56 protein-coding genes and 2 tRNA genes (1 of these 58 running past the window's edge) are annotated in these 56492 nt (G+C 69.3%); 27 read left to right on the forward strand and 31 right to left on the reverse strand.

Annotated elements, in window-relative coordinates:
• Positions 1 to 233 precede the first annotated feature (233 nt).
• From NE236_RS38285 to NE236_RS38295, 3 genes are all read right to left on the reverse strand, one after another.
• Positions 234 to 1262 (reverse strand): ArsR/SmtB family transcription factor, encoded by a 1029-nt coding sequence (locus tag NE236_RS38285; RefSeq protein ID WP_252847190.1) that lies wholly within the window; start codon positions 1260 to 1262, stop codon positions 234 to 236.
• Between the two features lie 222 nt (positions 1263 to 1484).
• Positions 1485 to 2198, reverse strand: coding sequence for a C40 family peptidase (locus NE236_RS38290; protein ID WP_252847191.1), 714 nt, complete (start codon positions 2196 to 2198; stop codon positions 1485 to 1487).
• A gap of 184 nt (positions 2199 to 2382) precedes the next feature.
• Entirely contained in the window at positions 2383 to 3003 is a 621-nt protein-coding gene (locus NE236_RS38295) for a TetR family transcriptional regulator (protein WP_252847192.1), read from the reverse strand.
• Positions 3004 to 3132: 129 nt separating this feature from the next.
• Here NE236_RS38295 and NE236_RS38300 point away from each other — a divergent pair, with 129 nt between their 5' ends.
• On the forward strand, positions 3133 to 5337 hold the full coding sequence (locus NE236_RS38300; RefSeq protein ID WP_252847193.1) for an MMPL family transporter: 2205 nt from the start codon (positions 3133 to 3135) through the stop codon (positions 5335 to 5337).
• Positions 5338 to 5567: 230 nt separating this feature from the next.
• Here the strand turns inward: NE236_RS38300 and NE236_RS38305 are convergent, their stop codons facing one another.
• On the reverse strand, positions 5568 to 5990 hold the full coding sequence (locus NE236_RS38305; protein ID WP_252847194.1) for a DUF6010 family protein: 423 nt from the start codon (positions 5988 to 5990) through the stop codon (positions 5568 to 5570).
• Between the two features lie 389 nt (positions 5991 to 6379).
• Positions 6380 to 7225, reverse strand: a complete 846-nt coding sequence (locus tag NE236_RS38310; RefSeq protein ID WP_252847195.1) for an enoyl-CoA hydratase/isomerase family protein — start codon at positions 7223 to 7225, stop codon at positions 6380 to 6382.
• A gap of 123 nt (positions 7226 to 7348) precedes the next feature.
• On the opposite strand from NE236_RS38310, the gene NE236_RS38315 reads away from it, so the two are divergent.
• Positions 7349 to 7972 carry a TetR/AcrR family transcriptional regulator gene (locus tag NE236_RS38315; protein WP_252847196.1) on the forward strand — a complete coding sequence of 208 codons (624 nt, stop codon included), beginning with the start codon at positions 7349 to 7351 and terminating at the stop codon, positions 7970 to 7972.
• 168 nt (positions 7973 to 8140) lie between these two features.
• On the opposite strand, the gene NE236_RS38320 is transcribed toward NE236_RS38315, so the two are convergent.
• The 5 genes from NE236_RS38320 to NE236_RS38340 form a co-directional block, all read right to left on the reverse strand.
• Entirely contained in the window at positions 8141 to 8977 is an 837-nt protein-coding gene (locus tag NE236_RS38320; RefSeq protein WP_252847197.1) for a class I SAM-dependent methyltransferase, read from the reverse strand.
• A 150-nt stretch (positions 8978 to 9127) separates the two neighbouring features.
• On the reverse strand, positions 9128 to 9619 hold the full coding sequence (locus tag NE236_RS38325) for a hypothetical protein (protein ID WP_252847198.1): 492 nt from the start codon (positions 9617 to 9619) through the stop codon (positions 9128 to 9130).
• Positions 9620 to 10546: 927 nt separating this feature from the next.
• Positions 10547 to 10792, reverse strand: coding sequence for a hypothetical protein (locus NE236_RS38330; RefSeq protein ID WP_252847199.1), 246 nt, complete (start codon positions 10790 to 10792; stop codon positions 10547 to 10549).
• 69 nt (positions 10793 to 10861) lie between these two features.
• Positions 10862 to 11701 carry a methyltransferase domain-containing protein gene (locus tag NE236_RS38335; RefSeq protein WP_252847200.1) on the reverse strand — a complete coding sequence of 280 codons (840 nt, stop codon included), beginning with the start codon at positions 11699 to 11701 and terminating at the stop codon, positions 10862 to 10864.
• The gene (locus tag NE236_RS38340; RefSeq protein WP_252847201.1) at positions 11698 to 12333 is read right to left on the reverse strand and encodes an ATP-binding protein; all 636 of its coding nucleotides are present in this window, start codon (positions 12331 to 12333) and stop codon (positions 11698 to 11700) included. Before NE236_RS38340 ends, NE236_RS38335 begins: the two co-directional genes overlap by 4 nt.
• Before the next feature lie 109 nt (positions 12334 to 12442).
• Between NE236_RS38340 and NE236_RS38345 the strand changes: the two genes are divergently transcribed.
• The 4 genes from NE236_RS38345 to NE236_RS38360 all read left to right on the forward strand — a co-directional run bounded on the left by NE236_RS38345 (position 12443) and on the right by NE236_RS38360 (position 15783).
• A complete protein-coding gene (locus NE236_RS38345; protein WP_252847202.1) occupies positions 12443 to 13252 on the forward strand; it encodes a helix-turn-helix domain-containing protein in 810 nt (269 codons plus the stop codon).
• A gap of 179 nt (positions 13253 to 13431) precedes the next feature.
• Positions 13432 to 13821: a PPOX class F420-dependent oxidoreductase gene (locus NE236_RS38350; protein WP_252847203.1), complete on the forward strand. Its 390-nt coding sequence runs from the start codon at positions 13432 to 13434 to the stop codon at positions 13819 to 13821.
• A gap of 137 nt (positions 13822 to 13958) precedes the next feature.
• Positions 13959 to 14411 carry a MerR family transcriptional regulator gene (locus NE236_RS38355; RefSeq protein WP_252847204.1) on the forward strand — a complete coding sequence of 151 codons (453 nt, stop codon included), beginning with the start codon at positions 13959 to 13961 and terminating at the stop codon, positions 14409 to 14411.
• 304 nt (positions 14412 to 14715) lie between these two features.
• Positions 14716 to 15783, forward strand: a complete 1068-nt coding sequence (locus tag NE236_RS38360) for a serine hydrolase domain-containing protein (protein WP_252847205.1) — start codon at positions 14716 to 14718, stop codon at positions 15781 to 15783.
• 6 nt (positions 15784 to 15789) lie between these two features.
• On the opposite strand, the gene NE236_RS38365 is transcribed toward NE236_RS38360, so the two are convergent.
• The gene (locus tag NE236_RS38365) at positions 15790 to 16707 is read right to left on the reverse strand and encodes a M56 family metallopeptidase (protein ID WP_252847206.1); all 918 of its coding nucleotides are present in this window, start codon (positions 16705 to 16707) and stop codon (positions 15790 to 15792) included.
• Positions 16708 to 16713: 6 nt separating this feature from the next.
• The gene (locus NE236_RS38370; RefSeq protein ID WP_308209203.1) at positions 16714 to 17073 is read right to left on the reverse strand and encodes a BlaI/MecI/CopY family transcriptional regulator; all 360 of its coding nucleotides are present in this window, start codon (positions 17071 to 17073) and stop codon (positions 16714 to 16716) included.
• A 55-nt stretch (positions 17074 to 17128) separates the two neighbouring features.
• Between NE236_RS38370 and NE236_RS38375 the strand changes: the two genes are divergently transcribed.
• From NE236_RS38375 to alaS, 3 genes are all read left to right on the forward strand, one after another.
• On the forward strand, positions 17129 to 18535 hold the full coding sequence (locus tag NE236_RS38375) for a cytochrome ubiquinol oxidase subunit I (RefSeq protein WP_252847208.1): 1407 nt from the start codon (positions 17129 to 17131) through the stop codon (positions 18533 to 18535).
• Entirely contained in the window at positions 18532 to 19419 is an 888-nt protein-coding gene (locus NE236_RS38380) for a cytochrome d ubiquinol oxidase subunit II (RefSeq protein WP_252847209.1), read from the forward strand. Before NE236_RS38375 ends, NE236_RS38380 begins: the two co-directional genes overlap by 4 nt.
• A 396-nt stretch (positions 19420 to 19815) precedes the next feature.
• On the forward strand, positions 19816 to 22359 hold the full coding sequence (gene alaS / locus NE236_RS38385) for an alanine--tRNA ligase (RefSeq protein WP_252847210.1): 2544 nt from the start codon (positions 19816 to 19818) through the stop codon (positions 22357 to 22359).
• Positions 22360 to 22363: 4 nt separating this feature from the next.
• Here the strand turns inward: alaS and NE236_RS38390 are convergent, their stop codons facing one another.
• From NE236_RS38390 to NE236_RS38400, 3 genes are all read right to left on the reverse strand, one after another.
• A complete protein-coding gene (locus NE236_RS38390; RefSeq protein WP_252847211.1) occupies positions 22364 to 23074 on the reverse strand; it encodes a hypothetical protein in 711 nt (236 codons plus the stop codon).
• 82 nt (positions 23075 to 23156) lie between these two features.
• The gene (locus tag NE236_RS38395) at positions 23157 to 24032 is read right to left on the reverse strand and encodes a class I SAM-dependent methyltransferase (RefSeq protein WP_252847212.1); all 876 of its coding nucleotides are present in this window, start codon (positions 24030 to 24032) and stop codon (positions 23157 to 23159) included.
• Positions 24033 to 24093: 61 nt separating this feature from the next.
• A complete protein-coding gene (locus NE236_RS38400; RefSeq protein WP_252847213.1) occupies positions 24094 to 24858 on the reverse strand; it encodes an SDR family NAD(P)-dependent oxidoreductase in 765 nt (254 codons plus the stop codon).
• Positions 24859 to 24961: 103 nt separating this feature from the next.
• Between NE236_RS38400 and mshA the strand changes: the two genes are divergently transcribed.
• The 4 genes from mshA to NE236_RS38420 all read left to right on the forward strand — a co-directional run bounded on the left by mshA (position 24962) and on the right by NE236_RS38420 (position 28476).
• On the forward strand, positions 24962 to 26218 hold the full coding sequence (mshA, locus tag NE236_RS38405; RefSeq protein WP_252847214.1) for a D-inositol-3-phosphate glycosyltransferase: 1257 nt from the start codon (positions 24962 to 24964) through the stop codon (positions 26216 to 26218).
• A gap of 13 nt (positions 26219 to 26231) precedes the next feature.
• The gene (locus NE236_RS38410; protein WP_252847215.1) at positions 26232 to 26774 is read left to right on the forward strand and encodes a type III secretion system chaperone family protein; all 543 of its coding nucleotides are present in this window, start codon (positions 26232 to 26234) and stop codon (positions 26772 to 26774) included.
• A 123-nt stretch (positions 26775 to 26897) separates the two neighbouring features.
• Positions 26898 to 27710: an SAM-dependent methyltransferase gene (locus NE236_RS38415; protein WP_252847216.1), complete on the forward strand. Its 813-nt coding sequence runs from the start codon at positions 26898 to 26900 to the stop codon at positions 27708 to 27710.
• 19 nt (positions 27711 to 27729) lie between these two features.
• A complete protein-coding gene (locus NE236_RS38420) occupies positions 27730 to 28476 on the forward strand; it encodes a phosphoglyceromutase (RefSeq protein WP_252847217.1) in 747 nt (248 codons plus the stop codon).
• A gap of 70 nt (positions 28477 to 28546) precedes the next feature.
• On the opposite strand, the gene phoU is transcribed toward NE236_RS38420, so the two are convergent.
• Positions 28547 to 29203: a phosphate signaling complex protein PhoU gene (gene phoU / locus NE236_RS38425; protein ID WP_252847218.1), complete on the reverse strand. Its 657-nt coding sequence runs from the start codon at positions 29201 to 29203 to the stop codon at positions 28547 to 28549.
• A 153-nt stretch (positions 29204 to 29356) separates the two neighbouring features.
• Here phoU and NE236_RS38430 point away from each other — a divergent pair, with 153 nt between their 5' ends.
• Positions 29357 to 30535, forward strand: coding sequence for a sensor histidine kinase (locus NE236_RS38430; RefSeq protein WP_252847219.1), 1179 nt, complete (start codon positions 29357 to 29359; stop codon positions 30533 to 30535).
• An 8-nt stretch (positions 30536 to 30543) separates the two neighbouring features.
• Complete coding sequence (locus NE236_RS38435) at positions 30544 to 31221, forward strand: response regulator (protein WP_504915098.1); 678 nt, start codon at positions 30544 to 30546, stop codon at positions 31219 to 31221.
• A gap of 211 nt (positions 31222 to 31432) precedes the next feature.
• Here the strand turns inward: NE236_RS38435 and NE236_RS38440 are convergent, their stop codons facing one another.
• Positions 31433 to 32335 (reverse strand): hypothetical protein, encoded by a 903-nt coding sequence (locus NE236_RS38440; protein ID WP_252847221.1) that lies wholly within the window; start codon positions 32333 to 32335, stop codon positions 31433 to 31435.
• Positions 32336 to 32537: 202 nt separating this feature from the next.
• The gene (locus NE236_RS38445) at positions 32538 to 33260 is read right to left on the reverse strand and encodes a hypothetical protein (RefSeq protein ID WP_252847222.1); all 723 of its coding nucleotides are present in this window, start codon (positions 33258 to 33260) and stop codon (positions 32538 to 32540) included.
• 286 nt (positions 33261 to 33546) lie between these two features.
• Between NE236_RS38445 and NE236_RS38450 the strand changes: the two genes are divergently transcribed.
• On the forward strand, positions 33547 to 34029 hold the full coding sequence (locus NE236_RS38450) for a CarD family transcriptional regulator (protein ID WP_252778128.1): 483 nt from the start codon (positions 33547 to 33549) through the stop codon (positions 34027 to 34029).
• Positions 34030 to 34054: 25 nt separating this feature from the next.
• Complete coding sequence (gene ispF, locus NE236_RS38455; protein WP_252847223.1) at positions 34055 to 34516, forward strand: 2-C-methyl-D-erythritol 2,4-cyclodiphosphate synthase; 462 nt, start codon at positions 34055 to 34057, stop codon at positions 34514 to 34516.
• Between the two features lie 56 nt (positions 34517 to 34572).
• On the opposite strand, the gene fahA is transcribed toward ispF, so the two are convergent.
• Positions 34573 to 35781 carry a fumarylacetoacetase gene (fahA, locus tag NE236_RS38460; protein ID WP_252847296.1) on the reverse strand — a complete coding sequence of 403 codons (1209 nt, stop codon included), beginning with the start codon at positions 35779 to 35781 and terminating at the stop codon, positions 34573 to 34575.
• A gap of 71 nt (positions 35782 to 35852) precedes the next feature.
• Positions 35853 to 37418, reverse strand: coding sequence for a DUF2637 domain-containing protein (locus tag NE236_RS38465; RefSeq protein WP_252847224.1), 1566 nt, complete (start codon positions 37416 to 37418; stop codon positions 35853 to 35855).
• 165 nt (positions 37419 to 37583) lie between these two features.
• Here NE236_RS38465 and NE236_RS38470 point away from each other — a divergent pair, with 165 nt between their 5' ends.
• The 4 genes from NE236_RS38470 to rlmB all read left to right on the forward strand — a co-directional run bounded on the left by NE236_RS38470 (position 37584) and on the right by rlmB (position 41712).
• Complete coding sequence (locus NE236_RS38470; RefSeq protein WP_252847225.1) at positions 37584 to 38432, forward strand: DUF6585 family protein; 849 nt, start codon at positions 37584 to 37586, stop codon at positions 38430 to 38432.
• A 62-nt stretch (positions 38433 to 38494) separates the two neighbouring features.
• A complete protein-coding gene (gene cysS, locus NE236_RS38475) occupies positions 38495 to 39886 on the forward strand; it encodes a cysteine--tRNA ligase (protein WP_252847226.1) in 1392 nt (463 codons plus the stop codon).
• A gap of 158 nt (positions 39887 to 40044) precedes the next feature.
• Positions 40045 to 40752: a Clp protease N-terminal domain-containing protein gene (locus NE236_RS38480; protein ID WP_372494505.1), complete on the forward strand. Its 708-nt coding sequence runs from the start codon at positions 40045 to 40047 to the stop codon at positions 40750 to 40752.
• A gap of 48 nt (positions 40753 to 40800) precedes the next feature.
• On the forward strand, positions 40801 to 41712 hold the full coding sequence (rlmB, locus tag NE236_RS38485; protein ID WP_252847227.1) for a 23S rRNA (guanosine(2251)-2'-O)-methyltransferase RlmB: 912 nt from the start codon (positions 40801 to 40803) through the stop codon (positions 41710 to 41712).
• 47 nt (positions 41713 to 41759) lie between these two features.
• Here the strand turns inward: rlmB and NE236_RS38490 are convergent, their stop codons facing one another.
• Positions 41760 to 42674 (reverse strand): SDR family oxidoreductase, encoded by a 915-nt coding sequence (locus NE236_RS38490; RefSeq protein WP_252847228.1) that lies wholly within the window; start codon positions 42672 to 42674, stop codon positions 41760 to 41762.
• Positions 42671 to 43285: a TetR family transcriptional regulator gene (locus tag NE236_RS38495; protein WP_252847229.1), complete on the reverse strand. Its 615-nt coding sequence runs from the start codon at positions 43283 to 43285 to the stop codon at positions 42671 to 42673. Before NE236_RS38495 ends, NE236_RS38490 begins: the two co-directional genes overlap by 4 nt.
• Positions 43286 to 43418: 133 nt before the next feature.
• Between NE236_RS38495 and NE236_RS38500 the strand changes: the two genes are divergently transcribed.
• The 3 genes from NE236_RS38500 to NE236_RS38510 all read left to right on the forward strand — a co-directional run bounded on the left by NE236_RS38500 (position 43419) and on the right by NE236_RS38510 (position 45369).
• Positions 43419 to 43491 (forward strand) — tRNA-Thr (locus NE236_RS38500).
• Between the two features lie 409 nt (positions 43492 to 43900).
• On the forward strand, positions 43901 to 44476 hold the full coding sequence (locus tag NE236_RS38505; RefSeq protein ID WP_252847230.1) for an IS607 family transposase: 576 nt from the start codon (positions 43901 to 43903) through the stop codon (positions 44474 to 44476).
• Positions 44473 to 45369 carry an RNA-guided endonuclease TnpB family protein gene (locus NE236_RS38510; RefSeq protein WP_252847231.1) on the forward strand — a complete coding sequence of 299 codons (897 nt, stop codon included), beginning with the start codon at positions 44473 to 44475 and terminating at the stop codon, positions 45367 to 45369. Before NE236_RS38505 ends, NE236_RS38510 begins: the two co-directional genes overlap by 4 nt.
• Here the strand turns inward: NE236_RS38510 and NE236_RS38515 are convergent.
• Together NE236_RS38515 and NE236_RS38520 are read right to left on the reverse strand one after the other, a co-directional pair.
• Positions 45356 to 45616 (reverse strand): hypothetical protein, encoded by a 261-nt coding sequence (locus tag NE236_RS38515; RefSeq protein ID WP_252847232.1) that lies wholly within the window; start codon positions 45614 to 45616, stop codon positions 45356 to 45358. The genes NE236_RS38510 and NE236_RS38515 overlap by 14 nt on opposite strands.
• Positions 45617 to 45725: 109 nt before the next feature.
• Positions 45726 to 46469 carry a DUF6597 domain-containing transcriptional factor gene (locus NE236_RS38520; RefSeq protein ID WP_252847233.1) on the reverse strand — a complete coding sequence of 248 codons (744 nt, stop codon included), beginning with the start codon at positions 46467 to 46469 and terminating at the stop codon, positions 45726 to 45728.
• 64 nt (positions 46470 to 46533) lie between these two features.
• Here NE236_RS38520 and NE236_RS38525 point away from each other — a divergent pair, with 64 nt between their 5' ends.
• Together NE236_RS38525 and NE236_RS38530 are read left to right on the forward strand one after the other, a co-directional pair.
• On the forward strand, positions 46534 to 47103 hold the full coding sequence (locus NE236_RS38525) for a TIGR03086 family metal-binding protein (protein ID WP_252847234.1): 570 nt from the start codon (positions 46534 to 46536) through the stop codon (positions 47101 to 47103).
• 384 nt (positions 47104 to 47487) lie between these two features.
• Positions 47488 to 47567, forward strand: a tRNA-Ser gene (locus tag NE236_RS38530).
• A gap of 220 nt (positions 47568 to 47787) precedes the next feature.
• On the opposite strand, the gene NE236_RS38535 is transcribed toward NE236_RS38530, so the two are convergent.
• The 7 genes from NE236_RS38535 to NE236_RS38565 all read right to left on the reverse strand — a co-directional run bounded on the left by NE236_RS38535 (position 47788) and on the right by NE236_RS38565 (position 55717).
• Positions 47788 to 47925: a hypothetical protein gene (locus NE236_RS38535; RefSeq protein WP_252847235.1), complete on the reverse strand. Its 138-nt coding sequence runs from the start codon at positions 47923 to 47925 to the stop codon at positions 47788 to 47790.
• 696 nt (positions 47926 to 48621) lie between these two features.
• Complete coding sequence (locus NE236_RS38540; protein WP_252847236.1) at positions 48622 to 48933, reverse strand: XRE family transcriptional regulator; 312 nt, start codon at positions 48931 to 48933, stop codon at positions 48622 to 48624.
• On the reverse strand, positions 48930 to 49322 hold the full coding sequence (locus tag NE236_RS38545; RefSeq protein ID WP_252847237.1) for a type II toxin-antitoxin system RelE/ParE family toxin: 393 nt from the start codon (positions 49320 to 49322) through the stop codon (positions 48930 to 48932). Before NE236_RS38545 ends, NE236_RS38540 begins: the two co-directional genes overlap by 4 nt.
• A gap of 902 nt (positions 49323 to 50224) precedes the next feature.
• Positions 50225 to 50377, reverse strand: coding sequence for a hypothetical protein (locus NE236_RS38550; RefSeq protein WP_252847238.1), 153 nt, complete (start codon positions 50375 to 50377; stop codon positions 50225 to 50227).
• A gap of 148 nt (positions 50378 to 50525) precedes the next feature.
• Positions 50526 to 52223: a serine/threonine-protein kinase gene (locus NE236_RS38555; protein WP_252847239.1), complete on the reverse strand. Its 1698-nt coding sequence runs from the start codon at positions 52221 to 52223 to the stop codon at positions 50526 to 50528.
• Between the two features lie 248 nt (positions 52224 to 52471).
• Positions 52472 to 54082, reverse strand: a complete 1611-nt coding sequence (locus NE236_RS38560; RefSeq protein ID WP_252847240.1) for a serine/threonine-protein kinase — start codon at positions 54080 to 54082, stop codon at positions 52472 to 52474.
• Between the two features lie 9 nt (positions 54083 to 54091).
• Positions 54092 to 55717 (reverse strand): serine/threonine-protein kinase, encoded by a 1626-nt coding sequence (locus tag NE236_RS38565; protein ID WP_252847241.1) that lies wholly within the window; start codon positions 55715 to 55717, stop codon positions 54092 to 54094.
• Between the two features lie 604 nt (positions 55718 to 56321).
• On the opposite strand from NE236_RS38565, the gene NE236_RS38570 reads away from it, so the two are divergent.
• Positions 56322 to 56492 carry the start of a DinB family protein gene (locus NE236_RS38570; protein WP_252847242.1) on the forward strand. 345 nt of this gene lie beyond the right edge of the window, so only the first 171 of its 516 coding nucleotides appear in the window; its start codon is at positions 56322 to 56324; the stop codon falls past the right edge of the window.

A 56492-nucleotide genomic window follows, 5' to 3' on the forward strand; every position in this document is an offset into this window, starting at 1 on the left:
CCCCCCCCCCCCCCCCCCCCCCCCCCCCCCCCCCCCCCCCCCCCCCCCCCCCCCCCCCCCCCCCCCCCCCCCCCCCCCCCCCCCCCCCCCCCCCCCCCCCCCCCCCCCCCCCCCCCCCAACCGAACCATTTTGTCTATTGATGATCCGGCTGTGGCGTGTTGAATCGAACTGGTAAGAGAATTGCCGAGATAACCGATACCTCACAACGCTTTTGAGAGGCGTTGAATGCCGGTCACATTGCCTGTCGGCTCAACTGTTCGGGTACGAGAGGGCGCTGCTGTGCGATCGGCGCCCCTGCGGTCGACGTGAGCAGGCTCAGCCCCAGATTCGTGATCTCGTGGCAGACGGAGTAGCCGTCGCGTCGGGTGGTGATGAGGCCGGCCTCCCGGAGCACTTTGGTGTGATGGCTCACCGAGGCGGGGGAGATGTTGGCCGCCTTGGCGATATCCGTCGTGCTGCAACCCGTCGTGCTCGTCTTGAGCACCGTGGTGCGCGTTCGGCCGAGCAGCCCGTCCAGCGGCTCGGATCTGGTCGCCTCGTTGGTTTCCGGCTTCCCCAGCCACGTGCGTCGGCTGACGGGGAAGACCAGCAGGGGCGGCAGTTCGGGATCCCGGAGAGTGATCGGGTGGTGCCGGCAGAAGAACGACGGGACGAGCACGATGCCGCGCCCGTCCAGGTGGACGTCCTGGTCGACGTAATCGTCGATGTGCAGGACGGGATAGTCCCAGCGCGCGTAGGGGTGAAGCGTCTCCAACGTGCGTTCCATGCCGTGGTCCGCCAGCGTCTGGACGAGCCGCGTGCGTTCTGCCTCGATGTCGCGGGAGATCTGTCTCCAGTAAGGCGCGAGCGCGATTTTGAAGAACTTCTCCACGTCATGGGCCACCCGGCGGACGGCCTCCCTGGGGTCGAGCGACCGCGAGATGAACGGCCTTTGCCCCTGCTGCGCGAATTCGGTGAAGTCGCGTGCGAGCTCGTCCGGCGTGGTGGCCAGGATTCTCTCTATGCCCTCGCCCAGGTCGCCTGTCCCGCGCGTCGGAGTGATGAAGTCGGCGGAGTAGCCACGCGGCGGTGCGATCTCGACCAACGGGCAGAGCGATGCGGGAATGAGGGGACGAGTGCGTCGCCGCCATCCGTCCAAAGCGACTTCCTCGTTGCGCTCCTGGAGCGCGTGCAGACTCAGCAGGATTTCCCAGAGCACGTCTGCTGATGGAGCAACGGTGGTGCGAGCAAGGTCTGCAGGTTCAAAGTGGATCCGCAGCATGACGGCCCTCCGGTCGACGTTGCGGGTTGGTGCCACCTAGATCTATAGAGGCGGCGATCCACCGGCAAGGCTCTGGCTGTTCGACCCTGTTCGAATCCGTTCGACGCGGCCTGATACCGTTGTGATCTGCAAAAACGTCTCCGCCGCCTGACCATATTGGTCAGGCGGCGGAGACGTTCTGGGCTCTACCGTCAGGAGGCGCGGAACCTGCCGTCCGGTCCGTCAGCCGCCGACCACGGGCGAGACGAAGCCGCTCGCCTTGTACCCGCGCCCGTAGAGGCTGCCTATCTTGCGCCACTTCTTATCGGTGACCTTGTCCCCGACATTGCCTTCGACGGTCCGGACCTGGACCACCTTTCCATTCTGGTACTTCACGCCGACGACCACACCGATGTGGGTGCTGGCGGGGTAGTTGCCGTAGACGATCGCGTCACCGATGTCGGGCGTCTTGTGCCAGCGCGCGACCTTCTTTCCCCACTTCTGCCAGTACGTCGCCCAGTGGCCCTGGTCGATGTCCTTGCCCTTCATTGAGGGCTGTCTGGTGGCTCCGCCTCGCGTCCAGGCCCAGTTGACGAAAACGCCGCACCACTCGGCCGGCCGGGCGACGTCCTTGTTGACCTTGTAGGCCTTCGGGTAGCAGTTGGCCTTACCGCCGCACTGCGAGGGGTGCTCCGGCTGCCCGATCTGCGTGGTCGCATTCTTCGCGATCGCTACGCGGATTCTGTACTGAGGTGGGTCCAGTTTGGCGGCCGGGTCGATAGCGGCCAATTCACTGTCCGACATCGTCGCAACGTCGACGGTGACGGTCTGGTCAGCCGTCTTGGTGGTCGTATTCGCCGACGTGGCGGAAGCGGTAGCGCTCGCGGTCAACCCCGTGGTGATCACGGTGGCCAGGGCTAGCGACAGGATAGCCCGTAGCCTCGCTGGTGCCGTCATGAAATTCTCCTCGCCTGGGGGGAATTGAGAATCGCCGGTCCGGGTCTTTATGTCCGGTGGCGATTACTGGCATCGATTACGATCCCCGCAGCACATTTCAGTCGCAACGGTTTTGATCGATGTCAAATGCGATGGAGTTTTCACGGCGCCGCGAATGGTGCGGCATCGTTCATGTCGGCGCGATTCACGGGACGGGGCGGTTCAGGGCGGGGACGGAGCCGAGGCCGTGTTCGACGATGGCCAGGGCGCGGTCGACCGCCTCGCGGGTCGCCGCCGGGGCGTACCCGTGGGCGCGGCAGTGGGTGATGACGGCCTTCATGCCACCGACGAGCGCGCCGGCTATGACGACCGCGTCGATCTCGTCGAGGTCGGGAGAGAGTTCGGTCAGCCGTTCGACGACATGCTGCTCGGTGTCGTTCATCCGTTTGAGTGCTCGCGCCTGCAGGGAGGGCCGCTCGAGGATCAACTGGACCTGGATGGCGCCGTACTCCCCGTGCGCGGCGGCGATCGCCTCGATCATCGCGAACACGATGCGTCGCATGGACTCCAGCGGGGTCTCGCCCGGGGGGCGCTGCGCGACGCCCTCCCGTACCTCGGCCAGGCGTTCGTCGATCTCCGCGAAGACGACGTCCTCCTTGGAAGGGAAGTAGCTGAAGAACGTGCGCGGGGACACGTCGGCGGCCTGGGCGATGTCCGCGATCGTCGTCTCCTCGTAGCCGCGCTCGGCGAACAGGCGGAGGGCGGCGGCCGCGATCGCCCGCCGGGTATGGAGCTTCTTCCGCTCCCGCAGGCCCATGTGATCCATCTCACCAATATATACACTGAGTGCGAACTTGCAGGCGTTGCAAACTTTGGCATCGCATGCTGTTCTGTCAACATGTCGGGGATTCTGGAGAGGCTTGGGCGGTTCTGTGCCCGGCACGCGCGGTGGGTGATGCTCATCTGGGTCGCCGCCGCGGTCGGCACCGGAGTCCTCGGCGTCGTGAAGGGCGGCACCTTCGTCCAGCAGGATCGCCTCACCGGCACCGAGACCCAGCGCTCCATCGACCTGCTCCGCAAGAACTTCCCCGAGGTCACCGGGCCGACGGCCACGATCGTGTTCCACCCGCAGCGGGGCGTCTCGCTGTCCGACTGGCGCGTCGCGCTGCAGGTCGGCAAGGCCATCCAGCAGGTCGGCGCGCTGCCCCGCGTCTCCATGGCGGAGAACCCCTACGGCCACACCGGCGGTGCCAAGGGCGCGAACGCCGTCGTCGCCGTCGCGCACTTCAAGGGCACCGCCCGCGACCTGTCCATCGACGACCTGCACGCCCTCGAAGAGGCGACCGAGCCGGCCCGGCAGGCCGGCGTCGACGTCGACTTCGGCGGCATCATGACGACGATCCTCAACCAGCCCACGGCGGGCCCCAAGGAGGGCGTCGGCGTCATCCTCGCCCTCGGGGTGCTGCTGTTCGCCTTCGGCTCGTTCCTCGCGGCCGGCGTACCGATCGTCGTGTCCCTCTGCGCGATGGCCGTGGCGTACTCGCTGATCCACTTCGGTGCGGGGATCTGGCAGGTCCATCCGACCGCGCCCATGGTCGCGGCCATGCTCGGCCTCGGCGCGGGCATCGACTACGCGCTGTTCGTCGTCACACGCCACCGTCAGCAGCTCGCCGAGGGCATGGGCGTTCCGGAGTCGGTGGGCCGGGCGCTCGCGACCTCCGGGCATGCCGTGGTGTTCGCCGGCGGCACGGTCCTGTTCGCGATCTGTGGCCTGTGGTTCTCCGGCATCACGTTCATCGGGATCATCGGACTCGCGACGGCGATCACCGTGGCCCTCATGGTGGCCGGCGCGCTCACCCTGCTGCCCGCCGTGCTCGGCGCCCTCGGCACGAACATCGACCGGTACCGGCTGCCCTGGCTACGGCCCGACCGCTCCACGTACCGCTGGGAGCGCTGGGGCCGGCACGTCGACCGGCACGCCTGGCCGTACGCGATCGGGGCGACGCTTCTGCTGCTGTTCCTCGCGCTGCCGGTGCTGAGCCTGCGTTTCGGCATCATGGCCGACAGCACACTGCCGCACTCCAACGGCGCGCGCCGGGCGTACGACGTGACGGCGAAGGAGTTCGGGCCCGGCTGGTACAGCCCGTTCGTGGTCGTCGCCACGGTTCCCGGCCCCGTACGGCCGCCGCAGTCCACCGAGACCACGAAGACGGCCAAGGGGTGGACGGCACTGCGGCAGGAGCCGGGCGGACGGCTGGCGGTCAGTCCGAACGACAAGCCGACGCCCAACCCCGAGGCCCGTCGCCTCGGCGAGGAGCTGCGGCGTGGCTTCCAGCGGGTGCCCGGCGTCGCGTCCGTCGAGGCGCCGGTCGTCGCCGGCGACAGCGCGACGGTCAAGGTCGTACCCACCACCCCGCCGCAGGCCGCCGCGACCGCCGACCTCGTGCGGCGGCTGCGGCGGTCGGTGATCCCGCCGATCGTGGCCCGCCACCCCGGAGCCCGCGCGTACCTGGGCGGGGAGTCACCAGCGATCATCGACATGGCGACGATCGTCAAGCAGCGCATGCCGTACGTCGTGATCGCCGTCGTGGCGGTCGCGCTGGTGCTCCTGGTCATCGCGTTCCGGTCGATCATCGTGCCGATCAAGGCGGCACTGATGAACCTGCTGTCCATCGGCGCCGCGTACGGCGTGGTGGTCGCGGTCTTCCAGTGGGGCTGGGGGATCGACCTGCTCGGCCTCGACCAGCCCGTGCCGATCGTGTCGTTCGTGCCGTTGTTCATGTTCGCGCTGCTGTTCGGGCTGTCCATGGACTACGAGGTGTTCCTGCTGTCCCGGATCCGCGAGGAGTACCTCCGCACCGACGACCCGCACGGCAGCGTCGTCACCGGCATCGCGTCGACCGCCCGGCTCATCACCTCGGCCGCGCTCATCATGATCTGCGTGTTCCTGAGCTTCCTCCCGCAGCCGGACTCGACCGTCAAGATGATGGGCCTCGGCCTGGCGGCCGCCGTCGCCGTGGACGCCACGATCGTCCGCCTCGTCCTCGTCCCCGCGCTGATGAGCCTCCTCGGCCACGCCAACTGGTGGTTCCCCGGCCGGCGTCGTCGGCCCGCCCCGCCGGCGGCCCGGCCCGAGGAACGCACCCTCGAACACGTCTGAGCCGTTCGGCCCTGACGCCGGGTTCGCAGCGGCGTCGATCCGCGACTCCCTCCTCCTGCCGTACCGAATGCTCGGTGAACGGCTGCGGGAACGCGGCGAATCCCCCTAAAACCCTGTCCGCCTGACGATGTTCGCCGAGCGTTCTGTACGCCCGTCCAGCCGTCGTCCGACATCCGGACGAGCAGGATCGACCGGGCCCCGAAGGGCCGGGCTCGCGTCCGAGATCGTGGTCAGGCCGTCTGGTGCTGAACCGCCGCTGAGCGCTTCGTCCGGCGGAACAGCTCTCGTGGTGACCGACCACCGCTGAAGCACCACAGGGCGATGACCGGGTCGCATATCGCGCAGCCCAGCGACGAGCTGTGGTCGAAGGGGACGATGGGGTGGCCCTTGAGCTGGTGGATGACGTCCCAGGCGGTGTGCAGAAGCCAGCCGATGCCGATGAACGTCCACGATTCGAGGCCACGGTAGGCGACGTAGACGAGCAGCGCGGTGAAGGCGAACTCCCAGCCGCCCAAACCGCCGCCGCTCAGGTAGGCGGCGCCGGCTCCGGCGATCATGAGCGCGTTGACGCGCCGCCGATGCGGTTCGCGGATGAGAGACATCAGCAGCGCGTAGGCGATGCCAACGCCGATCGGCGAGATGTACTGCAGCATGTGCCATTCCCATGGTGTGACGAACTGAAGGGGTTCTGGCCTCACGAACGATGAGGAACGCCACGCGCATTCGGGCCGTGCGAACAGGCCCGGAAAACGACGTGGCTGGATGCGGCCTGCCGGACTTGAGGAACCCGTTGAGTCGAAGGTACGCGGGCGGTGCAGCGGCTCACAGTGGCTAAAATGACACGTTTCACCGGAAGCTCGCCAACGTGAGCACATGGCGTCTGACCTGGTAGGAACGGCGCGCCGCAAATCCTCAGGCCGACCGAGCCGATCCCCGGCCGAGGCCGAACGGAATGCTCGGGGAAGGGCGGCGGGAACTCGGCGAATCGCCGCAAAACCCGCTCGCTCAACGATGTTCACCGAGCATTCCGTACGCCTGCAAACTAGCCGAGGAGCCGGTCGGCGTGAATGCCGTACATCTCGTGGGCGATGCCGAAGCCGAGATCCTGGACGAGGCGCCGTTTCCAGGGCCGCTGGGCGATGGCGTGCGTGAAGCGGCGGGCGGCGCGGGGGGTCTTCATGATGCCCTCCGCCAGCTCCCAGGCGCGGGGCAGGAGACCGTCGGTGGGCAGCACCTCGTTGACCAGGCCGAGTTCGAGGGCTTGCCGGGCGCCGATGGGCAGGCCGGTGTAGAGGTGGTAGGCGGCGCGCTTGGTGCCGATGAGTTCCTGGAGGGTGAGCTGCTGCCCGTCGCCGGGCGCGGTGCCGGCCAGCAGATGCGGGTCGATGATGGTCGCGGTCTCGGCGGCCAGGGTGATATCGCACAGCAGTGCGAACTCGGTATGCGCCGGGCTGGGCCCGTTGATCGCGGCGATGGTGGGAATGTCGATGCTGAAGACGAAGTTCTCCAGCAGCTTGGTGGCGTCGTAGTAGGCGTGCTCGTAGGCGAAGTCCTTGGGGCGAGGCTTTTTCATCAGCCCGCTCGCCACCTCCGCGGGATCGGCGGCGATGGTCTCGGGGGTGCCCAGCCACTGGTCGCCGGTGCCGGTGATGATCAGCACTTCGTTGTCGGGGTCGTTGCCGACCTCCTGCCAGGCCTGGGCCCAGGCGTTGTGCACCGCGAAGTCGAACTGCGCGGGACCGCCGTCGGTGTGCATCCGTAGTTCGATGATCCCGTCACGGCGGCGCATCACGAAGTAGCGCGAATATTTCTCGGCGTAGACCTCGAACTTCGGCCGCGCCACGTAGCCGCCGGCCTGGGCATGCCACTCATCGAGTTCCTCGGGCATCGGTACATCACCTCGTCAGCTCGTAGAGGAGTCCAGAGATAAGCTTCGACATAAGCGAAGCAGTGCTCCTATTATCCGTAGCAGTGCTTCGGTTAGCAAGTCTGAGACTGGAGAGGGCCTGAGATGACCGACGTGAACCCGCCGCCGGCCGACCTTCCCGTCCGTGCGGACGGCCGGCGCACCCATGAGCACCTCCTGGCCGCAGCGCGGGCGACCTTCGCGGAGCGGGGGACTGACGCTTCCCTTCGGGAGGTGGCACGCCGGGCGGGGGTCAGCATCGCGACCCTGTACCGGCATTTCCCCACCCGGGAGGCACTGCTTGAGACGCTGCTGCGGCACGGGTTCGACACGTTGCGCACCCGGGCGACGGACCTCATCGCCTCCCCCGACCCCGGCCAGGCCCTCGTCGTCTGGCTACGGGAACTGGCCGTGGCATCGGCTCGCTACGACGGGCTGCCCGCCTCGGTCATGGGCGCGCTGCACGATCCGGACTCGACCCTGCACGCCTCATGCGCCGGACTCCGTGCCGCAGCCGGCGACCTGCTGGCCCGAGCCCAGAGCTCCGGTCATATACGTGCCGATCTTGACGCCGACCAACTGCTCGCCGCGGTCAACGCCATGGCCTGGGCGACACGCCAGGCATCCTGGACGCCCGAGGCTGGGGACCGGTTCCTGTCGCTCCTCGTCGAGGGCCTGGCGGCCCGGCCCATACAGCCGGCCGCTGCGAACGGCCAAACGGCCCGCTGACGAGTTGTTGCCGGGCATTGTCACCGCCCAGGCCGAATGCTCGGTGAACGGCCGCCGGGACGCGGCGAATCCCCTGAAACCCTGCCCGCCTGCGATTTTCGCCGAGCATTCCGTACGCCCGCACCGCACCGCACTCAGAAGTAGATCACCATGGTGGTGGTGGCGGGTTCAGGGGCGCCAGACCACGACGGCGATCTCTCGTGTCCGCTCGGAGAACCGGCCGCTGTCCGACGTCTGCGTCAACAGGCGACGCAGGTCCGCTTCGAACGTCGGCAGTTCAGCGGCGAACAGGTGCGGTGTCGAGCTGGAGAGCGAGAACACCGCCGAGACGATGTCGTCGACCCCCCGCTCCACGATCCGATTACCGCCGACCTCGATCCGGGTCGGGCCGGTGAAGCCGGCCTGCCTCATGATCTCCTCTTCGCCGGCGCGGGTCCCAGTGGGCAACAGGCTTTGCCCGGCGCGGCGAACCGGCCCCAGGTAGCCGGCGACGAGCTCGTCGATACGGTCCCACGGCGGACGCGGGTGCGGCAGAGGATCATCACCCGGCACGCCTCGGTGGGTGGTGGCGCCGACATGGACCCAGGCACCGCTCGGGTCGAGCATGCCGCGGACCCGACGGGCTACGAGGGCCTGATCCATCCAGTGGAACGACTGGGCGAACGTGACCACCCGGAAGGTGCCGAGGTCGGCAGGCAGGTCCTCGGCACGCAGTTGCCGCCACTGGACGTTCGTGGCGTTGGTCTCGCCGGCACGGCGGGATGCCTGGACGATCATGCCGCGATCCGCGTCGACGCCGATCGCCGCCTCGAACATGGGTGCGAGCAGGAGTGTCAATGACCCAGGACCGCAGCCGACGTCCAGCAGCCGGCCGCGGCCGTCGAGGCCGAGTTCCTTCCGGACGGCGTCGGCAAGACTGAGTGGGTAGGGCATCCGACCGACGGCGTAATGCGGGGCACTGTCGGCATAAAGCGTTTCGTCCCACTCCCAGTCCCTGGCCACCACGGGATGCTACTGCCGCTGCTGCCTCGTTCGCGGACCAAATGCTCGGTCAACGACGGTGGAGAGGCGGCGAATCGCCGTGAAACCCGCCTGGTCACCGGTGTTAGCCGAGCATTCCGTACGCCTGCCCGCACCGCAGAGCGGCAGAGGATCCTAGTGCTCGGTGGCGTAGTCGAGTTGGAAGAGGAATGCCCAGTCGCCCCCGGAGGGATACTCTTCAGCCTGAAGCCAGGTGGGCTCTCCGCCCAGCCTGGCGTCGACGTCGTCCGTGAGATCCTTCGATGCGGGCATCAGTTCCACAGCCACATCGGCGCATATCGAAGGTCCTTCCGCCTCGGCCATCGTGGTGACGAATCCGGGTACGCGACCAGGCTGAACGATGAGCGCGTTCTCGCCGCCCTCGGGCTCCCAGGTGCCGTTGACGAATTCGTCATCATCGGTCATGAAGAGGTATGCCAGCCGCAGTTTCTCACCGGGAATCTGGAACTGGCCCAGGAATTTCATCGGTCGGCCGAGCTGCCGGGACAGCGGCCAGTGCGGCTCGGCCAGCCATGCTGGCTGACCGCCAAGCTTGGTGACCAGGTTGCGGATGGGCGCGCTCGACGGCTCCAGTACGAACGTGTGCGAAACGTTGGTGATAATCACCTGCCAGAGGTCAGCCTCCGTCTTTTATTACAGTAAGCCAAGGGCGATTCCAGGGTCCGCTGCTGATCGGTGGCTGGGACGCTATGTGATCGGCGGGACAGCGCGCATGGGGCGGCGGCCGATCGCCTGGACGGTCTCCTTGAGCTTGGAGCAGCGACGAGACCTGAGCTTGGCCATGCGAAACTGGCATCGGTGACCTTCTTGTCCTGATCGTGGCAGCGTGGAAACGCCCGTGATCACGGACAGAAGGTCATCCTCATTTTCATGTCACGCTAAGTAGCCGCAATCGATCCGGACATCAGGTGACGATAACCCCAGACGGGCAAACTTGAAATCGCCCTGGGGGACCCTGTGTTTCCCCGCCGTCCGCTGAGACGAGAAAATTATCATCTCAGCGGACGGCGGGTGAGGCGGTGACGTGCCGTCGGTGCCCATTACGTGGGCATTTATCACGCGAGGCCGGGCGATAGCGGGCGGTGTCGGCGCGGGTGTGCGCGGCGTCGGTGGTGACCGGCACCCCCCGGGCGGGTGTCCTCCACTCGGCGCGGCGAACCGCTGCCCGACCGGATCTCGGCGGGCGCCCGGCAACCGCGACAGCTCCTGCGGCGGATCGGCCGCCTACCGGTCACGCTACGCAGTCGCACCTAATCCGGCATCAGGCGACAATAACCCCAGACGGGCAACCTTGAAATCGCCCTGGGGTCAGGGCGAGGTCGAAAACGTCCGAGCGGACACCCGCGCGAGAATGTGGTGGAACGCGTACGAGGCCGCTGCGGATTGCCGCCTAGACTTTGGTGATCGTCCTCGGCCAGCAGCGACAATCCCTGAGCATCCAGCACGACGGCAGGGCCATCGAGGGACTGCACCACACTCTCGCCGGAGCTTCGCGCGGCCTCAGCGGTGTGCGTCCGGCGACGTCGCTGCGGCTCACAGACCACCGATCTCAGCTTCGATGGCCGCCATCTCTTCGGTCGAGATGACGCCGGCCCGCTGCTCATAGTCGGCGATCGCGCGGCGTAGCTTCTCTCGAGCCACCCACTGCGATAGAGCCTGGTCGGTGACAGACGAGAAACCACGAGGCCCGGCAAGTTCTTCGACCTCGGCTATGAGGCGTCGGCGTAGGGTCACCGACTTAGGGGCGGTCGTCTCGGGCGTCGAGCCGTGAGCCATCATTGCTCTGCGGTAGTGGTGGCGGTGTGCGTGCTGCTGGGCGACCTTTCCGCGTTCACTGGTGGCGGATCGTCAGGAGGCGATCGGATTGCCGGGCGAGTCGAGCCACACGTGCTGCCCTGCGGGGGTCACGGTGACGCCGTACCTGGTGCAGTCGGGCCTGCCCGCTTCGATCCATCTCTCCTCGGCCTCCTGCATGGCGCGTGGCGTTACCGGCTGGTCCCGCAACGGCATGAACGGCGAGGGTCCGACGAAACGGCCCTCCGCGATGCCGCCCGGCCGCACGATCAGGCGACACAAAGGCCAGTCCGGATGGAAAGTGGGCGCCCAGGGGACAAGGATCATCCCGGCTGGCCGAACCTGTTCTACCCACGCGATGGGGACGGTGTGCGCCGACGCGGTGGCGACGATCCTGTCGTACGGTGCGCCTTGGGGGTGGCCCTCCTCGCCGTTTCCGGTGATTACCTGTACGGGATACCCGGCCACCTCCAACGCCCTGCGTGCGTGTTGTGCGGCTACCTCATCGATTTCGATCGAGATGACGTTCTCGGGGCCGAGCAGGTGTGCCAGAACGGCGGCGTTGTACCCGGTGCCCGTTCCGATTTCGAGGACCCGCATGCCCGGCCGAAGCTCCAACGCGTCGATCACGCGAGCCATGATGTACGGCGCGCTGCTGGAACTGGTCGCCTCGACCCCCCGGCCCGTCGTCGCGTCGCACAGCTCCCTGGGGATGGCCGGATCGAAAGCGGTCCGCGTGACGATCGCATCGTCGGCGGCCACCTGCTCCCGCCAGCGCTCCGGGTCGTCGGTGCGCCGCAGGGGCACCAGCCAGCCATGCTCGTCCCGTACGAAGATCTGGTCCGGAACGAACGGCTCCCTGGGGACGGCCGTGAGGGCCTCCTGCGCGTTCACTGTTTGCCCTTTCCGTTACACAGAGCGCACGGAGCCCAGAATCGGTCTCCGTCGTTGCTCTTCCACGACCCCCCTTTGCCGTTGCAGGCGGAGCAGTCCACTTGCTCGTTGTGCTTGCCCATGATTGCTGTTTCCTCCTTTAGCTCGGCTGCGGTCAGTGTGACGCCGGGTGCGGCGATGAGCGCGTGGACGGTCTTGTCGACTTCGGTGTAACTGACCCAGCGGGCCGTGGCGTACGTGTCGACGATCCCCAGGCCCCAGCCGTTCGCCGGCGCCGGATTCGGCTGGAAGGGGCGTGGGTCGGGGTCCGTAACGTAGAGGTGCACGTACCGGTCGGTGGCGAGAACGCCGAATCGCAGGGGGAGATCCCGGGCCTCCCATCGCTGGACCTCGGTCGCGGCGCGCCGGGCGTTCGTTACGAGTTCCGAGACGACCAGCACGATGTCGTCCGCGTGGCCGGGACCGGTGACGTGCTCCGCGATGACGTCGGCGGCGAAGCGTCTGGCCTTGGCCACCGACGCACGGCTGACGCTCAGTGCGATCCATGACGGCCGGAGAATCGCCGGAGCGGGCATCACGGCGGCCAGAGGGTCGGCGGCTGCCGCGAGTCGAGGTTCGTTGAGGGTCATCATCGTTACCCATCGCTCTTCTCTCGCCACTTTCTGTGTTCACCGGACAGCATGCGCCTCGCCTGGCTACTTTGACCAGGAGAGTTCATGAAATTCAACGAGAGGAGTCACGATGCGCTACCGCAGTGGATTCGATCCGGACCGCAACCTGTGGGACTTAATCGCTTTCGACCTCAGGAAACAGCGCGAAGAGCGCGACATATCCCTCGCCGTCGTCGGCGAGATCATCGGCCGAGACCGGTCTCTGGTCGCCTACGTTGAATCCGGCAAGACGAAGCTGCAGGCGAAACACGCAGTAAAGATCGATGACGCCTGGCGCACCGGCGGCCTCTACACCCGCCTGGTCAGATTCGCCAAGCTCGGGCACGACATCAGCTGGCTCGCGACCCACCTGGAGTTGGAGGCCAGTGCAGACGAACTCCGTAGCTGGAATCTCGGCTGGATGCCTGGCCTCTTCCAGACCGAGAACTACGCCCGTGCGATGTTCGAGGCGGCGGGAACCGAGGGAGCGGAAGCGGGGACCAAGGCCCGGGTCGAGCGGCAGCAATGCCTTCACCGCACCCCTCCGCCCCGCGTGTGGGCGATCATCGACGAATATGTGATCACTCAACCCGTCGGCTCCGCCGAGATCATGCGTGACCAGCTCGCTCACGTAATCGATCTGGCCAAACGTCCGCATATCGGCGTGCGTGTGGTGCCGCAGTCCGTTGGCGCCCATGCCGGTCGGGACGGCTCCTTCAAGATCATGACTGTTGGTGGAGCGGATTCGGTCTACACGATCGCGCCCGGTGGTGGACGGCTCATACAGGACGCAACCGAGACAAATTCCTACCGAGTGTGGTTCGATCTCATCGGCGACGTCGCATTGCCCAAAGACGCTTCGTTGGACCTGCTCGTACAAGCGATGGGACGATTCTCATGACGATCTGGAGGAAGTCCAGCCGCAGCGAGAGCACCATCACCCAGGGCGACTGTGTCGAGGTCGCTCAGATGACCCGTCCGACCTCGGCCCGGCCGCGGTCCGAGGAGTGCGCTACCGAGCGCGGTTGAGCTTCTGTGTGCGTTTGACCGCGCTGATATCAAGGTTGCAGGCTGGTCCGCGTGATCTTCACACAGGCGGAACTTGACTATCTGACCAGCCAGCACCTCGGTCGCCTGGCCACCGTCTCTGCGGCTGGTCAGGTGCAGAACAACCCCGTGAATTTCTTTGTGGACGCCGCTGCGGGCACGATCACGATCGGCGGCGGCGCGCTGGGAGCGTCCAAGAAGTTCAGGAACGTCCAGGAAGGCAGCACCGTGTCGTTCGTCGTGGACGACCTGGCCTCGGTGGACCCATGGGTGCCGCGCGGCATCGAGATCCGAGGTTCGGCGGTGGCTCTGACGGATCATGAGCCGCCGATGCCGGGCTTTTCTCGGGAGATCATCACGATCACGCCCCGCCAGATCATTTCTTGGGGGTTGGACGGGGCCAGGTCGAGCCGCAAGGTGTGAAAGCTCGTGGCCAGGAGGTCGGGGTGGATTCTCGGTGTCGGTAGGCGGTTCCTGGTGCGGCCCATCACGGCCGCGCCCCGGCCGTGCTCGTCAGCGGCGATGAAGCGCTCGTGATCACGAACGCTAGGATTTAGAGCGTGCTCGAAGTCAGGCCGCAGCCGGAATCCGGGCCCGCCCGCTCCAACGCCCAGGCGGGCCTGAGCATCGCCGAGGCCGCTCGCCGCACCGGGGTCAGCGTGCACACGCTCCGTTACTACGAACGCGCCGGCCTGGTTGTCACCCCCGTCGAACGAACCCACGGCGGCCAGCGGCGTTACTGCCAGCTCGACCTCGACTGGATCACCGTCTGCACCAAGCTGCGCGCCACCGGGATGCCCATCAGGGTCATCCGCCGCTATGCCCAGCTCGTATCCGCCGGGCACGGTAACGAGCGGGAACGACTCGCCCTCATGGAGGCCCACCGCGCCGACGTGCTGGCCAAACTCGCTGAGCTGCAGGAGAACCTCGAGCTCATCGACCACAAGATCGACGTCTACCGGGGCCGGCTCGCCGCCGGTGACGCCGACCGACTATGGGCGCCCACCCGCTGATCACTCCTCTCCAGCGTCAGTACCGAGGGCAGGCCGCTGTCCGGGTGCAGCCGCAGCAACTGGTAGGCCACGTCCCCGGCAGTGACGTTTCAGTATCGGATCGGCTATACCGGTGGCGGTCGGTCATTCTTTGGGCGGCGGCAAATCTTCGCAAGGGCTGGCACTTAACGCAGATTGCCGAGTATTTTGTCCGTCACAAATCATAAGGTCCGCTCGCTCAGCCGTGTTCGCCGAGCATTTGGAACGCCGGAGAGGCCGGAAAAATCGGTGGCTTTGGTGGTTCGGGTCGATTACGTTGCGCGCCATGGCGGAGATTCAGGGCACCTGCGACGGTCGGTTCGGCAAAGTGGCTGAGGCGCTGGCGGCCTCGCTGGACGCCGAGGACGTCGGTGCCTCTGCGGCGGTGTACGTGGACGGCGAGCCGGTCGTCGACATCTGGGGCGGGCACGTCGACGCCGCTCGTACGGTCCCCTGGGAGCGCGACACCATCACGAACGTCTGGTCCACGACCAAGACGATGGTCGCGCTGTGCGCGTTGGTCCTCGCTGACAGCGGTGAGCTGGACCTGGACGCACCGGTCGCCCGCTACTGGCCCGAGTTCGCGGCTGCGGGGAAGCAGGACGTGCTGGTCCGGCACCTGCTCGGTCATACCGCAGGCCTGCCGACCTTCGGTGAGCCGACCACGGTGGCGGACCTTTACTCGTGGCCGACCGTCACGGCGCGGCTGGCCGCGCAGGCTCCGGAATGGGAGCCGGGCGCTGCGGCCGGCTATCACTCGATCACCTTCGGCTTCCTGGTCGGCGAGGTCGTCCGTCGCGTCACCGGACGCAGCGTAGGGACCTTCTTCGCCGAGGAGGTCGCCGGACCGCTGGGTGCCGACTTCCACATCGGGCTGCCGGCCGAGTACGACGATCGCGTCGCTCCCCTGATCCCCGATCCCCAGGGGGACAGGCCGGTGGGGTTCCCGGTCGGGGTGTCCGATGCCAACACCCTGGCCTGGCGGCGCGCCGAGTTGCCCGCCATAGGCGGGTACGGCAATGCGCGCTCGGTCGGGGCGGTGCAGTCGGTGCTGTGCTGCGGAGGTGCGGTGCGCGGCGTACGGCTGTTGTCGGAGGCCGGCTGTGAGCGGGTCTTCGAGGAGCAGTTCCGTGGCGAGGACCGCGTCCTCGGCATGCCGATCCGCTGGGGGATGGGCTACCGACTGGAGAACCGCACGTGCTCGTGGGGCGGGTGGGGCGGTTCACTGGTGCTGGTCGACTTCGATCGTCGGATGACCGTGTCGTACGTGATGAACCAGATTCTCTGGGAGGACGGCTACACCCGGGCGCTCAGCGTGGTGCTGGCCGCATACGACGCGATCGCCCAGCCCTGACGCGTATCAGGCGGGGATGGCGTAGAGGATCAGGGGGAGGACGGCGACGAGGGTGGCGCCGGCCAGCATCGCGCCGCGCAGGGGGCGGGGGAGCGGGGCCGGGGACAGCAGTCGCCGTACGCGTACGACGATCGGGCTGGTCTCGTCGGCCGTGGCGGTGCCGGTGGCGCCCAGGGTGCCGGCCGGGGTCGGGGCCGGGCGGGCGGCGGCGAACCGCAGCAGCGCGGTGGCCAGCTCCTTCGCCGGACGGTGGCGGCGGGCGCGGTCGTCGGCGGCCATCTCGACCAGCAGCTCCACCGCGTCGAGGGTGCGGCCGACCATGCGCGACTGCGGGAAGATCCGGCGCAGCGACGTGAAGGGCAGCAGGACGAGGTCGTGGCGCTCGCGGACGTGCGCGCGCTCGTGGTCGAGCACGGCGGCCAGCTCGTACGGGCCGAGGATCTCCAGCGTGCCGGCGCTGACCACGACCTTGGACGAGCGGACGCCGGGGACGCAGTAGGCGGCCGCCGCCGGATGGTCGAGCACGAGGGTGCCGGGCATCTCCGGGTCGCCGTGCGCCACCAGGGCGAGCAGGGCCCGGTGCCGCCGCCGCGCGCGGAACACGCCGACGATCGCGACCAGCAGCATGGCGATGAGCAGAAGCATGAACAGCAGGCCGGCGGCGACCGAGGCGATCCGCACCGGCGACAGAGCCTGCGGGTCCGCGAAGAAACGGGCGACACCGACGACGACGCCCTGACCGTACGGTGCCACGCCGAAGCCCAGGAGGGTGCCGATGGAGGCCAGCCCCCAGGCGAGGCCGAGGGCCTGCCAGAGGACGATCGCGGTACGCGGGGTCCGCCACGTCCACCGGGCGTGCGTCAGCCGGTGGGCGCCGAGTGCGCTACCGGCCGCCACCAGGGCGAGTAGGGCCGTGCCGGTCATGCCGGGTTATGTCCCTTCCACCTCGTCGAGCACGCGGCGCAGGAGATCCGCCTCGTCACCCGAGACCGAGCGTGCGAAGTACGCCAGCGCGGCGTCGCGGTCGCCCGTCATGTTAAGCGCGCCCAGCATGAGCTCGGCGACGTACGCCTCTTTCGTTGCCACCGGACGGTAGCGCCAGGCGCGTCCTTCCCTCTCGCGAACCAGAAAACCTTTTTTGGCCAGCCGGTCCAGGACGGTCATGACCGTGGTGTGCGCGAGGTCGCGTTCGTCGGCCAGGGCGCGGCCCACCTCACGGGCGGTCGCGCCGTTGTCCCGGTCCCACAGGACCTCCATGACCGTGCGTTCAAGCTCTCCGAGACCCTTCACGGGATGCATCCTATCGTTCGTAGTACTACAAGACGTAGTACTACAGTATGTAGATATGAGCCTTGCCTCTTCCACCGCTGAGATCCTCGCGGCGCGGACCCAGATGGCCCTGACCCTCGGCTTCCACATCGTTCTCGCCGCCATCGGCATCGGCCTGCCCGCGTTGACGCTGCTCGCGGAGTGGCGCGGACACCGCACCGGCGATCCGGTCTACCGGGAGCTCGCCCGCCGGTGGGCCAAGGCGACCGGCGTGCTGTTCGCCGTCGGCGCCGTCTCCGGCACCGTGCTCTCTTTCGAGATGGGCACGCTGTGGCCGCACTTCATGGCCAAGTTCGGCCAGGTGTTCGGCGCGGCCTTCGCCATGGAGGGCATCGCCTTCTTCATCGAGGCGATCTTCATGGGCATCTACCTGTATGGCTGGGACCGCCTGTCGTCCCGCGCCCACCTGCTCACCGGCATCCCGATCGTCGTGGGCGGCATCGCGTCGGCGTTCTTCGTCGTCACCGTGAACTCCTGGATGAACCAGCCACGCGGCTTCCGCATCGACGCCCACGGGAACGTCACCGACGTGCGGCCGCTCGCGGCGATGTTCAACCCCGCGACCCCGCCGGAGGCGGTGCACCTCATCCTCGCGTCGTTCATGGTCTGCGGGTTCACGGTCGCCTCGGTGTACGCGGTCGCGCTGCTGCGCGGCAAACGCGACGCCTACCACCGCCGGGCGTTCGCCATCCCGTTCACGTTCGCCGCGGTCACCGCGCCCATACAGGTCATCGTCGGCGACTGGGCGACGCGCTTCGTCGCGGACAACCAGCCGGTCAAGTTCGCGGCGATGGAGGGCATCGAGCGGACACGCGACGGTGTGCCGTTCCGGTTCGGCTTCCTGGAGATCCCGAACATGCTCTCGGTCATGCTGAAGTTCGACCCGAACGCGCGGCTGCGCGGCCTCGACTCCTGGCCGGAGAACCTCGAACCGCCCAAGAACGTCCCGCACTACGCGTTCGACATCATGGTCGCCATCGGCACCGGCCTCGTCCTCCTCGGCGCGTGGGCCCTCCTGTCCTGGTGGCGCCGCCGCGACCTGCCGCGCAGCCGCTGGTTCCTGCGCGCGGCGGCCCTGGCCGGGATCGGCGCGGTCATCGCCATGGAGGCCGGGTGGACCACCACCGAGGTCGGCCGCCAGCCCTGGATCGTGTACGGCGTCATGCGCGTGGACCAGGCGGTCAACCCGGGCTCCGGTCTCACCGCCGGGCTGTACATCGTCATCGCCGTCTACGCGCTGCTGGCCGCGGTCACCATCACCGTCCTGCGCCGCATCGCCCGCGCCCCGGGAACCGCCGTCGGCGTGGCCACCGGAGGCACAACGGACCCGGACCCTGGCACGGGGACGAAGACGGCCCCCGGCCCCGGTACGGGCACGGAGACGGCGGACTCCGCCGACGGCCACGAGGGGGCACTTCGATGAGCGTCTGGGCGGACCTGTCCCTCGTTCTGATCCTCGCCGGGCTCACGGCGTACCTGCTGTTCGGCGGCGCGGACTTCGGCGCCGGCCTGTGGCACCTGCTCGGCCGCGAGCGCAGGCTCATCGAGCACGCCATGGGGCCGGTCTGGGAGGCCAACCACGTCTGGCTGATCTTCGTGATGGTGCTGACCTGGACGGCGTTCCCGCCGGTCTTCGCCGGCATCACCGAGGCGTACTGGGTGCCGCTGTCGATCGCGGCGCTGGGCATCGTCGCGCGCGGGTCGGCGCTGGCGTTCCGCAAGGTCGTGCCGGAGAAGTACGCGGTGACCTTCGCCCTGTCGTCCCTCGCCACGCCGTTCTGCCTCGGCGCGGTCGCCGGCGCGGTCGCGCTCGGGCGAAGGAACTGGCTGAGCCTGCCGGCCCTCTACGTCGGCGTGCTCACCGTCGGCCTGTGCGTCTACCTCGCCGCCGTCTACCTCACCTGGGACGCGCACCGCGAGGGCGACGCCACCCGGTTCCGGGCGTACGCGCTGCGCGCCGGGTGCGCCGTCGGCCTGCTCGCGCTGCCCGGCGCGGCGATCACCGGAGTGCACTCACCGCTCATCGGCGTCTCGGCCGTCGCGGGCGTCGCCTCACTGCTCCTGCTGTGGCGGCGCCACTACCTCGCGGTCCGGGTGACCGCCGCGCTCGCGACGGCGGCCGTCCTGTGGGGCGCGGCCGCAACGGCCGACCTGCCGCTCGCCTCGTCCGCCGCCCCGGACGCGGTCCTGCGGCTGGTCCTGACGGTCCTCGCCATCGGCGGCCTGCTGCTGGTGCCCTCACTGACCTGGCTGTACGTCCTGTTCCAGCGCCAGGAGCCCGACCGCGCCGAGAGCACCCGCGCCTGACTGTCGCGCGCCGGCCGTGACGGCGGGTAGGTGAGCTTGAGCTGAAGCGCTGGGCATTTGCCGACCCGAGAGGCACCCAGCGTTCTAGCCTTTTTATTCAGGCTGAAAATTATTCAGCCTGAATAAAAAGGCGCTGAACGAACACCCTTGCCAGGGCGTGAAACGAGTGGCCCGCCTCCCACCACCGTGCCGCCACCGCCTCCGCCGTCGGTGACCGGCCTCCGTCCGGTCGCGGAAAACCCTTTGTGCGGTCTGCGGCTGGGTGGGTACGGTCCTGGGCCATGGACCTTCACGAGGTGGGGCGGCGAGCTACTCGCGCCGAGCCGGGGGACGGGTAGTCCCGGCCCGGCTCGGCGAGTGCGCGCCACCGTCCCGCCGACCTCGTGAGGCTCTTCCATGCGATCCACCGAGATCCGTTCCGTCTTCCTCGACTTCTTCACCGCGCGCGGGCATCGCCGCGTGCCCTCGAGTTCTCTGGTCTCGCCCGACCCCGAGTTGTTGCTGACCAACGCGGGGATGAACCAGTTCAAGCCGTACTACCTGGGCCGGAGTGTCCCGGAGTTCCGCCGCGCGACCACGCTGCAGAGGTGCGTGCGAACCGGTGACCTGGACAACGTCGGCCGTACCGCCCGGCACGTCACCTTCTTCGAGATGCTCGGCAACTTCTCCTTCGGCGACTACTTCAAGGAGGAGACGATCGCGTGGGCGTGGGAGCTGATCACCGAGGGGTTCGGCCTGGAGCGTGACCGGCTCTGGGTCACCGTCTACGAGCACGACGACGAGACCGAACGCCTCTGGCGCCGGCTCGGCGTGCCCGGCGAGCGCATTCAGCGGCTCGGGCGGGACGACAACTACTGGTCGATGGGCATGGCGGGGCCGTGCGGACCGAGCGCGGAGATCCACTACGACCGGGGCCCGGCGTACGGTCCCGAAGGCGGTCCGGCGGTGGACGGTGAGCGCTACCTGGAGCTGTGGAACCTCGTCTTCATGCAGGACGTCCGCGACGAGGACTTCCGCATCGTCGGGGAGCTTCCCGCCCGGAGCATCGACACCGGGCTCGGCGTCGACCGTCTCGCGATCGTGCTCCAGGACGTGCCCGACATCTTCCACACGGACCTGATGCTGCCGGTGCTGGAGACGGTACGAGAGCTCGCGGGCGGCGGTGACGAGACCTCACTGAAGATCGTCGCGGACCACGCGCGGGCGGCGTCCTTCCTCATCGCGGACGGGGTCCTGCCGTCGGGGGACGGGCGCGGGTACGTCCTGCGGCGGCTGATGCGCCGGGCGATCCGGCACGCGCGGCTGCTGGGCGTCGATGAGGCGGTGCTGCCGGCGGTCACGAGTGCGGTGGTGGACCTGCACGGTACGACCTGGCCGGAGGTGGAGACGGCGCGCCCGCTGATCGAGAAGGTCGTGACCGCCGAGGAGGAGGGTTTCGCGCGGACGCTGCGGCAGGGGTCGCGGATCCTCGACACCGCGATCCGGGAGCGGCGGCTGTCACCGAAACTCGCGTTCGATCTCCACGACACGTACGGCTTCCCGTTCGACCTGACGGTGGACGCGGCGCGCGCGGCGGGCCTCACCGTCGATGAGAACGCCTTCTCCGCGCTGCTGGAGGAACGCCGGCGGCGCAGCCGGTCCGGCCGCGCCGAACCGGGAAGCGGACCAGGAGCGAAGATCGGGACGACCGACTTCGTCGGGTACGACTCCACGCGCGCGGAGGTGCGGCTGCGCATGATCCTGCGCGACGGGGCAGAGGTTTCAGCGGCGGTCGAGGGCGAGGAGGTCGAGGTCATCCTCGACCGGAGCCCGTTCTACGCGGAGGCGGGCGGCCAGGTCGGCGACCGGGGCGTGATCCGTACGGCGTCGGGCGCGGTCCTCACCGTGACGGACACCCGGCCCGGCCACGTCCACGTCGCCCGGGTCGAGTCGGGGGAGGTCGTGCCGGGCGAGGCGGAGGCGGTCGTCGACGCCGAACGGCGGGCGGCGGTCGCGCGGTCCCACACCGCGACCCACGTGCTGCACGCGATGTTGCGCCGGGTGCTCGGCGAGCACGCGACGCAGCGGGGCTCGCTCGTCGACGCCGGACGGTTGCGGTTCGACTTCACGCACTTCGAGCCGCTCGCGCCCGAGCGGCTGCGGGAGGTGCAGACGCTGGTCAACGAGAAGCTGCTCGGCGACCCGGAGGTCCGCGTGTGGTACGCGGACCGGGCGCGGGCGGAGGCGGCCGGGGCGGTGGCGCTGTTCGGCGAGACGTACGGCGAGCGGGTGAGGATCGTCGACATCGGCGACTTCTCCCGTGAACTGTGCGGCGGCACCCATGTCGGCCACGGGTCGCAGGCGGGGCCGGTGCACCTGCTCGGGGAGTCCTCGATCGGCTCGGGGGTGCGCCGGATCGAGGCGCTGACCGGCGCGGACGCGTTGCGGCATCAGGATGAGGAGCGGGCGCTGCTCAGCGAGCTCGCCGACCTCCTGCGGGTCCGTCCGGACGAGGCGCCCGGACGGCTGCGGCAGCGGCTGGCCGAGCTCGCGGAGGCGCGCCGGGTTCTGGAGCGTCACCGCCGGGAGGAGCTGACGACCGAGGCCGTACGCCTGGCGGGGCATGCCAAGCGCGTCGGCCAGGGCCGGCTGGTGGCCCAGCGGGTCTCCGGGTTCGGCGCGGACGAGCTGCGGCCCCTGGCGGCGGAGGTGCTGGAGCGCTGCGGCGGCGTGGTCGTGCTCGGCGCCGAGATCGGCGGCCGGGCGGTGATGGTGGCGGCGGTCGGCCCGGACCTCGGGGAGCCGGCGCGTACCGTCCTGGCGGCCGCGGCGGCGGAGATCGGCGGCGGAGCGGGCGGCAGCGGCACCGTCGCGAACGCGGGCGGCCGGCGGGCGGAGCGGCTCGACGAGGCGCTGCGGCTCGCCGCGAACTCCGCCCGTGAGCTGCTCGGCGGCGGGTGACCGGTCAGGCGTGGCCGGGCCCCATGACGTGCGGGGCGCGCATCTGTACGGTCGGCAGGTGCTCCCGGACCAGCAGTCCGCTGGCGGTCAGCACCCACAGCGCCGAGAGGACGCCGGGCACGTACGTCTCCAGCCATCCGCCGGGCACCAGGACGCCCCCGGTGATCCCCAGGGTGAACGCGGCGAGCAGCCGGATCAGCGCGACGATTCCGGCGAACCACGCCATCCACATGGGGAAGACGTGCGTGCGGGCGATGGCCACGGCGGTGGCCGCGAGGGTGAGGGCGGTGGCGATGCCCGCCACCGTTCCCACGATGGTCATGGTGGCGTACGGCGCGGAGGAGAACAGCAGCAGCGCCCGGTACTCCGTCAGGGTGTAGGTCATCCCGGCGAACACCGCGACGGCCATGAACGCGATCGCGGAGACGAGGATGAACCCCGCGAGGACGACCGTGGGGGCGTCGCTCGTGTCGTCCGCGCGCCGGAACGCGGTGGACAGCGCCGCGCCGAACCACAGGAACAGGCAGATCGCGATGGCGTAGAGCACCGTCCCCCACATGATGTGCGCCCGGTGATCGGCCAGGTACATGGCGACCACCCCGGAGGGGCTCGTGAGCCGGGGCATGCCGCCCATCACGATCCGGCCGACGACCGCGAAGATCACCGCGCCGATGCCGGCCAGACCGCCCCATCGCATCTCGTGGCCCTCGCCCATCAGAATCATCTCCTCGGTGGAAGCGACCAGTACTCCAACGGTCGTTCGCCCGAAATGCCGTTTCTATGGCGAAAAGTCGTTATTACTGCAAAGAGGGCGCCAAGGAAGTCTCGTGCGGTGCGACGGCGGACCAGGGCAGGGTGACCTCCCCGAGCCGCCAGCGGGCCCGGCCACCGTACGGCGGCACGGTGACCACCGGATGGTCACGCGCCAGGAGCTCCACCGCGGTGACCCAGCGCTGACGGGGTCCGAACACCGACTGCGGCGCGGCCGCCGCCCAGGCGCGGTCGAACGCGGCCAGCAGATCGTGCACCCGTTCGCCCGGGACGTTGCGGTGGATCAGCGTCTTGGGCAGGCGTTCGGCCAGCTCGGAGGGGCGGGACAGCGACGGAAGATGGGCCGCGAACGTGATCGTTCGCGGCGCGGACACGCCTGGACGGCTTCCCGCGCGGCCCCGGCCCACGGCTCCACCTCCGCCGTTCAGGGTCACCCAGGCGGCCCGGCGGCCGGTCTCCCCGCACGTGCCCTCCACCAGGACGCCGTCGGGGGACAGGCCGGCGCACAGTCGGTCCCACGCCGCCCAGGCCTCGCTCTCCCCGTACTGGCGCAGCACGTTGAACGCCCGGATCATCGTCGGCGGGCGGTCGACGGGCAGTTCGAAACCGCCGAGGCGGAAGGACAGTCCCTCGCGTTCGCGCGGTCTGGCGGCGGCGACCCGTACCGGATCGATCTCGATGCCGACGACCTCGACCCGGGGATGGGCCGCGCGCAGCCGCCCGAACAGCTCGGCCGTCGTGACCGGCGACGCCCCGAACCCCAGGTCCACGACGAGGGGACGGTCGGCCCGCCGCAGCAGCGGGCCGTGGACCGAGACGATCCAGCGGTCGGCGCGGCGGAGCCGGTTGGGCGCGGTCGTGCCGCGGGTGATGACCCCTTCGGGCCGTGGGGGACGGGACACGCACCAAGTGTGCGGCCCCCGGCGGACCACCGCGGCACACCGGCACTGCCGCCGATCGGGATCAGCCGCGGTGGACCTTGTGGGCGGCGGCCTGGGCGCGCGGCTTGACGTCGATCCGGTCGATGTTGACGTGCGCCGGACGAGTGACGGCCCAGGCGATGCAGTCGGCGACGTCCTCCGCGCTCAGCGGCTCGGCCACCCCCTCGTACGTCTTGGCCGCCTTCTCCGCGTCGCCCTTGAACCGGACGAGGGAGAACTCGTCCGTCCGAACCATCCCGGGGGCCACCTCGGTGACGCGCACCGGCTGGTCGTACAGCTCGAGGCGAAGCGTGTCGTTGACCGCGGCGGCGCCGTGCTTGGCCGCGGTGTACCCGGCGCCGCCCTCGTACACGACGTGCGCGGCCAGCGAGGTGATGTTCACGATGTGGCCTTCGCCACTGTCGATCAGCTTGGGCAGCAGCGCCTTCGTCACGCGCATCAGCCCGAGGACGTTCGTCTCGAACATCCACTGCCAGTCGGCCGGGTCCGTATCGGCGACGGAGTCCAGGCCGGCCGCTCCACCGGCGTTGTTGACCAGGACGTGGCACTGCCGCAGGGACGCCGCGAGGGCGTCCACCGACTCCTGGGACGTCACGTCCAGGGCGGTCACCGCGACGCCGTTCCGCCGCCCTGCCGGGTCGGCGCTCTCGATCTCCGACTTCAGCTTCTCCAGGCGGTCGACGCGGCGCGCGGCGAGCACCACGTCGAACCCCTCGGCGGCGAGCCGGCGGGCGGTCGCCGCCCCGATTCCACTGCTTGCTCCGGTGACTACTGCTGTTCTGCGCACGAAAGCAATCTTCTCAGGCGCATGCCGAGCGACCGTGGGGGAGACCCGGGCCGGGGGAATGCGGTGATGTGGACGCTAAGTTGTTTTAACGGAGGTGGTGTCCGTGTCGGGTCTTGGCCGGGTGGCGACGATCAGCGTTCACACGTCGCCCTTGGAACAGCCGGGGACCGGGGATGCCGGCGGCATGAACGTCTACATCGTCGAGGTCGCCAAGCGCATGGCCGAGCGCGGCGTCGAGGTCGACGTCTTCACGCGGGCGACCGCACGGACGCTCCCCCCGGTCGTCGAACTGGCGCCCGGCGTGTCGGTCCGGCACGTCGCCGCCGGGCCGCTCGAGGAACTCGACAAGTCCGAGCTGCCCGGCCACATGTGCGCGTTCACCTCCGACCTGCTGCGCACCGAGGCGGCGCACGACCCCGGCCACTACGATCTGGTCCACTCCCACTACTGGCTCTCCGGCCAGGCGGGCTGGGCCGCGCGCCAACGCTGGGGCGTCCCGCTCGTGCACTCCATGCACACTCTCGCGAAGGTGAAGAACACCTCGCTGGCCACGGGTGACTCACCCGAGCCCCTCGCACGCGTGCTCGGCGAGCAGCAGGTCGTCGACTGCGCCGACCGGATCGTGGCCAACACCGCCGAAGAGGCCCGGCAGCTCATGTCGCTCTACGACGCCGATCCCGACCAGGTCGCCACCGTCGCCCCCGGCGCGGACCTGTCCCGGTTCACCCCGCGCGGCGGCGCCCGGCGCCGGCTGGGACTCCCGGAGAACGCCGCCGTCCTGCTGTTCGTCGGCCGCATCCAGCCGTTGAAGGCGCCCGACGTCCTCGTCCGCGCCGCCGCCCGCATGCTCGAGGACGACCCGGGCCTCCGTGACCGCCTGATCGTCGCGATCGTCGGCGGCCCGAGCGGATCGGCGCGCTCCCGCCCGGAGGAACTGCGGCGCCTCGCGCACCGGCTCGGCGTCGAGGACGTCGTACGCTTCGAACCGCCCTGCCCCCAGGACGGGCTCGCCGACTGGTACCGCGCCGCCGACGTCACCGTCGTGCCCTCCCACAGCGAGTCGTTCGGCCTGGTCGCCGTCGAGTCCCAGGCGTGCGGCACCCCGGTGGTCGCCGCGGCGGTGGGCGGACTGCGCACCGCCGTACGGGACGGCCGGTCCGGAGTGCTCGTCGACGGCCACGACCCGGCCGACTACGCTCGCGTGCTGCGCGGCCTGGTCGGCGCGCCGCGCCGGCTGCGGGCGATGTCGGACGCGGCGGTCCGGCACGCCAGGGCGTTCGGCTGGGACGAGACGGCCGACCGGCTCCTGGAGGTCTACGCCGAGGCGGTCGAGGCCCGCGCCATGCCCGTCTCGGCCTGAGAGAGGGGACGGCATGAGCGCCGACGAGGCACTGAAGGCGATCCTGGACGAGCAGGGGCTGGAGTACGAGCGGCCGCGCCCGAAGGCGTACCTCGTGAAGCTGCCCGGACACCACAAGCTGGCCACCATGACCTGGCTCATCGCCGGCGACCACAGTCTGCACGTCGAGGCGTTCTTCTGCCGGCAGCCGGATGAGAACCACGAGGAGTTCTACCGCTGGCTGCTGCGCAAGAACGGAGCGATGTACGGCGTCGCCTTCACGCTCGACCCGGTCGGCGACGTCTACCTCGTCGGCCGGCTTCCGCTGTCGGCGGTGACGGCCGAGGAGATCGACCGCATTCTGGGCTGCGTGCTCACCTACTCTGACGACAATTTCGACCACGCGTTGGAGCTCGGGTTCGCCGAGTCCATCAGGCGCGAGTGGGAGTGGCGCGTGAAGCGGGGCGAGAGCGTCGCCAACCTCCGGCCGTTCGCCCGGATCCTGCCCGAGGCCGTCCGTGACGGCGCGGACGCGGCCGACCGGGTCGCCTCCGGCCCGTCGCCCGGCCCCTCCTGAGCACCGGTTCGCTCACCGGAACGAGAACAGATTCTAGTTTTATTGTGCGTATTGCGCATCATTGGTGGCTTTAAGTAGCTAAACTGCCTCTGTCGCGGCAGGTGGGTGTGGAAGGGGCGTGGAGTGGCAGAACGGGACCGGGCCCCTGCGAGCGTCGATCTGAGCACCCCCAACGCGGCTCGGATGTACGACTACTTCCTCGGCGGCAAGGACAACCTCGCGCCCGACCGCACCGCCGCCGAAATGGTCCTGCAGATCGCGCCGCAGATCCGGATCGCGGCCCAGCAGAACCGCGGCTTCCTCGGCCGTGCCGTGCGCTACCTCGCCGAGGCGGGCGTCCGGCAGTTCCTCGACATCGGCACCGGGCTGCCGACCCAGAACAACGTCCACGAGGTCGCGCACACCATCGCTCCCGAGGCTCCCGTCGTCTACGTCGACAACGACCCGGTCGTACTCGCCCACGGCCGCGCGATCCTCGCCGGGTCCAAGAACGTCCACATCGTCCAGGCGGACCTGCGCCGGCCCGAGGACATCCTCGACAACCCCGAGGTGCGCGAGCGTCTCGACTTCGACCGGCCCATCGCGATCCTGCTCGTGGCCATCGTGCACTTCCTCCAGGAGTCCGACGGCCCGGAGGAGATCGTCGCGAGGTTCCGTGACGTCCTCCCGCCGGGCGGGCACCTCGTGCTCAGCCACGTCTGCGGGGACGCGCTCCCGGACGCCGTCGCGCCGGTCACCGAGATCTACCGGCACTCCTCGACCCCGATCATCACCCGTAGCACCGAGCGGATCCGCGGCTTCTTCGGCGACCTCGAGCTGGTCGAGCCCGGACTCGTCAACGTCTCGGCGTGGCGTCCCGACACGGTCGAGGCCAAGCGGATCAGCGAGAAGTACCCGGACGGCTACTTCCCGGCCGGCGTCGCCCGCAAATCCTGAGGCACTACGCTCGTTAGCCATGGCGACATTGGTACTTCTCCGGCATGGCGAGAGCGTCTGGAACGCGGAGGGCCTCTTCACGGGCTGGGTGGACGTCGATCTGTCCGAGAAGGGGGAGGAAGAAGCGGTCACCGGCGGTGACCTGCTGCTCGACGCCGACCTCAAACTGGACGTCGTGCACACCTCGGTGCTCAAGCGCGCGATCCGCACGGCCAACATCGCGCTGGACGCCGCCGAGCAGCTGTGGATCCCCGTACGACGCTCCTGGCGGCTCAACGAGCGGCACTACGGCGCCCTCCAGGGCAAGAACAAGGCGCAGACGCGCGAGGAGTACGGCGACGAGCAGTTCATGACCTGGCGCCGGTCCTACGACACGCCGCCGCCCCCGATCGCCGACGACGACCCGCTGTCCCAGATCAACGACCCGCGCTACGCACTCCTGCCCTCGGAGCTGATCCCGCGCACCGAGTGCCTGGCCGACGTGGTGGACCGCCTGCTGCCGTACTGGTACGACGCGATCGTCCCCGACCTCGCGGCGGGCCGTACGGTGCTGATCGCCGCGCACGGCAACTCCCTGCGGGGCCTCGTCAAGCACCTCGACGACATCTCCGACGAGGAGATCGCGGGCCTCAACATCCCCACCGGCGTCCCGCTGCTCTACGAGCTGGACGACGACTTCGAGCCGCTCAAGAAGGGCGGGGAGTACCTCGACCCCGACGCCGCCAAGGCGTCCATCGAGGCCGTCAAGAATCAGGGCAAGAAGTAGATCTTCGTCCGGAACGGAAGATCCCGGCAGCGGGCTGCTGCCGGGATCATTTTCTCCGATGCGCGGGGGGCTACTCGACGATGTCCGCCGCGTGCTCGCCGGTCACCAGGTAGACGACGTTCTCCGCGACGTGCACGGCGTGGTCGGCGAACCGCTCGAAGTAGCGGCCGGCCAGGGAGATGTCCACCGCCGGCTCGACCCCGTGCTTCCATTTCGGCGACAGCAGCGCGTCGAACAGCTTGCGGTGCAGCCGGTCCATCTGGTCGTCGTCGGTGTCGAGCTCGAGACCCATCTCGACGTCGTGCGAGGCGATGACGCTGCCCGCCTTGGCGATCATGCGCTCGGCGATCTGGCCCATCTCCAGGACGGTGGCCTGCAGCTCGGGCGGGATGGCCGACTCGGGGTGGCGCCGGCGGGCGGTCTTGGCGAGGTGCACGGCGAGGTCGCCCATGCGCTCGATGTCGCCGGCCATCCGCAGCGCGGCGATCAGCATCCGCAGGTCGCGGGCGACCGGCTGCTGCCGCGCCATCAGGTCGAAGACCGTCTCCTCGATCTCCGTCTCGAGCTTGTTGACCTGCTCGTCAGAGCTGATGACCTCTTCGGCGAGCCGCAGGTCGGCATCCAGCAGGGCCGTGCTGGCACGGGTCATCGCCGACCGCACCAGTCGCGTCATCTCCACGAGCTTGTCGGAGAGTCCGTCGAGCTCCTCGTGGTAGGCGTCTCGCATAAAGATCCTTTATTCGGGCGTGGTTATCCAGTTGACAGCCTCGCGGGATGCCATGAACGGTCGCGTAGTTACAGGTTAACTTTTGACGAACGTCCTTGCGGCGGCGCTGATCCGTGGGCGGACCTAGGCAGAGTGCCGCCTACGATCCAAGATGTGAATGTGGAGGTTGTCGCCGGCCTGGCGAGTGCCGTCGGGCTCCTTACCGGCCTGGTGGCAGGGCTGGCTGTGCGCGCGAGCGAGCGCGCTCAGCGGCCGGTCGATGCCCCAACGCCGCTGTCGGGCCTGCCGGGCGGTGTCGCGTCCGTGCTCAGTGTGCTGCCGTCCTCGGCGGTCGTCATCGACGGTGACGACCGCGTGCTGCGGGCCAGCTCCGCCGCCCGTGCGTTCGGTCTGGTCAGTGGCGATCGGCTGCTCGTCGACGAGCTCCTCGCCATGGCCCGGCTCGTACGCCGCGACGGAGAGATCCGCGAAGAGGAGATCGAGGTCGTCCACGGGCACAGGGAGGGCCGCTGGTTCGCGGTCCGGGTCGCGCCGATGGGATCGCACGGCCTCGTGCTCGTCCTCGCCGAGGACCTGACCGAGTTCCGCCGCGTCGAGGCGGTCCGGCGCGACTTCGTCGCCAACGTGAGCCACGAGCTGAAGACGCCCGTCGGAGCCCTGTCCCTGCTGTCGGAGACGGTCGAGGACGCCGCCGACGACCCCGAGGCCGTGCGACGCTTCTCCAAGCGCATGCAGCACGAGTCCGCGCGCCTGACCAACGTCATTCAGGACCTCATCACGCTGACTCGCCTGCAGGGCGGCGAGGCCGTCCAGCGGCCGCGGATGGTCTCGCTCGACGACGCCATTCACGAGGCCGTCGACCGGTGCCGCCTCAAGGCGGAGCCCAAGGAGATCACCCTCGCCATCGGCGGGCGCGACGACCTGCGGGTGTACGGCGACGAGGAACTGCTGATCACCGCGGTCCGCAACCTGATCGACAACGCCATCGCCTACAGCCCCGAACACACGAGAGTCGTCGTGTGCACCCGGCTGGCCGACGAGCAGCACGTCGAGATCAGCGTGACCGACCAGGGCATCGGCATTCCCGAGGCCGACCTAGAGCGCATCTTCGAGCGTTTCTACCGTGTCGACCCCGCGCGGTCCCGGCAGACCGGTGGCACCGGTCTCGGGCTCGCGATCGTCAAGCACGTCACGACCCGGCATCGGGGCGATGTGAACGTCTGGAGCAAGGAGGGATCCGGCTCGACCTTCACCATCCGCCTTCCGCTGCTGTCCACCTCCGCACCCGCGAAGGAAACACCTGAGCAAGAAACCGTACGGGAGGCCCCCTAGTGACCCGAGTGCTCGTCGTGGAAGACGAGGAGTCGTTCAGCGACGCGCTGTCGTACATGCTCCGCAAGGAGGGTTTCGAAGTCGCCGTCGCGGCGACCGGGCCGGACGCCCTGGAGTCCTTCGACCGTGCCGGCGCCGACCTCGTGCTGCTCGACCTGATGCTGCCCGGGCTCCCCGGCACCGAGGTGTGCAGGGAGCTGCGCACCAAGTCGAACGTCCCGGTGATCATGCTGACGGCCAAGGACAGCGAGGTCGACAAGGTCGTCGGGCTGGAGCTCGGCGCGGACGACTACGTGACCAAGCCGTTCTCCTCACGTGAGCTGGTCGCCCGTATCCGCGCGGTGCTACGGCGCCGTGGCGACGGCGAGGAGCTGGCCCCCGCGACGCTGGAGGCCGGTCCGGTCCGCATGGACGTCGAGCGTCACGTCGTGACCGTCTCCGGGAACGAGGTGCCGCTGCCGCTCAAGGAGTTCGAGCTGCTGGAGGTGCTGCTGCGCAACGCGGGCCGCGTGCTGACCCGCATGCAGCTGATCGACCGCGTGTGGGGCGCCGACTACGTCGGTGACACCAAGACGCTGGACGTGCACATCAAGCGGCTCCGGGCCAAGATCGAGCCGACACCGTCGACGCCGCGCTTCATCCTCACCGTGCGCGGGCTCGGCTACAAGTTCGAGCCCGAAGAGTAAGAGCTCGCGCGGAACGGGCGTCGCGAGACAGTCCATTCCACGCGAGCTCTGATCGGCCTGACGACGGGTGCCTCGGCGGCGGTGGCCGCTCCGGGGCGCCCGAGGTGCGCGCCTCTGCGCGGCCGTGCCGCTCAGAGGCGCTGGGAAGGCGAGAGCCCGCCGGCTCCGATCACCTACGGAGCCCGGCGGGCTTCTTCGTCGCGCCGCCCGCTCAGGCGGCCGGCGACGCGGAGGCCTTCTTGCCCTTGACGTGCTTGCCGGACTTGCCCGCCGGCGTCGCCGCGCCCGCGGCCGGGCTCTTGCTCGCGCCCGGAGTCGTGCTCGCACCGGGTGTCGTGCCGGGGGCCGGAGTGCCGGGGCTCGGCGTACCGGCCGGGGTGCTCGGGGTGCCGCCGCCCGGGGCCGCCGGGTAGGTCGCGTAGGAACCCGCCCGAGGCACGATCGGGACGTCCAAGTCGAGGGCGCCCGCCTGCTGGAAGTGCAGGGTCAGCCGGATCGTCTCGCCGCCGGAGAACTCCTTGGTGAGCCCCTTGAGGATCACGGTGGGGGTCGTCCCCGCGGCGGCCCCGCCCGTGCTCGAGGCGCTCGGTGAACCGCTCGTGGCCGGGCTGCTCGGGGCGCCGGGCGTGCCGGCCGGCTTGCCGCTGGGGGAGCCCGGCTTGATCGGCGTGCCCTTCCTCACGGTGCTCTTGGTGGGCGTGCCGCCCGGCGTGACGCTGGGAGCCGGCACTCCGGACTGCTGCGGGACGGCCTGGGAGTTGGTGGAGATCAGCTGATTCGGCGGCAGGGTCACGCCGCCGTTCGCGATCTCGACCGACTGGGCCACACCCGGCGCGTCCACGCCGACGAGCTTGTCCGCGGAGGTGCCCCTGACCACGATCCAGGCGTAGAGCGGCGCGGAGGCGCCCACCGGCAGCCGCTGGCCGGGCTCCGGGCCGAGCACGAAGGCGTTGCGGACGGCGATCTGGCCCACGGAGGCGTTGACGCCCTCGGTCAGGCGGGTCGGCATCACCGACTGCGGATGCTGGCCGGCGGCACAGGCGGACACCAGCGGCGCGACGGCGAAGGCGCCGATGACGGCCATGGCGACGGCCCGGCGGCGGTTGCGGCTCACGGCGTCGTTCTCTCCTTGGACAGGCTTGGGTCTTCCGAGGCGCGCGGAACGCCCGATCTGAAGCGTAGCGAGGCTATCCTCACCGGCCCCGTCGGGGGGCAGGCTTCCGTGGTTCCCCAAGGCCGGGCGTACGGGGCGTCCGCAGGAGCGGCCGGGCCCGGCGGGCCGTGCGGGCATCGGCGAAAGGGCTCCGAGCGCTCAGCTACGGGGTGTGCAGCGCCTGAAGGTCCGGAGCGAGGTTCCGATCCGGCTGAACGCCGCGGATGACATCGCGGACGATCTTATCCGGCCGGATGAGCACCGCAGTCAGCCCCGCCGCCCGGTAGGTGGTGGACAGCAGGCGGTCGGGATCCTCGGCGGGGATGGCGTCGCCGCGGGGCACCACGGTGTCGGCGAGGCGCCGCACGTCGTCCGCGTCCCGGCCCGCGCGCCCGTCCGCGATCACCCAGGTCTGGACCCCCTGGCGCACGGCCTGCTGGGCGATGTTCGTGACGGTGGCGTCGCAGTGGCAGTCGCGCGGCACGATGAGGATGACGCCGGCGATGTTGATCAGTGTGTCGACCGGCATCTTCCGGCCGTTCGCGATGAGGTTTCCGGGGGGCAGTCCGCCGCCGGTCTCACCCGGCCGGCGCTGTACGACGCCGGTGGGGGGCACCTGGATGGTGTGCGGGTCGGGCCGGGGGGACACGACCGTCATCAGCACTCCGCTGATGAGGGCGACGAGCACGGCGCTGGCGATGAAGGGGGCGGCGATTCCGTAGCGGGTGAACGGCCGTGCGAGCCGCTGCCAGCGCTCACGCCGGCGCTGTTGCCGCAGTTCACGGCGGTACGCGAGCACGTCGCGGTCGAGCTCCCGCGCGTCGTCCGGGACGACGATGTCGACCTTGGGAAGCCCATAGTCGTCAGAGTCGCCGTGAAACCCCACGCCACACCTACCTTCTCGGACCGCTGCCGGCCCCACCCCGGGTCCGTCCTCCCGTCCACGCCGGGATGCCGGGCCCGTGTCGGCTCGTCCACCTCCAGTATGAGCCGCTTCCGTGGCCGTGTGAGCGGTGTGGCCGAATCCAATCGCCATGGCCCGGTGTTACACTGAATTCCAGCTTTGTCAATACCCTAATTACCGCGCTGACCTGCGTATATGTCCGGATGGTCGGTTCAGCAGGTCCCTGCAGCGTGCTACCCTTATCCATAGCGGAAGGGGTACTTGTCACATGACTTTCAAGGTCGGCGACACTGTCGTCTACCCCCACCATGGGGCTGCTCGGATCGAAGCCATCGAGACTCGTGCCATCAAAGGTCAGGACAAGACCTACCTGGTCCTGAAGGTCGATAAGGGCGATCTCACCGTTCGCGTTCCCGCGGAGAACGCCGAGCTGGTCGGCGTTCGGGACGTCGTGGGCCAGGAGGGGCTGGAGAAGGTGTTCGAGGTGCTTCGCGCACCCTACACCGAAGAGCCCACGAACTGGTCGAGGCGTTACAAGGCGAACCTCGAGAAGCTCGCGTCCGGCGACGTCAACAAGGTCGCCGAGGTCGTCCGTGACCTGTGGCGGCGTGACAAGGAGCGCGGCCTCTCGGCCGGTGAGAAGCGCATGCTGGCCAAGGCGCGCCAGATACTGGTCAGCGAGCTGGCGCTGGCCGAGAAGACCAACGAGGACAAGGCCGAGGCCCTCCTCGACGAAGTCCTGGCCAACTAGCGCCTTGGCGACACGGTTTCCTCGGGTGGGCGTCGGAGTCGACGTCCACCCGTTCGCTTCTGGCCGCCCGCTCCGGGTCGCCGGCCTCGACTGGTTCGATCAGGGCGATGGCCTCGCCGGTCATTCCGACGGGGACGTCGCGGCGCACGCGGCCTGCGACGCGCTCCTGTCGGCGGCCGGTCTCGGTGATCTCGGCGCCGTGTTCGGCACCACCGACCCACGCTGGGCGGGAGCCTCCGGGGTGGACCTCCTGCGGGAGGTCGACACCCGCATCACGGCGGCGGGCTACACCATCGGCAACGTCGCGATCCAGGTCATCGGGGTGCGCCCGCGGATCGGCGCCCGCCGGGCGGAGGCGGAGAAGACCCTGAGCAAGGCGCTGGGCGGCGCCCCGGTCAGCGTGTCCGGCACCACGACGGACGGCCTGGGCCTCACCGGCCGCGGTGAGGGCCTGGCCGCCATCGCCACGGCTCTCGTCCTGGTCTGACATTCGCCGCGGCCTCACCAGAGCACCGGCAGGACCGTGCCCGTGACGCCGCGAGCTCAGCAGAGCGCCGGCAGGACCGTGCCCGTGACGTCACCGAACCCGATCGGCACGCCATCCGGCCCGGCGGCCGTCGCCTGGATCCGTACGGTGTCACCGTCCTCCAGATAGGCCCGGCGCTCGCCGTCCGGGAGCACCAGGGGCTCCTGGCCGTCCGAGCCGAGCTCGATGAGGCTGCCCCGCTCGTGGCGCCCCGGCCCGGACACGGTCCCGGAGGCCATCAGGTCGCCCGTGCGCAGCGCGGCGCCGTTCACGGTGGCGTGGGCCAGCTGCTGCGGCGCGGTCCAGTACATCCCCGCGAACGGCGGGCGGCTGACCACGTGTCCGTTCAGTTCGATCTGGAGCGTGATCTCAAGGCCCCAGGGCTCGTCGCACCGCAGATACGGCAACGGCTCCGGAACCTGCGCGGGCGGGGCCGTACGGGCGCTCTCGAGCGCCGCCACGGGCACCACCCACGGGGAGACGGACGTCGCGAAGGACTTGCCGAGGAACGGCCCGAGCGGCTGGTACTCCCATGCCTGGACGTCCCGGGCGCTCCAGTCGTTGACGAGCACGAATCCGAACACGTGGTCCCGGAACCCCGCCGTCGACACCGGCCGGCCGAGCGCCGACGGCACGCCCACGACGAAGCCGACCTCCGCCTCGACGTCCAGCTTGGCCGTCGGCCCGAACACCGGCCCGTCATCGCCTCGACGCTGCCCACAGGGCCGTACGATCGGCGTCCCCGACGGCACCACGGTGCCGGACCGGCCGTGGTAGCCGATCGGCAGGTGCAGCCAGTTCGGCGGCAGCGGCTCCGCGCCCGGCCGGAAGATCCGGCTCACGTTGGTCGCGTGGTCGCGCGAGGAGTAGAAGTCGACGTAGTCGGCCACCGCGAACGGCAGGTGCAGCTCGACCTCGCCCAGGGAGACCAGGTGCGGTTCGACCTGGTCGCGGTACGCCGCGCCCGTGAGCAGCACGGTCAGGCGATCCCGGGTCGCCTGCCAGACCGCGCGTCCGGCGGACATGAAGGAGTTCAGCGCGCCGGAGGCGAACCACCGCCGGTCGGCCAGCAGCCCCGCCGTCGAGAGCTCGGCCAGATCCAGCACCCGTTCGCCGATGGCCACCCCCACGCGTGGCAGCTCACCGCGCCGTGAGAACACGCCGTACGGGAGGTTCTGCACCCCGAATCCGCTGCCGTCGGGGACGGGAACCCAGGTCTCCATGATCCCTTCCTTCCCAGGCCGGGGGGATTCGATCCCGGGTCCGGCCGCGATCGGATCAGGTCCGCGCGCCCCGTTCAGTCGCGGGGCGGGGTCGGTGAGCTGCGGAACTTGCTGGACGGCGGCGTCCACTCCACGTCCTCGTCGCCCCGGGGAGCCGCGGGGCCGGGATATCCCGCCGGCCCCTTCTGCGGTCGCGCCTCGTCGGTCACGTCACCGGCGTCCGGGGCCTCGGCCCGGTCGTCGGCGTACACGTCCTCCTCTTCGCCCTCTTCGCCGGCGGCCGTCTCGTCGGCCACACCGGCGATCGGGATGCCGTCCGGGTCGGTGTCGGCCAGCCTGATGCCGTCGGGCTGCGTGTCGCCGAGCCGCGGCCCTCTCTGCGGCGGTCCGACGAGCCGCACGTCGGTCGGCAGCGAGGTCCGGGCCACCCAGCGCCGCGGGGGTTCCTCCTGGTCCGGGTCCACGGGCGTGTTCTCCACGGGCACGTTCACCTCCGGGTCGGAATCCGGTACGGGGCCACGGCCGGGCTCCGTGTCGCTCGCGGACCGGGGCCGCGCGGAACCCGGGGCGGCGTCGGGCGCCGTGCCAGGGACGGGAGCGGGGCCAGGCTGCGTTCCGGGGCCGGGCTGCGTTCCGGGGGCCGGAGCGGGGCCCGGCTGCCACGCACGGTCGGCCTGCAACTCCAACTCGGGCGGGAGCGCCGGCTCCTCCCGCGGTGCCGTCGGCTCCGGGTCGCGCGCGGCCTCAGGGCGGGGACCCGGCACGGCCGCGCCGCGATCGTCGCGGGGCAGGTCCCGTACGGTCTCGGGTTCTCGGTCCTGGTCCGGGGCGGTGGCGTCGTTCCGGGCGAGGTCGCGTACGGTCTCGCGCTCGCGGTTCTGGTCCGGGGCGGCGGAACCGTCCCAGGCGAGGTCGCGTACGGCCTCGGGCTCGCGGTCCTGCTCCAGGCCGGTGGCGCCGCCCCAGGCGAGGTCGCGTTCCGTCTCGGGTTCCGGAGTCGGGTCCGGCAGGGACGCGGCGGGGCTCTCGCGCGGCCGGTCCCGTACGACGTCGGGTCCGGGTTCGAGTGCGCGTGGCGCGGCCGGGCGCGGGAGCGGCCGGGTCTCGGCGGGCTCCTCCTCCCCGAGACCCGGGATGAACACCCCGTCGGCGTCGGCCGAGGCCGGCGGGGACTCCGGGGCCGGTGGTGCGGCGGCGTCGCGCCGGCGGGTCCGGCGTTGCTTGATCATCGAGAGCCACAGCCACACGGCGATGGCGAGGATCACCCACGGGGCCGCCGCGACACCGCCCGAGAGCCACGGGCGGGACAGGTGGTCATATCCGTGGACCGCGCGCCGCACCCCGGCGGTGCCGGCGCCGGCGATGAGCGCGAGCAGCAGCAGCCACCGGACAGCGCGCACCCACCAGCGGGAGCGGCGGGCGGTCAGGATCGACAGGATGACGACGACGACCAGCCCGTCGACCATTCCGGGGTACAGGAACGCCCGGTTGCGGGCGGCGCCGCCCTGGACGGCGAGCGTCCGCAGGTCGTCGTAGGACAGCACGAACGTCGCGCCGGCCAGCGCCGCGACGCCGAGGCCGCCGGCCGCCGTGAGCAGCCGCCGCTGCGCCGTGGAGTACTGGGCGGGGGAGTCAGTCATAACAGGGGAGCCAACCATCGATTCGGAAAGTTCCCTTATCTTGACCTGATCAACGTGATCCCGCTCTTACCGTGTGCCGCGTGTCGCCCGGCGCGGTGGAGGGGATGTGGCCGGATGTGGCGTCCGGGCTTTCGATGAGCCGTTCGTGGGTATGCGGGCGGTCGTATGTCAGATTTCCCCCTATACACGGCGAATGCGGCGACCGAGGCCGCCATCCCGTCTCGCGTCCGCCGAGTCGCCGAGGACGAGCGGCTCGGCGGGTTTCGCGGCGCGTACGCCCCCCGGTCCGTCGACCGGCGGTCCCGCGCGTGGCTCGTGATCCTCGGCCTGCCGGGTCTCGTGCTGCTGCCCTTCACCGCCGCCTTCCTGCTGGACGGCTTCGGCTGGGCGGCCGCGCTCGGCCTGCTGCTCACCGTCGCGTACCTCGGCGCGGCCGGCCACATCCTCGTGCGGGACGTCCTGCCGGGGCGGGGTCCGGTCGTCCACCTCTTCGACAACGGCGTCGTGCTGTCCTCCTGGCGCACCGCGACCCCCTTCGCCTGGGACGCCGTCACGGAGCTGCGCGTCTCCGGCGTACGGCGGGCCGCGACCGGCACGGTCACGTGGCGGCTGATCCTCTCCGGCCGGGCGGCGGACGCCGAGGCCGTGATCGACGGAGGTGTCCCCGGCGCCAGAGAGCTCGTCGAGACCGTGTCCCGCGCCGTGACCGAACGGGTCCTGCCGAAATACCTCTCCCGCGTCGAGACCGGGGGCAAGGTCCGGCTCGGGCCGTTCGCCGTCACCCGCGAGGGCATCGCCAAAGACGGTGAGTACGTGCCGTGGAAGGACGTCGCCCGCGTGGAGATCCAGGGCGCGATGGTGTACGTCGATCGCGCCGACCGGCCCTCCGGGCTGACGGCGATCGCCGGGGAGGTCCCGAACGCCGTGGCGTTCGGCGAGCTGACGCGGCGCCTGAGCGCCTCCCATGGCGGCGCGCGGACCGATGGGGACGCCGGCCGATCGGTGAGGCCATGAAAGCGCTGCGGAGAGGCGATTTCGGTGACGGGAGCGGACCGGCATCGAATAGCCTCTTACGCGTGAGCCTGCGCCTCTACGACACCGGTACCCGTGGCATCCGCGAATTCGTCCCGCTCCAGGCGGGCCGGGCGGGGATCTACGTCTGTGGTGCCACGCCGCAGGCCGCGCCGCACATCGGGCACATGCGCTCCGGCGTCATCTACGACATCGTCTACCGCTGGCTGCTCGCCTCCGGGTACGACGTCACGTTCGCCCGGAACATCACCGACGTGGACGACAAGATAATCCGGGTCGCCGCGGAGACCGGTGTGCCGTGGTTCGCGGTCGCCGAGAGCAACCAGCGCGTCTTCGGCCGTGGCTACGACGCGCTCGGCTGCCTCCCGCCGACGATCGAGCCGCGGGCGACGGGTCACGTCCCCGAGATGATCGTGCTGATGCGCCGCCTCATCGAGGCCGGTCACGCCTACACCGTGGAGGGCGACGTCTACTTCGACGTCGCGTCCTGGGCCGATCACTATGGCGCGCTGTCCAACCAGAAGCTCGACAACATGCGACCGGCCGGCGACACGCCGAACGAGACGGCCAAGCACGACCCGCGCGACTTCGCCCTGTGGAAGGGCGCCAAGCCGGGCGAGCCGACCTGGGAGACGCCCTGGGGCCCCGGCCGCCCCGGCTGGCACCTCGAGTGCTCGGCCATGGCGACCAAGTACCTCGGCCCGGTCTTCGACATCCACGGCGGCGGCGTCGACCTGATCTTCCCGCACCACGAGAACGAGCTCGCGCAGTCGACGGCGGCCGGCGACGGGTTCGCGCGCTACTGGCTGCACAACGGTCTTCTCACCGTGAACGGCGAGAAGATGAGCAAGTCCGTCGGCAACGTCGTGCTGCTGACGGACCTGCTGGACCGCGCCCGGCCGGTCGAGGTCCGCTACTACCTCGCCGCGGCGCACTACCGCTCGATCATGGACTACTCCGACGAGGCGTTGCGCGAGGCCGCGGTCGCGTACCAGCGCATCGAGGGCTTCGTGACACGGGCCGTCGAGCTCGCCGGTCGCGTCGAGCCCGGCACGCCGCCGGCCCCGTTCGTCGACGCGATGAACGACGACCTGGGCGTGCCGCAGGCGCTGGCCGTCGTCCACGAGGCCGTACGCGAGGGCAACACCGCGCTCGCCGCCGGCGAGAAGGACACCGTGATCCGGGTTCTCGGCGAGGTCCGGGCGATGCTCGGCGTCATGGGTCTCGACCCGCTGTCGGAGCAGTGGGAGGGTGCGGGCGACGACCTTCACGACGTCGTCGACGCCCTGGTGTCGGTGGCCCTGGAGCAGCGGCAGGCGGCCCGGGCCCGCAAGGACTACGCCGCCGCGGACGCCATCCGCGACGGCCTGACCGCCGCCGGGATCGTCATCGAGGACACCCCGCGCGGCACCCGCTGGGAGCTCAAGCACTCCTGACCGGCGCGAACACGCCGGGCCCCGGACGGCCGCGACGCGGCGGCGTCCGATCCGGTTGCCGGGCCGCTCTCGTGGGGACGTACGCTTCGAGGAGATCCAACGGTCGACCGGCCACCCCGGCCGGGCCGTGCCTCCCCTGCCCTGCCGAGGTGGTACACGTGCTGGAGCGGTTCACCGACACCGCCCGCCGAGTCGTGGTCCACGCCCAGGAGGAGGCTCGCGCGCTCCGTCACGGCCACATCGGCACCGAGCATCTCCTCCTCGGCCTGCTGCGCGGTGACGCCGGCGGCGCGGCACGCGCCCTCGACGCGGCCGGCATCACCCTCGACGCCGCCCGCCGCGACGTGGAGGAGCTCGTCGGGAGAGGGTCGCGGGCGCCCGACGGCGACATGCCGTTCACGCCGCGAGCCAAGAAGGTCCTCGAACTGTCCCTGCGCGAGGCGTTGCAGCTTGGCGACGACTACATCCGCAGCGAGCACATCCTCCTCGGCCTCATGAGGGAGCCCGAAGGCGTCGGCGTCCGCGTCCTGCAGCGGCGCGGCGTCGACACCCTCGAACTGCGGCGCGGCGTCATCATGGCGCTGCGAGGTCCGCAGCCGACGGAAGGCCCTGAGCCGCAGGCGGCCGGAAGCCCGGAGCAGCAGGCGGCGGAAGGCCCGGGGCAGCAGGCGGCCGAGGGACTGGGGCAAGAGGCGGTTGCGGGCCCGGAGCGGCAGGCGGAGGCCCGCCCGTGGCCGCAGGCGATGGATCTCCCGTGGACCTCCCCTGGGGAGGCGGCGATCGAGGAGCGCCTGACCGCCATCGAACATCGACTGGAGCGCATCGAGCGGCTCCTTCGGGACGGTTGGGGTCCGGGTTCCGCGTAGGCTCTGTGCGGGGCGTCAGATCGCCCTGTGCACCAGCGGAGGGCAAGGATGTCGAAGCGTCGCAAGAAGGGGCCGAGTCGCACCCTGAAGGCCGAGGACCGGCACTGGTACGGCAATCGCCAGACCGCCCGTGCCGAGAAGTCGGCGACGCGGACCGGCACCGCCACCGCAGGTTCCCGGCGTGCGTCCTCCTCGTCCTCTCCCGCCGATCGACCGGCCCGGCGACCCGCGCCCGAGGGCCCGGAGCTGGTCACCGGCCGTAACCCGGTCGTCGAGGCGCTGCGCGCGGGCATCCCGGCGAGCGCCCTGTACGTCATGACCGGTGCGTCGGACGACCGCGTCCGCGAGTCCATCAAGCTGGCCACCGACGCCGGCGTGCCGCTGCTGGAGGCGGGCAGGGCCGAGCTCGACCGGATGACCGACCAGGCCGTGCACCAGGGCATCGTCCTCCAGGTCCCCGAATACCGCTACGCGCACCCGGACGACCTGCTGCTGCACGGCACCCCCCAGCTCATCGTCGCCCTCGACGGCGTGACCGATCCGCGCAACGTGGGGGCGATCGTCCGATCGGCCGCCGCGTTCGGCGCGCACGGCGTGCTCCTCCCGGAGAGGCGGGCGGCCGGCGTGACCGCCGGCGCCTGGAAGACCTCCGCGGGCACGCTCGCCTCCGTACCGGTGGCCCGCGCCACCAACCTCGTACGAGCGCTCAAGGCGTACCAGAGCGCCGGTCTGTTCGTCGCGGGCCTCGACGCCCGTGGCGCCGTCGGCGTCGGCTCTCTGGAGGCGGCGAGCGGCCCGCTGGTGCTCGTCATCGGTTCGGAGGGCAAGGGCCTGTCGCGACTGGTCGCCGAGACGTGCGACCTGCTGGTCAACATCCCGATGGGGCCGAAGGCCGAGTCCCTCAACGCCGGCGTCGCCGCGGGCATCGCCCTGTACGAGATCTCCCGCCGCCGCTCCTGACGGATCGCCGAGGTTCGTCGGAGCCCGACGAACCTCGACGAGCATCCTCAGCGGTAGTCCTCGACGCGGGCGTCCTTCCTGTCGCCGAAGTAGACCTCTTCGAAGTAGCGGCTGGCCTCCGGCTGCGAACCGTCGAGGTCGGTGAAGCCATAGTGCTTGGCCAGCACCCCGGCCGACAGCGCCTTGCCGGACCAGCGCGCGACCTCGGGGTCGGTGGCCAGCGCGGCGACCGCCCGCCCGATGTAGCGCGGCGTCTCCGAGATCGCGAACCACTTGTCCTTGGCGATCCCGTCCCGCCAGTTCTCCTCGGCGACGCCGAAGTGCTCCAGCATCTCTTCCGAGCGCAGGAACCCGGGCGTCAGCGACAGCGACGTGACACCGTGCGGGGACACCTCGTCGTGCAGCATCTTGCCGAGCCGGGTGATCGCCACCTTCACCATGTCGAAGAACATCGATCCCCGGTACCGGTCGTTGAACATGTCATCCCCGTCGGTGATCTCGACGACCAGCCCCCGGCCCCGCCGTACGAGCAGCGGCAGGACCGTGTGCAGCGTGATCAGATGGGTCTCCAGGCCGTTGCGGAGGGCCCGCAGGCCGTTGTCCAGGTCGTGCTCCCAGAGCGGTCTCCACTCGACCCACTGGTCACCACCCCACGTGTCGTCGACGAGGACGTCCAGGCGGCCGTCCTGCTCCTTCTCGATCCGCCGGACCAGCGCCTGAACGTCGGCCGGGACCATGTGGTCGCAGCGGACCGGAACGCCCCGGCCGCCAGCCTCGGTCACCAGCTCGGCGGTCTCCTCGATCGTCTCCGGACGGTCCAGCGGGCTGCGCGACTCCCGCGTGCTGCGGCCGGTGACGTACACCGTCGCACCGGCCGCACCCAGCTCCACCGCCATGCCACGTCCGGCTCCCCGGGTGCCTCCGGTGACGAGTGCCACGTGTTCTTTCAGCGGACCGGTCACATGCTCTCCTCGGTTGCTCCTGCGTCTGGACCGTGGCACCAGCCGGTCAGCACCGCGCCGAGGTCGGTGCGCATCCGGTCCCGCAGACCCCCGACCGGCCGCGCCGACCAGTGCAGCGCGGTGCCGTCGGCGATCGCGGCCAGGACCCGGGCGGCCACCGGCGCGGGCGGTGCTCCGGGCAGCCGGCCCTCGCCGACCGCACGGTCGAGAAGGGGGACGAGACCCTCCTCCAGCGCCGCGTGCAGCTCCGCCAGCAGCCCGCGCAACTCCTCGTCGGCCAGATCGACGGCCAGCTGCGCCAGGTTGTTGGCCGCCCTGGCAGGATCGTCCAGCGCCGCGAACGTCTCCACCAGCACGTCGATCACCGCGGCGACCGGATCGTCGGCCGTCGCGGAGGCGGTGCGCACGCCCTCCCGAGTGCTGGTCACCGCAGTCCTGGTCATCGCGGCCAGCAGCCCGTGCTTGGACCCGAAGCGCTGAGCCAGCGTCCCGACGGCGACCCCCGCCTCCCGAGCGACGTCCGCGAGCGTGAACCCGGGCCCGAGCCGGCCGATGGCCACCCCGGCGGCGTCGAGCAGGTGCTCATCCGTGAACTTCCTCGGTCGTGCCACGCAGTTATTGAACCACGATTCACTAATGGGGGCCAGACACCGTACGGTCGACGCGACGGGAGAGGAACGTGCGATAAGCGAGTCGGACTCGCGGCGTATACGCGCTATCGTGGTGACGCTGCGACAGCAGTGCGCCTCCGTAGCTCAGCTGGCAGAGCGTCCGCCTTGTAAGCGGCAGGTCGCCGGTTCGAATCCGGCCGGAGGCTCCTACCTGACCAGCCAAAAGACCCCGAGCGATCATCGCCCGGGGTCTGTTTGGTCGGCAGTCACTTTATCGATGGGGGAATGCCGCCCTGGCGGTCCATGTGAGCGCGGTGGCTGAGACCACCACCATTAGGGCCGCCCACGGCAGTACTGCCATAGTCGTGGTGCCCAGCAGTCCAGCGTTCAGGGCGCCGCCGCCGATACCCACATTGAACGCGGCGACGTACCAGGAAGACGCGGCATCGGGGGCAGTGGCAGCGAGTCGGAGGACGCCTGTTTGCAGGCTCACCGGCAGCGCGGCGAAAGCTGCACCCCACACAACCACGGCTACCACGGCTAGGGGTTGACCACTGTTGCGCGTTCTATCAGTAAATCTCAGTCTACCTCTGCGTCTGGATGTATTGTGATCGTGTGAAGTTGCCCGAGTGGGCGAAGCGTGCTGGTGTGCACTACCAGACCGCTTGGGAGTGGGCGCGGGACGGCAAGATGCCGGTTCCCGTGATCAAGACACCCTCGGGTTCATGGCTGGTGCTGGAGCCGGAACCGATAGCCGTTGGCCGTGTGGTGGTGTACTGCCGTGTCTCGTCGGCTGACCAGAAATCGGATCTTGACCGGCAGGTGGCCCGTGTCGTGCAGGGCGCGACCGTGCGTGGCCTGGCGGTTGGTGAGGTCGTGACGGAGATCGGTTCGGGGTTGAACGGTAAGCGCCGCGAGCTGCACCGGATCCTCGCTGATCCGTCGGCGCGGGTGATCGTGGTCGAGCACAAGGATCGGCTTGCCCGGTTCGGTGTCGAGCACCTGCAAGCCGCTCTGGCCGCGACCGGCCGGGAGTTGCTGGTCCTTGACTCCGAGGAGTCCACGGACGACTTGGTGAAGGACATGATGGATGTGCTCACCTCGATGTGTGCACGCCTTTACGGGCAGCGGGCGGCGAAGAACCGTGCAGCCCGTGCCATGGCTGCGGCGACCGGCGAGGTCGCCGGGTGAAGAAGTTCGAGCCGCGTCCTGGTTGTGTGGTGCAGGCTTTTCGTTTCGCGCTGGACCCGAACCTCACGCAGGAGCAGGCGCTCAGGTCGCATTGTGGTGCGGCTCGTGCCGCCTACAACTGGGCGGTGTCGTGGGTGAGTGCTTCGTGGTACAGCCAGGGCCACGTCCGGTTCGAGCCCAACCCCGCCCATCTGGACGGAGCTCTCAGGACGCTACGCCGCCTGTCTCGGCAGGTGTCCCGCCGGCAGGGGCCGGACCGGCGCACCGCAGGCAAGCCGTCGAAGCGGTGGCTCAAGGCCGACGCGCAGCGCAACCGAGTCCACCACCGGGTGGCGAACCTGCGCATGGATGCCCTGCACAAACTCACCACCCCCCTCGCCGCCGAATGCGGGCATGTGGTGGTGGAAGACCTCAACGTCGCCGGAATGCTGCGCAACCGGCGTCTGGCCCGGAAGATCACTGACGCCGGATTCGGGGAGATCCGGCGCCAGCTCACCTACAAGACCGGATGGAACGGCGGCACGCTGCACGTGGCCAACCGCTGGTATCCGTCCTCCAAGACCTGCTCGAACTGCGGCACAGTGAAAGCCAAACTGCCGCTGCACGTCCGAGTGTTCGACTGCGACCAATGCCCGCTCGTGATGGATCGGGACGAGAACGCAGCCCGAAACCTCGCCGCTCTCGCAGTGGCTTACCGCACCACCGGTACCGGAGTGGCCGGAGACCGGGACGCCCAAGCGTCGAACGACCGTCGAGCCGACCAGAAGACCCGCACCACCACCCGCAGCCGCAAGGCCACGGATGGGCGGGCAGGTGGCGCAACCCTGCCGCACCAGCGACAGAAGGAAGCGGTACATCGTCATCAGGACACCAAAGCCCTCACGCTTCGGTGACACCGTTACGAACCTTTCCGACCGAAAGGCCGGGATTGCTGAGACTCACCGAAGGTCTCAGCAACGGTTGTAGGTGGATGCCCGCACCGAGGGTGGCCAGTGCGGTGGCCATTAGCCCGGTCGTACCGAACATGACCAGCCGTGGCCTCAGGTCCACCAGCATCCCGCTGAGCCAGGTGCCGCCGAAGCCGGCCCTGGCGGCGACCCGGACGCCATCGACCGACTCGACACTGATCTCGACGCGCATGAGGTCCTGTCCTTGATCTTTGTGCGAAAGTCTGCACCCAGCCACGATCCACCTTGCCGCCGTCACCCGCGCCGGGACGCGACCCACACTCAAAATCCGGGGAGGCCGACTAATACCGCTGCGCGTACCAGGTCGGTGGCTCGCCGAACATACTCTTGAAGTCGCGGATGAAGTGGCCCTGGTCGGCGTAGCCGAGGTCCGCCGCCAGCGCGGCCCAGTCGATCGCCCCGCCGGCGGCCATGCGTGCGGTCACCTCGTGCAGGCGGTAGCGGCGGATCACCCACTTGGGCCCGATGCCGACGTACTCCGCGAACAGCCGTTGCAGCCCCCGCATGCTCAGCCCCAGCTCGCCGGAGAGGCGTTCGACCCTGGTCACGGCCTTGTCCTTGGCGATCAGCTCGACCGCGGCCACCGCCTGGCGCACCCGGGGGTCGTCGTCCGGCAGGTGTTTCAGCAGGAACGCATCCACAGTCGGCACGTCGAGCGTCGTGGGCAGGTCCGGGCCGAACACCTCGGTCGCCGGGACGACGCGGTCGGTGATCGTCGAGACGGAGGCACCGAGGAACGGGCGGAAGCAGCCCGGCCGGAACGCGACGCCGAAGACGTGGTCGCGGCCCTCGAGGACCTTGGTCTGGTAGCCGCTGCACACGCCGTTGACGTCCGCGCGGCCGCCGCCGAATGACAGGTGCACGTTCGGGTACGGCACGATCTTCTGCCGGTAGGGCTCGGCGTAGTCCCAGCGAGCCTCCCAGTACTGCTCCACCCATGGCGCGAGCGCCGGCGACGGGCCGTGGAACGCGTGGCGCTGATACCTGGTCCACGCACTCCGCAGCTCACGAACGTCCCGCCCCACACGGCAGAGTGTATGTCGCCTTTGTTCAATACCCCTCCGGCCCGCGCCGCCTAACGTCGCCGCCATGTCAAACCTGTCCAATGCGGCCGAGGCCATGGCCGCGGTCACCCGCACCATCACCGACGACCAGCTCGCCAACAAGACTCCGTGCACGGAGTACGACGTGCGGGCACTGGTCAACCACCTCCTGTTCTGGGGCCCGTCGCTCGCCGGCGCCGGCCGCAAGGAGTCCGTTCCGCAGCCGGCGGCCGCCGAGCCCGATATGGACCTGGCGGCCGGCGACTGGCGCGGCCGCCTGCTCGCCCTGCTGGACGACATCACGTCGTCGTGGGCGCCGCCGAGCGCCTGGGAGGGCGAGACGAGCATGGGCACGCCGCACACGCTGCCCGCGCCCGTCATGGGCGACATGATCGTCGGCGAGCTGGCCGTGCACGGCTGGGACCTGGCGGTCGCGACCGGGCAGCGGCTGGAACTGCCCGCCGACCTGCTGGCGCATCTGCACGACACGGTGTTCGCCGGCGTGGAGCAGGGGCGGGAGATGGGCCTGTACGGACCGGAGGTCGCGGTGCCGGCCGACGCACCCACCTTGGACCGCATCCTCGGCCTGACCGGCCGTGATCCCGCCTGGACGTAGTCTCCGACTGGTGATGTCGGTCACATCTGGCGCGAGCTGTCGAAGCGTGGTGCGCGTGTGTCAGCCTGCCTGCGGGCCGTTCGGTTGCTGCTCAACCCCCGCGTCCCCTGGAACAGACCATGTATCCCCCATGTCCCCCGTGTTCCCCAAACGCCTCTGACCTGCGCAATCGTGGGGGACACGATGGAGGACATCACGTCCCCCGTTGTCCCCTCGCACGCGTGGGCTGGAACAGTGGGGGGTGCACCCCCTATGTTCCAGCTCTCCCAACCCGGAGCGTGCCAGATCGATCGGTCACAAGGTGGGTGACTAACTGCGTGACAACCGCGACGAACGACAGCGGACGCTTTCGTTCGATGGGGGACTGTCAGAGCAGCGGGCAACGCCGGGAAAGCTGGTGAAAAGTCCGCATAAGTCGCCTTGTAGGCGGCAGGTCGCCGGTTCGAATCCGGCCGGAGGCTCCATACCTACCAGGCGAAAGACCCCGAGCGAAGATCGCCCCGGGGTCTCGGTTGACGGCAACGGTGACAGCAACCGCTACTTACGCTCGTCTGCTGAGCAGCGGGGATGAAAGGACGTCCCGGCGTCAGGGCTCGAAGCCACTGTCCGCCGGGACGTCTGTATGAACCAGCCCGCAGAGCTGCAGGTCAGTGAACCTTGCTGAACCCTACGGGCATAGGGTCACTAGCTCGGCTTGCGGCCGTCGGTGTGGACGGTCGTCTCGCCGCTCTGGGTGTCGACGTGGATGACCGGGTTGGTCTCGCTGGACCCGCCGTTCTCGGGGAGGTCGGCGGGGCAGGCGTCGTCGTTGTCAGCAGCCACGATGTGAATCCTTCGTTTCTAGATTGACTGGACGCGTTAAGCGACCAGACCCGCTTCGAGAAGTGGGTACCTGGGACTGTCCGCTCCAACGCATGATCAGCAACTTGGATGAGGCCAGCCTTGATCATCAGGAAGGATGTCAACCCAGTGGCAGGAGCCCGCCCATCGTGCGACGGAGGTAACGTGGTCAAGCACGCTGGGGCTGGCGGCGACGGCGGCAACCGGGGACACCCACCAGCGCACGTACAACACCGTCTACCTCGGCGGATGCGCCACGAGCAGGGGTGTCCGTATTCCTTGTAAGCGGCAGGTCGCCGGTTCGAATCCGGCCGGAGGCTCCCATCTGACCAGCGAAAAGACCCCGAGCGAAGATCGCCCGGGGTCTCGTTGACAGCAACGGTGACAGAAACGGCCTCAGCCAAGGGCATCCCTCGGCTTCCCGAGCGCCTTGCGCTTCTCACCGAGCGCCGCGTGTGCGTAGATCGTCATGGTGACCTCGATGTCGCTGTGGCCGACGATGTCCCGGACGATGTGCGGTGGGACGCCGAGGGATTCGGCGGCGAGATGCGTCTCTGTGGAAAGCTTTAACGTTAGATCTGGGCGGCTACCCTAGACGGTCGGCGTCTAGTTACTCGCTCGTCCCGGCGTCGGTATGGGAGGAGAGCAACGGATGCTCTGAAGCGTCGATCGACGATGTCAACCGATAATGAGTTTCTCATCTCCGAAGTTCGCGACGATCTCTAGCCTTCCGCCCAGCGCGGCCACGTAAGCAGCCAGCGTGCTCAGCTCGGTACTGCTGAGCTTGCCCCGTTCAATCGCGCTGACGCGGGCTTGGCTAACACCCATCGCTTCAGCAAGATGCCGCTGGGTGACATGGCGACGCTTACGGGCCTCGGCGAGGCGGTGGGCACGTTCTTCCGCGAGCATCCTGGCGCTGTGCTGTGCAACTTCCTGCTCGTCCTCAGCCCGGATTAGCTCACTCCGCAGGTCTTCCCAGTCAACACTCATCGAGATCTCCTTCCCTTCTTCTCAGAGTGGCCTTCGCTGGACTGAAGATGCTTGTAATAGCGTTCCTCGGCGATAGGTATGACCTTTTCGTACCAGGCATTCCAATCACCGGACTTGTCTCCGCCAACCAGCAGAACCGCCTGTCGCTCCGGATCGAAAGCGAAGAGGATGCGGACTTCGCTGGAGCCCGACGAACCCGGCCGGAGCTCTTTCAGGTTGGGTAGGTTTGATCCACGGATGGTATCCACCAAGGGGCGACCCAGCGCCGGTCCGCGCAGAGCAGGGACATCGATCGCTGCCGACACTAAGTGCAACGTCTCCTTGTCGGTACGTCGTATCCCGTGAAGCCAGTCGCGAACGTCCTCGTCCACGATGATCCGCCAGGACATGGCCCTCCTTTACAACGCAGCCATTGTACAACGCCTGCGTTGTATTCGTCGAGCTGTCAGGCTAAGTCAGTGACTGCGGGCTACGAAGGTCGCTGGTTCGATCCCGGCCGGAGGCTCCAGCCCCGCCAGGCGAAACGCCCCGCCTCTGATCACAGAGACGGGGCGTGGGTGTCTAACCGAAGAAGAACCCGCCCGGTAGGTCGGATGCGGTGTGCCTCGGCGCGTTGGCGATCAACTCCGGGTCCTGGGTGAGCCGCGAGCCTCGATTTGCCACGCGACATATGGCCCTGCGTTGGGCAAACTGGCCCCGTGCACAACGGACGGCTCTTTACCATCATCGGCGGGATCTTCGGCCTGATCGGGCTGGTGCTGCTCGGCGTCGGCATCGCGCCCCTACGTTGTTCATGCGACGTGGCAGGATGAGCGGACGGGCCGGGCACACACTGCGACCAGCGACTACCTCAGCCACGACCCGGGCCCTCGTCTACGCGGCCGGACCCATGTTCGCGTGCTGTACGACCCTGCCGACCCGGATCGCAACCTGGTCGACCTGGACGCGCTCCCACCTATTCCTGACGGTTCGCCCGCATGATCCCCCTGAGTCCGCCTTGACTCGCGGCCATACGCTCTCGTGTTCCCAAGTGGGAGCGGCCGCCTGCTGATCGGCCGGCTCCGCTTTGACGGCAACGGCATCAGCCGAGGGCGTCCTCCAGTGCCCCGAGTGCCGCGTGTGTGCAGATCGTCATGATGATCCCGATGTCGCTGTGGCCGACGATGTCCCGGCCGAGCGGGGAGAACGGACAAAGGAAGAAAGCGGCTCCGAGGAGCCGCTTTCTGGTGTTACGACTCGCCCAGCGGAGTACGGCTGAGCGAGTCGTCTTCTACATCAGCTCCGGCTCTGGCTACTTGTCCTGGCCGGAGTTGTCGTTCTCCTGGATCTGGTCGGCCTCGGACCGGTAGGGCGTGGTGTTGATCGGCGTCACGTTGTCGCCGGTGAGGTCCTTGATGCCCTGCTCGATCCGAGCGTCGGTGTCGTCGCCCTTGCCTTTACCCATGTCCAGCTCCTCTGTTTGTAGCTGCTCCTTCTGGCAGCCTTGGGGATGACCGTTCCGTATGAGGGCCGAGGTGCAAGGTCGAGTAGCTCGGCAGCGTCGGCCCGCACTCCGTCAAGGTACGGGCCGTCGACGGTGCCACCCGGAGCGGTCAGCCGACGCAGGTGGAACATGCCTTCAGGCTCTGGACGATCTCCTGCGCGACAGTCCTGGCCCGGCTGAGTGCCTTGCTCGTCGGCAATGGGCTGTCGGTGCCCGTAGTGCTGTGCTCGCGGTCGGCTCCTCCGTATTCGATGTCGACCTTGGCGTTGCCGAGGCGTACCGCCACGTGGGCCATGCTGCCGAGGTTCTTATAAGTGAAGGAGAACGCCTCGTCGCCGAGACCGGGCAGGTTCGTGTAGCTCCCCGCGTCAACGGGGTTCGAGTCGTACGTCGGGCCGTTCCCCGCATTGGATTGCACCTCCGCGCGCTCCTTGCGCATCTCCTCGACGCTGGACACGTAGCCACTGTGGGCAGTGGGCGCGGCAAATTCGATCATCAGGAATCTCTCATGCGGGTTGTCCTCGAACGGGAACGAGGCCGCCGCGCTGCTCTCGGGTTTGTCGGTGGGAAGCCGGTAGGAGGCGCTCCATTGGCAGTCCCCATCGCTGCCTGCTCCACCGGACCCCGGCTTCGGGGTCGCCTGCGGCACGAGCCTGACGAGGGTCTTCTTGGAGACGGTGTCGCAGGGCGGTGGCATGGTGCGGAAGACCAGCCCGGCCGGTGGCGTCGTCGAGGGCGATGCGGAACCGCCGCCCCTGCCTCGTGCGGCGTGCACGACGGCGCCGACGACCGCGGCGAGGACCAGCGCGCCGACCACCGCCAGCACCGGCACCAGCACGTTTACGGAGCCGCCCCGTCCCGACGCTGCAACGCGCGTGGGCATGCCTGGCTGAGGCGGGGGAGAGAACACAGTGGGCGGTGGATCCGGATCCACCCGTGGCTTCATCGGGACACTGGGCGCCCACTCCCTGGTGACCAGGTCGGTGGCTGTCTGCGGGTCGGCGTCGCCGATGAGGGTGACGAGGAGGTCGGAGGCGGAGGGGCGCTCGGCCGGGTCGGGGTTCAGCGCCGCCTCCACCAGGGGACGGAGTTGCTCGTCGTCGAGCCCTTCCAGGTCGTGCTCGCCCTGGTGGGCACGCGCCGCCAGCACCATCATGTTGCCGGTGCCGTACGGGTGGCGTCCGGTGGCCGCGAAGGCGACCAGTGATCCCCAGGCGAAGATGTCCGCGGCCGGGCTGACGGCGCCATCGAAGACCTGCTCGGGTGCGATCCAGCCGGCGCTGCCGACGACCAGACCGGTCTGGGTGTGGTGGTTCGGCCCGTCGAGCGCACGGGCGATGCCGAAGTCGATGATGCGTGGGCCGGTCGGCGACAGCAGGACGTTCCCCGGCTTGAGGTCGCGGTGGACCAGGCGTACGGCATGGATCGCTGTGAGGGCCGTCGCGATGCCGATCGCGAGGCCGCGCACGGACGCAGGCTCCAGAGGACCGCCGGTCTCGACGAGGTCCGCCAGTGAGAGACCCTCGACGAACTCGGTGACCATGTACGGTTGCCCGTCGATCTCACCGTAGTCCAGCACCCTGGCCGTGCAGAAGGCCGCGACGCGCTGGGCGTTGGCGACCTCACCAGCGAAACGGGACCTGAACTCAGGGGTGAGCGCGAGCTCCCGGCGGATCAGCTTGACTGCCACCGGGTGTCCCTGGAGATCGTGGGCCAGATATACCGTGCCCATCCCGCCGGAGCCCAGTCGGCCTTGGAGCCGGTGCGGACCGACGGTCAGCGGATCCTCAGGGATCAAAGGGATCATGAGCCGTGAGGATATCGTGCTGAATATCGCTCAAATAGGCGTCTGATAGAGCTTGTCAAGGAGGACGCGGTAGGTGCCGGACGCCCGCTAGAGGACGGCCTTGTCAGCGTCGATGCGGATTCTGAGAGTGCAGACGACGCCGCCTCGATGTTCGTGCCGAGCAGCAAGAGCCTGATGGAGCCAATCAACCAGGGCAACGCGGTTCCGGGGACGATGGGCATCCTTCAGGAACTCCCTCACGAGAGCGCTTACGCCAGCGGACGAATCGTGTTGATGATCTGCCGCAGCACCTTGTCGCCCACGCTCCCTGGACCGGTGCTGTTGGAGAAGACGTAGAAGGTGACCGGCGCGCCCTGCCGTGAGGCGAATGTGGCGACGTACAGCGTTCCCCCGTTCGGTTTGCACGCGGTTCCCTTGCCGCCCTTCGTCTTGGCCACGACTTTTTGCACCACAGCCTGGAGGCCGCCGATCGTCGGGTGCTCCGCGGTCTCTTCCACCGTCCGGGGAAGCACGCCTCCGAGTTGGTAACCGAAGTTCGCCCATTGGAGCGCGTTGTGGGCGGCGGTCACCTCAAGGGACTCCAGCTGCCCTGACGGGGCCGAGGTGATGCCCTCGCCACCGAGCAGCCCCGACTGGACGATCGTGCACTCGCTGTAGTGGGGGCCGTTCTGGCTGATGTCGGCGACGCCGTTCGAACCGACGGCGACGTTCCCGCTGGCGTCGGCGATGCCCACACCCGTGCTGGGCGCCTCCACTTTCCAACCCGGCGGGACGTTGTACACCACGCCGAAGTCGGGAGCGGCCACGACCTGCCAACCTGGGACCAGCGGTGGCGATTTCGGGCTGACGCCGGGCGGTGTCGGGGCTGCGGTACCCGCGGTGGACTTGGCGGCCACTGGGCGCGACGGCGCCTTGGCGGCCGTACCGCCGTGCAGGAGATACCCACCGGCCGCCGCGGCCACCACCAGCACGACGGCCCCCGCGATCTCCGCCAGCAGACGCCCACGGCTGCTCTTGCTCGCGGCCCCGGCCGGCATAGTGTCGTTGACAGTCGAGTCCGACCCCGAGGGATTCGCCTGTGGCCAGCTGGCTGTCGACTGCCAATTGGCCGTGGGCTGAAGGGCGGGCCCCGTCGACTCGCGGAGAACCGCGAGGGCGGCGGCTGCGCTCTGCGGTCGTGCGGCAGGGTCCTCAGCCAGGAGATCCAGCACCAGACGGTCGAGGTATGGCGGCACATCGGCCCGGCGGGACGCCGGCGGTACGGGGGGCGACTCTGCCGGCGGTACGCCCGTCAGCAGTTCATAGAGAACGGATCCGAGGGCGTACAGATCCACACGGGTATCGGCGGTGTCCGCCCGCGTTACGCCGGCGCCCAGGTTGCAGAGCTTCACGTCCCCGTTGTCGAGTAGGAACAGATCGGCGGATGTCAGACCACCGTGAACGACGCTCTGGGCATGCGCGGCCGTCATGGCGTCGAGGGCCTGCTCGGCCACCTTGGTGACCTGCCCGACGGGCAGTCCGCCGCCCTGCGCGGCCAGGACGGTTTTCAGATCCTGCCCTTCGAGGTACTCGGTGACGAGGAACACCGGGGACTCAGCGGTCCCGATGTCCAACATCGCCTCGACTGCGGGATGCCGTACCGCCGCCGCCTTCTCGGCCCGAAGACGGAACGCGGCGACGCCTGCCTGGTCGGTGGCGGCCGGTGCGGCGAAGGACTTGACGGTGACGACGCGGTTCAGCCGAAGGTCGAACCCGCGCCATACCTCAGCGGCCCCGATGCCGAGGCTGTCGATCGCCGCGTCGAGACGGTACCGCCCGGAAAGTACCTGGCCGGGTTGCTGTCCCAAGGTGTTCCGCACGATCGTCCCTCATCGCTTCCAGTAAACGCCCTGGTTGATGCCAAGGTCGTAGGGTTTCTCCAACCACTGCACGGCGGTGACGTCCAGGGACTTGGAACCCAGGATGACCGTGCACGTGTCGTAACTGGCTCCATGACGGAACCCGCCGTCTTTGATGGCGACTGGGCGACACTGGCTGGGGTAGCCCTTTGGATCCACCGACACGATGGTGTTACTGACGGACTTGCCCGCGGAGTCGACCCCTGCCATCACCATCTCGGCGACGGGATCAAAGTCCACGTAGGGGTCATCGGGTCCGAGATTGGTCAGCGTGAAATGGGCGTAGTACGGGATGTGGTCCTTGTCCGAACGCGACAGCGCCAGGTTGGCCAGGTCTGCCTTGGAACCCTTGACGAGCGAGGTCACGGTCACCCCCACCGCATCCGTACGCGCCCCGTCGATGACGGGCACGATGGCCCTCTCACCGATCCGGTGCTGCTCACCGGGCGTGGCCTGACCAGGCACCGTTTCACCAACCGGATGGAGCGTCGGAATTACGGTGGAGGACGGATGCGCCGTAGCCGTTGTCCTCGCCTTCGCGCCGTCGCCACCGAAGCCGTTCGACAGCGCGAAGACCCCGGCTCCGACCAGCGTCGCCGCCAGCACGCCACCGACGGCGGCGACAGCGCCCTTCCGGCTCTTCGGCGCCTTGATGACGGTGGGCGCGGCGACCGTCGTCGTCCCCAGGGCTTGACCCACGGGAGACGGCTGCCGGCGCAGGTACGGCGGCGGACCGGCGGGAGGAACGGCGGTGCGCCCGGATCGGCGCAGGAAGTCCCGTACGGCGGCAGCGCTGACGGGCCTTTCGCCGGCTGGCTTGGCCAACAGGTCCAGGACCAGCCGTTCGAGATGAACGGGGATGTCCGGACGGTGTGAACGCAACGGCACGGGCGCCTCGTTGAGGTGCTTGTACATGATCGAGGCGAGTCCCGAGTCGTCCGCGTCGAACGCGGGCATCCCCGTGAACAGCTCGTACAGCACCCCGCCGAGCGCATAGAGGTCAGCGCGGTAGTCGGCCGGCGCGCCGCGGAATTCCTCTGGAGCCATGTAACGAGGCGTGCCGAGCAGCCCGCCGGTGGCTGTCAGCGTCGTACGGTCGGCCAGCCGGGCGATGCCGAAGTCGCAGATCTTCACGCGGCCGTCCTGCTGCAGAAACAGGTTCGCCGGTTTGATGTCCCGGTGGACGACACCGCGTGCGTGCGCCACCGCGAGTGCGTCGGTGATCTGCTCCGCCAGTCCCACCACCTGGTCGATCGGCAGTCCACCGGGATGCGCCGCGACGACCCGGGCCAGGTCGGATCCCTGGAGGAGCTCCATCACGAGGAACATCACGGAACCGTGGGTGTCGATGTCGAAGACCGCACAGATGCCCGGGTGCTGCAGGCCGGCGGCGGATTCGGCCTCCCGGCGGAACCGTGCGACCCCGTTCTCGTCCTGCGCCACCTGCGACGGGAGGATTTTGATCGCGATCGGCCGGTTCAGGTCGAGGTCGACCCCACGCCACACCTGACCCATGGCGCCTGCGCCGATGGGGGCGTCCAGCCGGTACCGTCGGGCCAGCAGCAGCCCAGCCTCCAGGCTCAGCTCACCCGGCAACGCCTCTCCCTTAACGATCTTAAAACGGCTGCCCGATATTCCACCATGAAGAGCATTGAAGGTGAAAGCCACTGCGGAGAATGCGCGGAATCCGCCGACGGTCCGGCTGGGGCTCTGCGCAGGTCAGCGGGGGAGCAGCCCAAGATCCGTGGCGCCCTGTAAGGCCGCCGGCGCCAGCGCGGGCGACAGCGGCGTCGATAGCAACCAACGACACCCACGGCCGCACGCTGGACGCCGTCCACCTCGGCGAATGCTGGGGGAGCAGCGGTGTCCGTATTCCTTGTAAGCGGCAGGTCGCCGGTTCCACCCCGGCCGGAGCTCCACCACCAGGTGCAAGACCCCGAGCGAACATCGCCCCCTGGACAACGGCATCGCCCGTACGCCGCAGATGCGATCGACACCCCCACCACATTCCGGCAGTGGTGCGAGGACACCCTCAAGCCCGCGGTGCGGGCCGCCTGACACCGAACCGCCGGAGGTACGGCGAGTGACCGCACGGCGCGCGACCGCCTCTGCGGTCGCCGATCGTTCCGGACGAACATCGCGACGGCGTCGTGTCCAACTCACTCGACATCCCCGCCGGGCTGCGGGAAGCTTCCACGCGATGACACGACGCACCGACACGCCGCCCGCCTGGGATGAGCGTACGCAGCTGACCACGTTCCTGGACTACGCCCGCGACACGGCGCGAGCCAAGTGTGAGGGTGTGTCCGCGGAAGACGCCCGCAAGGCTCCGCTCCCGAATTCACCGTTGATGACGATGTGCGGGCTGATC

Origin of the sequence: Actinoallomurus purpureus, assembly GCF_024055795.1 — a bacterium.
Classification (GTDB): domain Bacteria; phylum Actinomycetota; class Actinomycetes; order Streptosporangiales; family Streptosporangiaceae; genus Actinoallomurus; species Actinoallomurus purpureus.

Coding starts and splice junctions, on each gene's coding strand:
- NE236_RS38285 (WP_252847190.1), bottom strand. CDS start 1,262: ATGCTGCGGATCCACTTTGAACCTGCAGACCTTGCTCGCACCACCGTT.
- NE236_RS38290 (WP_252847191.1), bottom strand. CDS start 2,198: ATGACGGCACCAGCGAGGCTACGGGCTATCCTGTCGCTAGCCCTGGCC.
- NE236_RS38295 (WP_252847192.1), bottom strand. CDS start 3,003: ATGGATCACATGGGCCTGCGGGAGCGGAAGAAGCTCCATACCCGGCGG.
- NE236_RS38300 (WP_252847193.1), top strand. CDS start 3,133: ATGCTCATCTGGGTCGCCGCCGCGGTCGGCACCGGAGTCCTCGGCGTC.
- NE236_RS38305 (WP_252847194.1), bottom strand. CDS start 5,990: ATGCTGCAGTACATCTCGCCGATCGGCGTTGGCATCGCCTACGCGCTG.
- NE236_RS38310 (WP_252847195.1), bottom strand. CDS start 7,225: ATGCCCGAGGAACTCGATGAGTGGCATGCCCAGGCCGGCGGCTACGTG.
- NE236_RS38315 (WP_252847196.1), top strand. CDS start 7,349: ATGACCGACGTGAACCCGCCGCCGGCCGACCTTCCCGTCCGTGCGGAC.
- NE236_RS38330 (WP_252847199.1), bottom strand. CDS start 10,792: ATGATGGCTCACGGCTCGACGCCCGAGACGACCGCCCCTAAGTCGGTG.
- NE236_RS38340 (WP_252847201.1), bottom strand. CDS start 12,333: ATGATGACCCTCAACGAACCTCGACTCGCGGCAGCCGCCGACCCTCTG.
- NE236_RS38345 (WP_252847202.1), top strand. CDS start 12,443: ATGCGCTACCGCAGTGGATTCGATCCGGACCGCAACCTGTGGGACTTA.
- NE236_RS38360 (WP_252847205.1), top strand. CDS start 14,716: ATGGCGGAGATTCAGGGCACCTGCGACGGTCGGTTCGGCAAAGTGGCT.
- NE236_RS38365 (WP_252847206.1), bottom strand. CDS start 16,707: ATGACCGGCACGGCCCTACTCGCCCTGGTGGCGGCCGGTAGCGCACTC.
- NE236_RS38375 (WP_252847208.1), top strand. CDS start 17,129: ATGAGCCTTGCCTCTTCCACCGCTGAGATCCTCGCGGCGCGGACCCAG.
- NE236_RS38380 (WP_252847209.1), top strand. CDS start 18,532: ATGAGCGTCTGGGCGGACCTGTCCCTCGTTCTGATCCTCGCCGGGCTC.
- alaS (WP_252847210.1), top strand. CDS start 19,816: ATGCGATCCACCGAGATCCGTTCCGTCTTCCTCGACTTCTTCACCGCG.
- NE236_RS38390 (WP_252847211.1), bottom strand. CDS start 23,074: ATGGGCGAGGGCCACGAGATGCGATGGGGCGGTCTGGCCGGCATCGGC.
- NE236_RS38410 (WP_252847215.1), top strand. CDS start 26,232: ATGAGCGCCGACGAGGCACTGAAGGCGATCCTGGACGAGCAGGGGCTG.
- NE236_RS38420 (WP_252847217.1), top strand. CDS start 27,730: ATGGCGACATTGGTACTTCTCCGGCATGGCGAGAGCGTCTGGAACGCG.
- phoU (WP_252847218.1), bottom strand. CDS start 29,203: ATGCGAGACGCCTACCACGAGGAGCTCGACGGACTCTCCGACAAGCTC.
- NE236_RS38450 (WP_252778128.1), top strand. CDS start 33,547: ATGACTTTCAAGGTCGGCGACACTGTCGTCTACCCCCACCATGGGGCT.
- NE236_RS38465 (WP_252847224.1), bottom strand. CDS start 37,418: ATGACTGACTCCCCCGCCCAGTACTCCACGGCGCAGCGGCGGCTGCTC.
- NE236_RS38470 (WP_252847225.1), top strand. CDS start 37,584: ATGTCAGATTTCCCCCTATACACGGCGAATGCGGCGACCGAGGCCGCC.
- rlmB (WP_252847227.1), top strand. CDS start 40,801: ATGTCGAAGCGTCGCAAGAAGGGGCCGAGTCGCACCCTGAAGGCCGAG.
- NE236_RS38515 (WP_252847232.1), bottom strand. CDS start 45,616: ATGCGCGTCGAGATCAGTGTCGAGTCGGTCGATGGCGTCCGGGTCGCC.
- NE236_RS38525 (WP_252847234.1), top strand. CDS start 46,534: ATGTCAAACCTGTCCAATGCGGCCGAGGCCATGGCCGCGGTCACCCGC.
- NE236_RS38540 (WP_252847236.1), bottom strand. CDS start 48,933: ATGAGTGTTGACTGGGAAGACCTGCGGAGTGAGCTAATCCGGGCTGAG.
- NE236_RS38545 (WP_252847237.1), bottom strand. CDS start 49,322: ATGTCCTGGCGGATCATCGTGGACGAGGACGTTCGCGACTGGCTTCAC.
- NE236_RS38550 (WP_252847238.1), bottom strand. CDS start 50,377: ATGGGTAAAGGCAAGGGCGACGACACCGACGCTCGGATCGAGCAGGGC.
- NE236_RS38555 (WP_252847239.1), bottom strand. CDS start 52,223: ATGATCCCTTTGATCCCTGAGGATCCGCTGACCGTCGGTCCGCACCGG.